39 protein-coding genes, 2 tRNA genes and 2 rRNA genes (2 of these 43 running past the window's edge) are annotated in these 45,197 nt (G+C 31.4%); 26 read left to right on the forward strand and 17 right to left on the reverse strand.

Features of this window, described 5'->3' with window-relative positions; genetic code table 11:
* A protein-coding gene (locus ACQ629_RS10435; protein WP_483704769.1) for a peptide MFS transporter crosses the window boundary here: on the forward strand, positions 1-1,525 show its 3' portion. Its footprint begins 59 nt before the window's first position; 1,525 of the gene's 1,584 nt are visible here — the last part of the coding sequence; its start codon lies off the left edge, out of view; its stop codon occupies positions 1,523-1,525.
* Between the two features lie 106 nt (positions 1,526-1,631).
* Positions 1,632-2,150, forward strand: coding sequence for a thioredoxin family protein (locus tag ACQ629_RS10440; protein ID WP_483704770.1), 519 nt, complete (start codon positions 1,632-1,634; stop codon positions 2,148-2,150).
* A 63-nt stretch (positions 2,151-2,213) separates the two neighbouring features.
* Here ACQ629_RS10440 and ACQ629_RS10445 read toward each other — a convergent pair whose 3' ends face one another.
* Positions 2,214-4,235 (reverse strand): ComEC/Rec2 family competence protein, encoded by a 2,022-nt coding sequence (locus ACQ629_RS10445; protein ID WP_483704771.1) that lies wholly within the window; start codon positions 4,233-4,235, stop codon positions 2,214-2,216.
* Positions 4,236-4,363: 128 nt separating this feature from the next.
* Between ACQ629_RS10445 and ACQ629_RS10450 the strand changes: the two genes are divergently transcribed.
* Positions 4,364-5,161 carry an energy transducer TonB gene (locus ACQ629_RS10450; RefSeq protein ID WP_483704772.1) on the forward strand — a complete coding sequence of 266 codons (798 nt, stop codon included), beginning with the start codon at positions 4,364-4,366 and terminating at the stop codon, positions 5,159-5,161.
* A 106-nt stretch (positions 5,162-5,267) separates the two neighbouring features.
* Here ACQ629_RS10450 and lysS read toward each other — a convergent pair whose 3' ends face one another.
* Positions 5,268-6,965 (reverse strand): lysine--tRNA ligase, encoded by a 1,698-nt coding sequence (lysS, locus tag ACQ629_RS10455; RefSeq protein ID WP_483704773.1) that lies wholly within the window; start codon positions 6,963-6,965, stop codon positions 5,268-5,270.
* Positions 6,966-7,332: 367 nt separating this feature from the next.
* Entirely contained in the window at positions 7,333-7,833 is a 501-nt protein-coding gene (locus tag ACQ629_RS10460; protein WP_483704774.1) for a DUF456 domain-containing protein, read from the reverse strand.
* Positions 7,834-7,985: 152 nt separating this feature from the next.
* Between ACQ629_RS10460 and ACQ629_RS10465 the strand changes: the two genes are divergently transcribed.
* The 4 genes from ACQ629_RS10465 (at position 7,986) to ACQ629_RS10480 (ending at position 11,703) form a co-directional block, all read left to right on the forward strand.
* Complete coding sequence (locus ACQ629_RS10465) at positions 7,986-8,351, forward strand: BlaI/MecI/CopY family transcriptional regulator (RefSeq protein WP_483704775.1); 366 nt, start codon at positions 7,986-7,988, stop codon at positions 8,349-8,351.
* A 72-nt stretch (positions 8,352-8,423) separates the two neighbouring features.
* A complete protein-coding gene (locus ACQ629_RS10470) occupies positions 8,424-9,941 on the forward strand; it encodes an energy transducer TonB (protein WP_483704776.1) in 1,518 nt (505 codons plus the stop codon).
* A gap of 8 nt (positions 9,942-9,949) precedes the next feature.
* Positions 9,950-11,203, forward strand: a complete 1,254-nt coding sequence (locus tag ACQ629_RS10475; RefSeq protein WP_483704777.1) for a tetratricopeptide repeat protein — start codon at positions 9,950-9,952, stop codon at positions 11,201-11,203.
* A gap of 35 nt (positions 11,204-11,238) precedes the next feature.
* Positions 11,239-11,703 carry a hypothetical protein gene (locus tag ACQ629_RS10480; RefSeq protein WP_483704778.1) on the forward strand — a complete coding sequence of 155 codons (465 nt, stop codon included), beginning with the start codon at positions 11,239-11,241 and terminating at the stop codon, positions 11,701-11,703.
* Between the two features lie 2 nt (positions 11,704-11,705).
* Here the strand turns inward: ACQ629_RS10480 and ACQ629_RS10485 are convergent, their stop codons facing one another.
* Positions 11,706-13,214: a GH3 auxin-responsive promoter family protein gene (locus tag ACQ629_RS10485; protein ID WP_483704779.1), complete on the reverse strand. Its 1,509-nt coding sequence runs from the start codon at positions 13,212-13,214 to the stop codon at positions 11,706-11,708.
* A 65-nt stretch (positions 13,215-13,279) separates the two neighbouring features.
* Between ACQ629_RS10485 and ACQ629_RS10490 the strand changes: the two genes are divergently transcribed.
* Positions 13,280-14,074: a DUF2797 domain-containing protein gene (locus tag ACQ629_RS10490; protein WP_483704780.1), complete on the forward strand. Its 795-nt coding sequence runs from the start codon at positions 13,280-13,282 to the stop codon at positions 14,072-14,074.
* A gap of 160 nt (positions 14,075-14,234) precedes the next feature.
* Here the strand turns inward: ACQ629_RS10490 and ACQ629_RS10495 are convergent, their stop codons facing one another.
* On the reverse strand, positions 14,235-16,355 hold the full coding sequence (locus ACQ629_RS10495; RefSeq protein WP_483704781.1) for a carboxy terminal-processing peptidase: 2,121 nt from the start codon (positions 16,353-16,355) through the stop codon (positions 14,235-14,237).
* A 365-nt stretch (positions 16,356-16,720) separates the two neighbouring features.
* On the opposite strand from ACQ629_RS10495, the gene surE reads away from it, so the two are divergent.
* From surE to ACQ629_RS10520, 5 genes are all read left to right on the forward strand, one after another.
* Positions 16,721-17,491, forward strand: a complete 771-nt coding sequence (gene surE, locus ACQ629_RS10500; protein ID WP_483704782.1) for a 5'/3'-nucleotidase SurE — start codon at positions 16,721-16,723, stop codon at positions 17,489-17,491.
* On the forward strand, positions 17,479-17,766 hold the full coding sequence (locus ACQ629_RS10505; protein ID WP_483704783.1) for a hypothetical protein: 288 nt from the start codon (positions 17,479-17,481) through the stop codon (positions 17,764-17,766). The genes surE and ACQ629_RS10505 overlap by 13 nt, the downstream gene beginning before the upstream one ends.
* A gap of 12 nt (positions 17,767-17,778) precedes the next feature.
* Positions 17,779-18,888 carry a lipid-A-disaccharide synthase gene (gene lpxB / locus ACQ629_RS10510; RefSeq protein ID WP_483704784.1) on the forward strand — a complete coding sequence of 370 codons (1,110 nt, stop codon included), beginning with the start codon at positions 17,779-17,781 and terminating at the stop codon, positions 18,886-18,888.
* A 128-nt stretch (positions 18,889-19,016) separates the two neighbouring features.
* A complete protein-coding gene (locus tag ACQ629_RS10515; RefSeq protein ID WP_483704785.1) occupies positions 19,017-19,532 on the forward strand; it encodes a C40 family peptidase in 516 nt (171 codons plus the stop codon).
* A gap of 3 nt (positions 19,533-19,535) precedes the next feature.
* Positions 19,536-20,006: a C40 family peptidase gene (locus ACQ629_RS10520; RefSeq protein WP_483704786.1), complete on the forward strand. Its 471-nt coding sequence runs from the start codon at positions 19,536-19,538 to the stop codon at positions 20,004-20,006.
* 20 nt (positions 20,007-20,026) lie between these two features.
* Here the strand turns inward: ACQ629_RS10520 and ACQ629_RS10525 are convergent, their stop codons facing one another.
* Positions 20,027-20,659, reverse strand: coding sequence for an AbiU2 domain-containing protein (locus ACQ629_RS10525; RefSeq protein WP_483704787.1), 633 nt, complete (start codon positions 20,657-20,659; stop codon positions 20,027-20,029).
* Positions 20,660-20,784: 125 nt separating this feature from the next.
* Positions 20,785-20,916, reverse strand: a complete 132-nt coding sequence (locus ACQ629_RS10530; protein WP_483704788.1) for a hypothetical protein — start codon at positions 20,914-20,916, stop codon at positions 20,785-20,787.
* A 1,069-nt stretch (positions 20,917-21,985) separates the two neighbouring features.
* On the opposite strand from ACQ629_RS10530, the gene ACQ629_RS10535 reads away from it, so the two are divergent.
* The 8 genes from ACQ629_RS10535 to ACQ629_RS10570 all read left to right on the forward strand — a co-directional run bounded on the left by ACQ629_RS10535 (position 21,986) and on the right by ACQ629_RS10570 (position 29,238).
* Positions 21,986-22,177: an HTH domain-containing protein gene (locus ACQ629_RS10535; RefSeq protein ID WP_483707204.1), complete on the forward strand. Its 192-nt coding sequence runs from the start codon at positions 21,986-21,988 to the stop codon at positions 22,175-22,177.
* 152 nt (positions 22,178-22,329) lie between these two features.
* Positions 22,330-22,515: a hypothetical protein gene (locus ACQ629_RS10540; RefSeq protein WP_483704789.1), complete on the forward strand. Its 186-nt coding sequence runs from the start codon at positions 22,330-22,332 to the stop codon at positions 22,513-22,515.
* Between the two features lie 107 nt (positions 22,516-22,622).
* A complete protein-coding gene (gwsG, locus tag ACQ629_RS10545) occupies positions 22,623-23,663 on the forward strand; it encodes a grasp-with-spasm system ATP-grasp peptide maturase (protein WP_483704790.1) in 1,041 nt (346 codons plus the stop codon).
* Positions 23,664-23,836: 173 nt separating this feature from the next.
* Positions 23,837-24,835, forward strand: a complete 999-nt coding sequence (locus tag ACQ629_RS10550) for a hypothetical protein (protein WP_483704791.1) — start codon at positions 23,837-23,839, stop codon at positions 24,833-24,835.
* Positions 24,836-24,927: 92 nt separating this feature from the next.
* Positions 24,928-27,117 carry a peptidase domain-containing ABC transporter gene (locus tag ACQ629_RS10555; protein WP_483707206.1) on the forward strand — a complete coding sequence of 730 codons (2,190 nt, stop codon included), beginning with the start codon at positions 24,928-24,930 and terminating at the stop codon, positions 27,115-27,117.
* Complete coding sequence (locus ACQ629_RS10560) at positions 27,118-28,416, forward strand: HlyD family secretion protein (RefSeq protein WP_483704792.1); 1,299 nt, start codon at positions 27,118-27,120, stop codon at positions 28,414-28,416.
* A gap of 222 nt (positions 28,417-28,638) precedes the next feature.
* Positions 28,639-28,758 carry a transposase gene (locus ACQ629_RS10565; protein WP_483707208.1) on the forward strand — a complete coding sequence of 40 codons (120 nt, stop codon included), beginning with the start codon at positions 28,639-28,641 and terminating at the stop codon, positions 28,756-28,758.
* A gap of 240 nt (positions 28,759-28,998) precedes the next feature.
* Positions 28,999-29,238: a transposase gene (locus tag ACQ629_RS10570; protein ID WP_483707210.1), complete on the forward strand. Its 240-nt coding sequence runs from the start codon at positions 28,999-29,001 to the stop codon at positions 29,236-29,238.
* A 701-nt stretch (positions 29,239-29,939) separates the two neighbouring features.
* Here ACQ629_RS10570 and obgE read toward each other — a convergent pair.
* The 3 genes from obgE to secDF all read right to left on the reverse strand — a co-directional run bounded on the left by obgE (position 29,940) and on the right by secDF (position 35,240).
* Positions 29,940-30,929, reverse strand: a complete 990-nt coding sequence (obgE, locus tag ACQ629_RS10575; RefSeq protein WP_483704793.1) for a GTPase ObgE — start codon at positions 30,927-30,929, stop codon at positions 29,940-29,942.
* Between the two features lie 126 nt (positions 30,930-31,055).
* Complete coding sequence (locus ACQ629_RS10580) at positions 31,056-32,174, reverse strand: adenylate kinase (protein ID WP_483704794.1); 1,119 nt, start codon at positions 32,172-32,174, stop codon at positions 31,056-31,058.
* Positions 32,175-32,261: 87 nt separating this feature from the next.
* A complete protein-coding gene (secDF, locus tag ACQ629_RS10585) occupies positions 32,262-35,240 on the reverse strand; it encodes a protein translocase subunit SecDF (protein WP_483704795.1) in 2,979 nt (992 codons plus the stop codon).
* Between the two features lie 207 nt (positions 35,241-35,447).
* On the opposite strand from secDF, the gene ACQ629_RS10590 reads away from it, so the two are divergent.
* On the forward strand, positions 35,448-37,124 hold the full coding sequence (locus ACQ629_RS10590; protein WP_483704796.1) for a formate--tetrahydrofolate ligase: 1,677 nt from the start codon (positions 35,448-35,450) through the stop codon (positions 37,122-37,124).
* Between the two features lie 87 nt (positions 37,125-37,211).
* On the opposite strand, the gene ACQ629_RS10595 is transcribed toward ACQ629_RS10590, so the two are convergent.
* From ACQ629_RS10595 to thrS, 7 genes are all read right to left on the reverse strand, one after another.
* Positions 37,212-37,553: a DUF4238 domain-containing protein gene (locus tag ACQ629_RS10595; protein WP_483704797.1), complete on the reverse strand. Its 342-nt coding sequence runs from the start codon at positions 37,551-37,553 to the stop codon at positions 37,212-37,214.
* Positions 37,554-37,575: 22 nt separating this feature from the next.
* Positions 37,576-38,094 carry a DUF4238 domain-containing protein gene (locus tag ACQ629_RS10600; RefSeq protein WP_483704798.1) on the reverse strand — a complete coding sequence of 173 codons (519 nt, stop codon included), beginning with the start codon at positions 38,092-38,094 and terminating at the stop codon, positions 37,576-37,578.
* 124 nt (positions 38,095-38,218) lie between these two features.
* Positions 38,219-38,818 (reverse strand): hypothetical protein, encoded by a 600-nt coding sequence (locus tag ACQ629_RS10605; protein ID WP_483704799.1) that lies wholly within the window; start codon positions 38,816-38,818, stop codon positions 38,219-38,221.
* Positions 38,819-38,911: 93 nt separating this feature from the next.
* Positions 38,912-39,256, reverse strand: a complete 345-nt coding sequence (gene rplT / locus ACQ629_RS10610; RefSeq protein WP_483704800.1) for a 50S ribosomal protein L20 — start codon at positions 39,254-39,256, stop codon at positions 38,912-38,914.
* Between the two features lie 106 nt (positions 39,257-39,362).
* Positions 39,363-39,560: a 50S ribosomal protein L35 gene (gene rpmI / locus ACQ629_RS10615; RefSeq protein ID WP_028887164.1), complete on the reverse strand. Its 198-nt coding sequence runs from the start codon at positions 39,558-39,560 to the stop codon at positions 39,363-39,365.
* A gap of 47 nt (positions 39,561-39,607) precedes the next feature.
* Positions 39,608-40,126 (reverse strand): translation initiation factor IF-3, encoded by a 519-nt coding sequence (gene infC, locus ACQ629_RS10620; RefSeq protein WP_483707211.1) that lies wholly within the window; start codon positions 40,124-40,126, stop codon positions 39,608-39,610.
* Positions 40,127-40,199: 73 nt separating this feature from the next.
* The gene (gene thrS / locus ACQ629_RS10625) at positions 40,200-42,146 is read right to left on the reverse strand and encodes a threonine--tRNA ligase (RefSeq protein ID WP_483704801.1); all 1,947 of its coding nucleotides are present in this window, start codon (positions 42,144-42,146) and stop codon (positions 40,200-40,202) included.
* An 860-nt stretch (positions 42,147-43,006) separates the two neighbouring features.
* Here thrS and ACQ629_RS10630 point away from each other — a divergent pair.
* The 4 genes from ACQ629_RS10630 to ACQ629_RS10645 all read left to right on the forward strand — a co-directional run.
* A 16S ribosomal RNA gene (locus ACQ629_RS10630) occupies positions 43,007-44,524 on the forward strand.
* Positions 44,525-44,605: 81 nt separating this feature from the next.
* A tRNA-Ile gene (locus tag ACQ629_RS10635) sits at positions 44,606-44,679 on the forward strand.
* An 87-nt stretch (positions 44,680-44,766) separates the two neighbouring features.
* A tRNA-Ala gene (locus tag ACQ629_RS10640) sits at positions 44,767-44,840 on the forward strand.
* A 222-nt stretch (positions 44,841-45,062) separates the two neighbouring features.
* Positions 45,063-45,197, forward strand: a 23S ribosomal RNA gene (locus ACQ629_RS10645); it runs 2,749 nt beyond the window's last position.
* Together the 16S and 23S rRNA genes with 2 tRNA genes alongside form the textbook arrangement of a ribosomal RNA operon.

The raw sequence follows: 45,197 nt of genomic DNA on the forward strand, positions 1-45,197 counted from the left end.
ACACCCATCAGGTTTATTTGTTCTTTTCTTTACTGAAATGTGGGAACGTTTTTCTTATTATGGAATGAGAGCAATTTTAGTATTGTTTCTAACTTCTGCAGTTACAGGAGATAATCCTGGTTGGGGATGGTCTAGAGAAGATGCATTAGGTTTATACGGAACATATACAATGCTAGTTTACTTTTCTCCAATTATTGGAGGGTATTTAGCGGATAAGTTTTTAGGATATCGATTTTCGGTAGCAATCGGTGCATTTATAATGACATTTGGGCACGCAGCGATGGCTTTAAATACACCTTGGAGTTTGTATTTAGGTATTGGTTTGTTAGTTGCAGGAAACGGTTTGTTTAAGCCTAATATTACATCTATTATTAATGGTGTTTATAAAAATGCCCAAGATAAAAAAGATGGCGCTTTTACTATATTTTACATGGGAGTAAATGCAGGTGCCTTTGTTGGTATTTTACTTTGTGGTTATGTTGGTGAAACAGCAGGATGGCATTATGGATTCGGATTAGCAGGTATATTTATGTTTTTAGGAATGTTGCAGTTTTGGTTTGCTCAAGGAATTTTTGGAAGCATAGGGTTGTCTCCATCTAAAACAATTGAATATAATGACGCTATTGAAAATGTTGATGAAAAGACAACAATTGTAGAAGAGAAAGTACCAGCAAATGTTCAGAGAGATCGTTATATTGTTGTAGGTATTCTTGCCTTTTTCACCATTTTCTTTTGGGCTGCTTTTGAACAAGCGGGTGGTTCTATGACAATTTTTGCAGGTGATTACACAAATAGGGTTTTAGAAGGAAGTTCTGCTGATATATTTAGAATAGCAAATACATTATTAACAGTAATACCTTTATTAATAATAACATATGTTTTAATTCAATTATTTAAAATAACTTTTAAAAAATATGCATTATCTAATTTTTTCTTAGGTACAAGTTTTGCTATTATTTGGTGTGTTGTTATTTGGATGTTGAAAAACCAATTTAGTGATGTTAAAACAGAAGTGCCAGCATCATGGTTCTCTATTTTAAATTCATTTTATATCATTGCTTTTGCACCATTAATTTCAAAAATATGGGAAAGTAAATTTAACCCACCAGCAACTGTGAAATTCGGAATGGGATTAGTGCTTTTAGGATTAGGTTTTGGAGTGTTAGCTTATGGTTCTGCTGAAATACCGCAAGGAGCACAAACAGCTTCGGTAAGTATGATTTGGTTAATATTAGCTTATTTATTACATACTTTAGGTGAATTATGTTTGTCACCTGTTGGTTTATCATATGTTTCAAAACTAGTTCCAGCATCTACAATTGGTGTAATGTTCGGGCTTTGGTATATTGCAATTGGTATGGGGAATAAAGCTGCAGGATCTATGGGAGGTATGATTGATAAAATTACTACAGCTTATGATATGAGCACATTCTTTTTAATATTTACGATTGTACCAATTCTTGCTGGGTTTATTTTAATGAGTCTAACACCCTTGGTTAAAAAATTAATGCACGGAGTTAAGTAGCATGAAAATCTTATAAAAAAGTTAAAAAAATTTTACAACCTGTCAATATATTAATAATTGACAGGTTTTTTTGTAAATTTGGAATACTTATTGAGACCTAAAAGATATGAAGAAATTAATTTTAGTAGCCGTATTCGCATTTATTTCAGTTGGAGTAAAAGCACAACAAGAAGTTAATTGGTTAACTTTTGAAGAAGCGATAGAAAAAAACAAAGAAACACCAAAACCTATTTTAGTCGATTTATATACAGATTGGTGTGGTTGGTGTAAAAAGATGGATAAAACTACGTACAAAAACGATGTAATAGTAAAGTTTATAAATGATAATTTTTATGCCGTAAAAATGGATGGTGAAGGCAAAGAAGATATTAACTTTAAAGGAAAAACATATAAGTTTGTTCAGCAAGGAAGAAGTAAATATCATGAATTGGCAGCAACAATTATGAAAGGAAAAATGAGTTATCCTTCTACTGCCTTTTTTAGTGCTGAAGAACAATTAATCCAAACAGTTCCTGGGTATTTAGATGAAAAAAAGTTTGAAAAAGTTTTAGCGTATTTTACAAAAGATAATTATAAGAATACCAAATGGTCAAAATTCTCAAAGAATTTTAAAGGTTCAATCTAAATAATAGTAGTTTGTCATTGCGAGGAACGATACAATCTGCTTATAGTTCTTTTAATAAATTCTTTATTTTAATATATAAGCTCCGTTTTGCCCAGTATGGTGAAACGGAGTTTTTTGCTTTTTACAAGTCAATTGCCACCTGTTTATATAACTTCTGTAATTACTTCCGTCAGCAATTATTTGGGTAGGTTTTAAGGTGTTTATGAGTCGAGTTAAATTAATTTTAGGAGAATGTTGTAGTATTACAATAGGGTTAGTAGCAGCGATATTGTAAACACCTAAACTATCAATTATTAAAATTTTATCAGAATTAAACTTAAAATAATTAGGTGTTTTGTTGGTAGAATAACTTTTTATATTCTCATTTATCCGATAATCTATAATTGCTTTATCAGTAATTATTTTAAGACTATCCAAGTTGTGAAAAACATGTAATTGTTTTCCGTTTCTTATGCCTAGTAGTTTTTTTCTACTTTTATTAAAAACTATAACTTCTTGTTTTTGTTGTCGATTCTTTTTTTCGAAAATGAAAACAGTTTGTAGCATAGCTATGGATGCAAGTAAAAATAATAATTGTTTTGTTCTTTTGACAATGATGAACTGATAAGCAAATACGATTATAAAATACCAACCAAGCATCTCGAAGAAGGACATCGATATTTCTTGCCATAAAAACCCTTCTTGATTTGAAACCCAATCAACTATTTTATTCATTAAAGAAATAACGAATCCGTAAATATCAACAAGAAATTGTGGAAGTAAATTTAACAACGCAAGCAGTATAATTAAGATTCCGCCAATTAAGATTCCACCTAAAAACGGAATAATCAATATATTCGATATTATAAAAAGTCCAGGAAATTGATGAAAATAATACAAGCTAATAGGTAATATTCCTACTTGAGCAGCAACAGAAACTGTAAGTAAACTCCAAATTTTATCGAGCAACCAAATTTTAGGTTTCCATAGTTTGTAGAGTAGGGGTTGTACCCAAATAATTCCGAAAACAGCGAGGTAACTTAACTGAAATCCTACATCAAACAAAAAAAGTGGTTTTATTATAAGTAAGAAAAACATCGAACTGATTAACGAGTATTCCACTATCCTTTTCTTTTTAAATGATGCACCAACAGCAATAAAAGTAAACATAGTAACCGCTCTTACAACTGAGGCCGATAAGCCTGCGATAAAAGCAAACATCCATAGTAGAATAACGATTAGAACAGCTTTTATGATTACGCCATGTTTTAATCGCTCTAAAGGTTTAAATAACGATGATAATACGAGTAAGATAATTCCGATATGCAAACCTGAAATGGCCAAAATATGTACGGCACCGGCATTGATATAGCTTTCAAGAAGGTTTTTAGAAATATCTTGTCGTTGCCCTAATAACAAAGCATTAATTACTGAAAGTTCGTCTTTATTAAAAGAATATTTTTTTAAAGAAGTTTGAATCTTATTTCTGAACTGAGCTGATAACCCGTAAATAGAAATAGTTTCTTTTTCGAACCTTTTATATTCTTTCTGATTAATAAAAACTTGTTGATAGATGTATTGCTTTGCTAAATAATCTTTGTAATTAAATTGATGTGGGTTTAAAGGATTCGTTAAGTTTTTAAATTCTGATTTCAAAAAAAGACGATCATCAACATTCAAAGTTCTTGCTATGCTGTCTTTTTTTAGATTTAATAAAATAGTTCCACTTGTTATTTTAGTATCAACCTGAATCACATCAGCAATAAATTTGTGACTGTAATTACTCGATTTTAGAACTTTACTAATATTTAGGATTATTCCTGAATTATTAGAGGTATGATGTTGGTAATAGTCTGCGTAATTTCTTGGATTGTGTATAAATGAGATTGAAACACCAATAACGATAAAAAATAAAAGTGTAGCTATAGAAAATACTTTACGTGCGTTATTTCTTTTTAATAGATATAAAAGAAGTAAAAATAAGGACATGAAAGCTGTTAAGTAAATAAACTTATAGCACCATATATCCGTGTAAAACTGTAAAATAATTCCGATTATTAAACAACTTAAAAGATGAAAAGGAGAGTATTGAAGTAAATTTTTCATAACTCATTAAAGTTAATAAAAAATAATTAGCTAGGTTTTTGATTCCTTTTTGACACTTTTTTACATTTCATTTTCAATTACTTAGCAGTTGAAGAGTATATTTGTAGTACAGAATATAAAAACCAAAAATGAAAACAAAAATAACCGTTTCTGCAATTTTAGTAATGATAATAAGTTTTGTTGTTTTTGGCTTTGTAAATAAAATGGAAACAAAAAAAGAAATTACATCAGTAATATCTGTTAATGTTGTTTCTACAGATTTTGAGAATTCTATTTTAAAATCAACACCTGTAAGAAAACTGACTTACTTTGTAAGAGGGGCAAATAACAAAACAATTACAGAAGGTGAATTAAGTAACGTAAAAAATTTAAAAGAAGTATTTGAACATTACCCAACCAGTTGGATTGAAGAATACGTATTCATAGAAATTACTCGAGTAACAAACAACAAAGAGATTAAAGAAGTATGTAAGAGTATTACTTTAAATACAAAGCAACAAGTATTTTTTAGAAACGCTAAAGTTGGAGATGATATACGGATTAAAATTGTTTATAAAACCAAGAACGCAGCTAAGAATTCTTTAAATACAAGTGAAATAAAAAAGACTCTAACTATTGTTCCAGATATCTCGGCTCGTTTTGAAGGCGCAGAAAACGCTTTAGAATCTTATTTAACAAACAAAAGTTCCGTAGAAATTAAGAATTGGAAGTTTAATCCAACACAAAGTGCTACTGCTAGTTTTATTGTTGATGAAAATGGATCGGCAATTAATGTAAATATTGTAGAATCTTCAGGTATCATATCAATTGATAAAGCAATAGAACAATTGCTAGAGCAAATGCCCAAATGGATACCAGCAAAAAATAGTGCAGGAATATCGGTACAACAAAAATTTGAATTAACAATTGGTGATACAGGTTGTTAATTGAGATGTATTATTACAAGAAATATTTTGAACTTATTCCGATAGCTCAAAAAACCCAAAAAGCAACCTTATTTAGGTTGCTTTTTTTAGTATATTTAAAAGGATATTATGCTATTTCAACAAATAAACCTTCGTCAGTTTTTTCAACTTTAGCTAATTTATTTTTGGTTAAACCTTTAATAGTTTTGTCCCATTTCTTATTAGATAAACCTGATTGTATTTTTAAGTCATTTAAAGTAATCTTTTCAGCTTTTTCAATCAAAGCTAACACTGCTTTTTCATCGTCGTTTAATTCAACAGAAGGAGCTTTTTTCTCAGGTCTCATTTGAGGGAAAAATAACACTTCTTGTATCGATGCATTGTTGGTTAAATACATAATCAAACGATCCATACCAATTCCTAAACCAGACGTTGGAGGCATTCCGTATTCTAAAGCACGTAAAAAATCATGATCTATAAACTCACTCGCTTCATCGTCTCCACGTGCTGCTAACTTAAGCTGTGCTTCAAAACGCTCACGTTGATCAATTGGGTCGTTTAATTCAGAATATGCATTGGCAATTTCTTTACCACAAACCATTAACTCAAAACGCTCTGTTAATTCAGGGTTGTCTCTGTGCTCTTTACATAAAGGAGACATTTCCTTCGGATAATCAGTAATAAACGTTGGCTGAATGTAGTTTCCTTCACATTTTTCACCAAACATTTCATCAATTAACTTTCCTTTTCCCATGGTAGCATCAACTTCAATACCCATTCCTCTAGCAGCTTCAAAAAGTTCACTTTCAGATTTTCCATTAATATCAAAGCCAGTAAAGTGCTTTATAGAATCAGCCATAGTAACTCTTGCATACGGCGCTTTAAAATCAACTTCATGTTCACCAAAAGTTGTTTTACTTGTTCCGTTTACGGCAATAGCACAATGTTCTAATAACTTTTCAGTAAAGTCCATCATCCAGTTGTAGTCTTTATAAGCTACGTAAATTTCCATTGCTGTAAATTCAGGATTGTGAGTTCTGTCCATTCCTTCATTTCTAAAGTTCTTAGAAAACTCATATACACCATCAAAACCACCAACAATTAATCTTTTAAGATATAATTCGTTAGCAATACGCATATATAAAGGTACATCTAACGCATTATGGTGTGTCATAAAAGGTCTTGCAGATGCTCCACCAGCAATAGGTTGTAAAATTGGCGTTTCAACTTCAAAATAACCAGCGTCGTTAAAAAAGTTACGCATTGCCGTAAATAACTTGGTACGTTTTACGAAAACTTCTTTTACATGCGGGTTAACCACTAAATCGGCATAACGCTGACGGTAACGCATCTCAGGATCTGTAAATCCGTCAAATGTATTTCCTTCGGCATCAACCTTTGGTAAAGGCAATGGTTTTAAAGATTTACTTAACAATTTAAATCCTTTTACCATTACGGTTTTTTCACCAACTTGAGTCGTAAATAATTCACCCTCAATACCAATAAAATCACCAATATCTAATAATTTTTTATATACCTCGTTGTATAAAGTTTTGTCTTCTCCAGCACAAATTTCGTCTCGATTAAAGTAAACCTGAATACGACCTTCGCTATCTTGTAGTTCAGCAAAAGAAGCTTTTCCTTGAATACGACGACTCATTAATCTACCAGCAATTACCACCTTTTTTCCTTCTTCAAACTCGTTTTTAATAACTTTCGAATTCGAATCTAATGGAAATAAATCAGCAGGGTACGGATTAATACCTAATTCACGTAGTTTTCCTAACTTTTCTCTACGTACAACTTCTTGTTCTGATAATTGCATGGGTTGTTTTTTATAATTTTTAATGAAGCCGCAAAGATACAATCAATTGCAGAATTAAACAACGCTAAACAAATTCGTATTTTTTGTAAAAAAATTAAAAAAGTTTGGTAGAGTTAAAAAAGGTTGTATATTTGCAGGCTGCTTTTTTTTAAAGGTAGCATTTAGTTGTGTTGTTAGGCACTTTAAATAGTGTCATGGTTTTGTTAACCAATGGAAAGCTTCCCTGAGATGGGACGCTTTTTTTTTGCTCTAAATTTAAGGTATTTACTTTTTTTGAAGCTGTTTCCCGCTTTCCGCACTCGCTCTCTGCGAGGAGCTCAAACAAATGCTACAATCGGGGCTAAACTTATTTACTAAGGATACAGCATTATAAAAATGAACTTTTGTATTCCCAAAGTGTTGTAAAGAACAATATAAAATAAACAAAAGCTATTGAGAATTTAATAGTGGCAGAGGTAAGAAACCCCAATAAAGAACCGAACGAAGCTTTAATAGCTCTATTGGTATCTTTACTATCATAGATTAATTCCCCAATAAGAGCACCGAAAAAGGCACCAATTATAATTCCGAAAGGAATAGGAGACAGTAAGCCTACAATAAGTCCAATCGTAGTACCGTACACTCCGTATTTAGTTCCTCCAAAGCGTTTTGTTCCCATAGCAGGAATAAAATAATCAAGAATAAAAATAATGATAGCAATCACTAAGGTAATTCCAAGGAAAGTCCAGTTTTGCGGAACAGCGCTTGTTAAATGTAATAACAACAAGCCAATCCAACTTGTAATTGGCCCTGGCAGAATAGGTAGGAAGGATCCTATAATACCTAAACAAACAAAAAGGAATCCGAGAATTACTAAAAAGATATCCATGTTTCTAAATTAATATTTATATATAAACCTCTAGGGTTTATGCTTATAAGACGAATATAATAATTGTTTGTTACATTTATTTATAACTAAAAAATTAGTTTAAACTAATTTTTTAGTTATATTTGTAAGGTATTAATGTTAAATCATTGAAAATGAACAAGCAACTAACAAAAGCAGAAGAACAGATAATGCAAGTGTTATGGACTTTGAAAACAGCTTCGGTAAAAGAAGTGATTTTAGAATTACCAGAACCAAAACCAGCCTATAATACCGTATCTACAATTATCAGAATTTTAGAAACGAAAGAATTTGTAGGACACGAACCAAAAGGAAGAGGGTTTGTATACCATCCGTTAGTAGAAAAAGCTGATTATAGCAACCAAAGTTTACATAAGTTAATGGACGGTTATTTTGGAGGCTCATTTAAAAGTATGGTATCTTTTTTTATGAAAGAAAACGAAATGAGTATTAATGAGCTTGAAAGCATTTTAAAAGAAGCTAATAAAAATAAAAAGTAACTGTTAGTTCGAGAAAATTTTACAAGTTTATATATAAATAACACTCGAAGTGATAACATAAAATTAAGACTCATGATAAACTATATAATTCAAGTCATCTTATTTCAAGTATTATTTGTAGCTGTGTATGATTTCTTTTTTAGTAAAGAAACGTTCTTTACTAAAAACAGGTGGTATTTATTAAGTACGTCGGTTATTTCATTTTTATTACCAATTTTTAAAATACCAACAATACAAAAAGTAGTTCCATTAGAGTACACCATTTTGTTACCAGAAGTAGTTTTGTCGCCACAAAGCGTACTAGAAAAAGCAGCTTGGTACCAATCTGTAAATTATTTAGATGTGTTGTTTGTAATTGGTAGTCTATTTTTTTTAACCATTTTTATTATAAAACTACAACGAATAGTCCATTTAATTTATAAATACGGAAGTGAGAATAAACAAAACTACAAATTGGTATTGCTACCTAAAAATGCCAAAGCATTTTCTTTTTTCAATTATATTTTTTTAGGAAAAGGAATTCCAGCAGAGAAACAAGAAAAGATAATACAGCACGAGTTAGTACACAGTACACAAAAACACACCTTCGATTTATTGTTTTTCGAATTTTTAAGAATATTCATGTGGTTTAATCCGATGGTGTATGTATATCAAAACCGAATTTCGTTGGTACACGAATATATTTCAGACGATGTAGTAACGAAATCAACCGAAAAAGAAAATTACATTAATAATTTATTAGCTGATATTTTTCAAGTAGAAAACATCTCATTTGTAAATCAATTTTATAAGCATTCATTAATTAAAAAAAGAGTTATTATGATGACAAAAGGAAAATCAAAACAAGTAAAGCAATTAAAGTATTTATTATTAATTCCGTTATTGGCAAGTATGGTGTTGTATACGGGATGTAGTGAGAATGAAGGAAATGATATTACTACAAAGAAGCAGTTGCAAAAAATTTATTTAGGTAAAAAGGAAAATGTCCAAGAAACAAGTAAAGAAACATATTTAGATTTTTTCATGACATTTGATAATGTTTCATTAGGAAGAGAAATTGGTTTAAATGAATTAAATAAAGAGGAAAAGAAGGAGTTTTTAGAATTGAAAGCATCTTATGCGGAGAGCAAAGAAGATAAGGATGTTTTTTATTTTAAAATTTATGATTTTGGTGATAGAAAAGTAGTAGGGTTACATAGGAAACCAATGGTGGTAAAAAAAGAAAGTGAAGAGGTTTATCATGAAGACGTTCCGTTTTCAATCATAGAAAAAGCACCAACTTTTCCTGGTTGTGAAGAAGGAGATAAAAGTTGTTTGAATAAAAGCATGATGAAATTTGTAAAAGAAAATTTTGATGTCAAATTAGCAAATACTTTAGGATTGAAATCAGGGAAAAAAAGAATTTATGTACAGTTTAAAATAGATAAAGATGGTAGCATTACAGATGTAAAAGCAAGAGCACCACATCCGAAGTTAAAAGAAGCTGCAATGGAAATGATTAAGAAACTACCACAAATGAAACCGGGAGAACAAAGAGGTAAAAAGGTAAGAGTAGGATATACATTGCCAATAACATTTGTGATAGAATAATTTTAACTATGAAAAAGAAAATTTTAACTATTGTTCTTATTATTTCATTTTTAAAAGTCGGGGCGCAAACCTCGACTTTTATTTCAGTAGATAGTTTGGTGCATATTGGGCGTTATCAAAAAGCATTAGTGCAACTTAAAAAATTACCAGAAAGTTATCAATCAACTAAAAGAATGGCAACTATTTATAGTTCGATAGATAATTACAAAGAAGCATCTAAATATTACGAAAAAGCACTGTTGCTAAACAACGAGTATTCGGTTAAAGTAGCATTAGGAAAAAGTTATCAGAAAGAAAAAAAGTTACAAAAAGCAATTACAGTTTTTGAAGAAATTACAATAGCCGATTCAGATAATTTATTAATAAGTTATCAATTAGGAAAACTGTACTTACAAACAAAACAGCCTGTAAAAGCAAAGCTTATTTTTGAGGAGCTCCTAAAAAAGGATGAGAATAATGCATATTATCATTACCAAATGGCAATTGTATATGCGTTATTAAAAAAGAGAGATTTAAAAATTAATAGTTTTTTAGCAACCTATAAGAACGATAATGAACATATAAAAGCAATTCATCAGTTAGCGGTTGCTTACACGCTTTTAAGAGATAAAGATTCGGCAAGTATTTTTATAGATAGAGGCTTAAAAGTAAATTCGAAACATATTGCTTTAAATAAATTAAAAATTAATAAATTATATACAAGTAAAAAGTATGAAGAAGCAATTGCTTTGTTGGTTAAGATTGATTCCTTAGAACCGAACGAACATTATACGAAAAAGATGTTAGGACGCAGTTTTTTAAAATTAAAAGATTACCCAAAAGCAAGAAACAATTTTAAGAAAGCATTAAAAATTGATAGAGCAGATTTTAAATCATACACGTATTTAGGGGATACTGATTTTGCTGAAAAAGACTATAAAAGTGCTCGTTTTAATTATTGGTACGGAACTATTGTAGGTAAAGAAAGGCGAGATAACGAATATTATCAATTAGCAAGAGCTTATAAAGAATTAGGTAAGCCAAAAGAAGAAATGAATGCTTACCGAGATGCTTATGAAGAAAATTTTAAGAATTACAGAGCATTATTTCAGTTAGCAAATACATCAGAAAATTTTTATAAGGATAAAAAAATAGGGTACAAGCATTATAAAAATTACCTAAAGAGGTTTGAAACTAAGGATTCTTTACTAACGAGTCAGGTAAAAGTGCGGCTTAAAGAAATTAAAAAGTTTTATTTCTTAAAAGGAGAACTGTTAGAGTAAATCATTTTTTGTATTTTCATCTCAAAATCAAGGAGATGAGGTTTTTTTATGCCGTAATTTTTATAGTAATTTTTACGAGTTTAAGTTGTGGTTTTTTATCAGAAGATGATAAAAACCACAACTTAAATACTGTTATTGATTATACGAAAGTAGATGTTTCTCCGACTTTTAAAAACTGTAAAAATTTATCGATTAAAAAAAATAGCGTTTGTTTTAGTGAAGAGATACATAAAAGAATGCAAGCTTCTTTAATAACGTATAACTTTGTAACCGAACAAGCTATTAATGAGACTGTTTTAATTGATTTATTAATTGATAACAAAGGAAAGTTTAAGCTTAAAAAAATTACAACATCTATAGCTATTAAAAATCAACTGCCTAATTTAGATAGTGTTATAAGGAATGCTATTAAGAAATTACCCAGAATTACACCTGCTTTTAAAAGAGGCATTCCGGTGACTACACAATATCAATTGCCTTTAAAAGTTGAAGTTTATTAAACTTATAAGTTTAACAATTCTTCCACAAAATCACGTTTGTTAGATAAGCGAGGTACTTTATGTTGGCCACCAAGTTTTCCTTTTTCTCGTAGCCAATCGTAAAATAAATTTTCACGAGCTTCATGTATAATCGGCATTGCCAATGTTAAATTGTTATAACGTTTAGCCTCATAATCTGAATTGATAGTTTTTAAAGAATTATCTAACAATTCGGTAAAATATTTAAGGTTTTTAGGCGCTTTACTAAATTCGATAATCCACTCATGTCCGCCGCTTTTTTTACCATCCATAAAAATAGGACCAACGGTATAATCTTTAATATTTGCATCGGTTTTTTCGCTAGCAGCCTTTAATGCTTTTTCAGCATTTTCGATAATTAGTTCTTCACCAAAAACATTAATGTGATGTTTGGTTCGGCCGGTAATTTTAATACGATACGGATCTGTTGATGTAAACTTAATAGTATCACCAATTAAATAACGCCACAAACCACCATTTGTAGTGATTACAATGGCATAATTCACGCCTTTTTTAACTTCGGAGAGTGAAATAGCAGTTGAGTTTTCTCCGTCATAAGTATTCATCGGAATAAACTCATAAAAAATACCATAATCTAACATTAATAGCATTTCGTCAGAATTATTTCTGTCCTGAATACCAAAAAAACCTTCTGACGCATTGTAGGTTTCGTAGTATTTAAAATCTTTTTTAGGAATCAATTTTTTGTATTGTTCTCGGTATGGATTAAAGTTTACGCCACCATGAAAATACACTTCTAAATTTGGCCAAACTTCTAAAATGTTATTCTTTCCTGTTTTTTCTAAAACACGATTTAATAAAACCAACATCCAACTAGGTACGCCAACTAAACTCGTAATGTTTTCATCGATAGTTTCATCAATAATAGCTTCCATTTTAGTTTCCCATTCCGCCATTAAAGAAACTTCCTGACTAGGAGCAGAGCTAAAATCGGCCCAAAAAGGTAAGTTTTCGGTTATAATTGCAGATAAATCTCCGAAATAGGAATTGTTGTCTTCGTAAATAGCCGTACTACCGCCTAGTTTTAATCCTTTGCCAGTAAACATCTGCGTGTCTTCATTATTATTAATGTATAAACACAACATATCTTTTCCGGCTTTTAAATGGCAGCCTTCTAGCGCTTCATTACTAACAGGTATAAACTTACTTTTAGCGTTGGTGGTTCCGCTACTTTTTGCAAACCAATGAATAGGTGTGGGCCAAAATAGGTTTTGCTCACCTTTTCTACAACGTTCAATAAGAGGTTCTATACTTTCGTATTTCTGAATGGGAACATTGGTAGAAAAATCGGTGTAATTATGTATTGATGTAAAAGAATGTTGTTTTCCGAATTCGGTATTTTTGGCTGTATTTAGTAATTTTTGTAGGAGTTCGTTTTGTACATCAACAGGATATTTTAAAAACAGCTCTACTTGATGTTTACGCTTTTTTAAAAACCAAGAAATGATAGAATTTATAAATGGAAACGACATATATTACCTCTTAATTTAATTTTTTACTGTAAGTTTGTGAAGCTAAAAGTAATAAAATTTAAGACATGCATTACCAAGGAGTTTTAAAAAAAATGACAACTGAAAATTTAGAGACAGTTCAGTATTATTTAGATATGAAATCTGATTTTATAAATATGAATCAGTTGCTGAATAAAAACATAACATTAAGTTTTGTTAAATATGAATGTTTAAACTGTCATTTAGAAAAAGAGGTATACCGTCAAGGGTTTTGTAAAAGTTGCTTTTTTGAAACACCAAACGCTGGAGATTGGATTATGCGACCTGAATTAAGTAAAGCGCATTTAGGAATTGAAGATCGCGATTTAGAATATGAGAAAAAAGTGCAATTAAAACCGCATATTGTCTATTTAGCAAACTCTAGTAATGTAAAAGTAGGTGTTACTAGAAAACAGCAAGTACCAACACGTTGGATAGATCAAGGAGCGCATGAAGCAATTGAAATTGTTGAGGTTCCTAATCGTTATTTAGCAGGAATTACAGAAGTTGCTTTAAAAGAGCATGTAGCTGATAAAACCAATTGGCGAAAAATGCTTAAGAATGATGTTGTAGATGAAAGCCTAGTGTCTTGGCAAGAAAAACTACGAGAATTTATACCTGCAGAGGCGCAAGAGTACATTATAGAAAATAATAAAGAGACTATTATTAATTTCCCTGTTGCTAAATATCCATTAAAGCCGAAAAGTTTAAATATTGTTAAAGAACAAACTTATACTGGTATTTTAGTTGGTGTTAAAGGGCAATATTTAATTTTTGAAGATGAAACTGTTTTTAACGTTAGAGCTAACGAAGGTTTGGTGGTGAAAATGGAGTTGATGTAAATTATCAATTATATAATTTTTTAAAAAAACTATATAAAAAATTGAATGTTCACTATTATGAACTTGATTTAAGGTATCATAAATTTGATAATAAAAAACTCCGTCAAGCTAAATTTATATTAGTTTGACGGAATTTTCAGTTTTCATAAAAAGATTTTTATTACTGTTTTACTATTGTGTAATTTTTATTCATTTTTAATTCACTTAACACATTAAGAGCTTCATTTAAATAAATATCTTTTTTCAAGTTCTTGTGCCATACCACACGTTTGTCTTTCAAAACAGTATCTTTTGTAAATAGGTTAAGCTCGTATTTTGGTGAGTTAAAAGTTAAGTTAGAATCAAATTTATAGAGGTCTTTAAATTGTTCAGCTTCTTTCACTTTACTCTCGTTTTCTTTTTTGTAAGTACTATATTTTAAAGAATATATTCTTTCTTCTTGATTTTTCTTTAACCATTTAGCGTATTCATTAATTTTTTTGAATTTATCATCACCAAGTACACGTTGTTGACTTTTAAAAACAACATCACCAAAGTTACTGTACGAGTCTGTTGTACTATACTTAGCTTGTTCTACCTTATCCCACGGTAAAGCACCGTCTAAATCACGCTCACCAAACTTCATGTAGCTATACCTTGTAGGTAATGATATATCAGAATACACACCTTCAATTTGAGTAGACCCACCATTGATTCGGTAAAATTTTTGAATGGTCATTTTTAAAGCACCTAAATCACTGGGGTATTTTTCATAAAAACGATTAATAGGCAATACATTTTGCACGGTTCCTTTACCATAAGTTTGTTTACCACCTATAATTACACCACGCTTATAATCTTGCATTGCGGCAGCAAAAATTTCAGAAGCCGAGGCAGAAAATTCGTTTACCATTACAACTAATGGACCATCCCATTGAGTTTTAGGGTTGGTGTCATTTTTTACTAAAGGCTCTTCTTCTCTATATTTTACTTGTACAATAGGGCCTTTTTCAATGAATAATCCACCAATTTCAATAGCTGTTTTTAAAGAACCCCCACCGTTATCACGCAAATCAACAATTAATCCTTTTACGTTTTCACTTTTTAAGCGTTCAATCTCTTTCTCCATGTCCTTGGCAGCATCTCTGCGGCTTAAGTCATTAAAATCGATATAAAACCTTGGTAGATCTATAACTCCGTATTTCTCGCCATCTTTTTCAACAATACTCGATTTAACAAATGTCTCATCTAACTCAACAACATCTCTAATAATAGGAATTATTTTAGTTGAACCATCAATTTTTTTCTTCACAGTTAATCGAACTTCTGTTCCTTTTTTTCCTTTTATAAATTTAATGGCATCATCTAAACGCATACCTACAATATCTAAAGGTTCTGCATCACCTTGTGCTACCTTTAAAATAATATCTTCAGGTTCTAAATCACCTTGTTTCCAAGCTGGCCCTCCAGAAATTAGCTCAACAATATGTGTATAAATCCCTTTTTTCTGTAAACGAGCTCCAATACCTTCTAATTTACCTGACATTTCTTGATCGAAACGAGATTTTATACGAGGAGACATATAGGTTGTATGTGGACCAAAACCACTAACAACACTATTTAAGAAGGTAGAATACCAGTCAGAATTTTCAAGTTCATCAATCCGTTGGTATAATTCATTCATGTTTTTTAAAACACCTTTTCTAGCTTCTGTTTCTAGCTCAGAGAATGTTTTCTTTTTAAAATTCTTATCTTTTTTAGCTTTATTATTTTGTAAATTTTCAGCATCTTCAATGCTACTTAAAATAGAAAATTTTAACTGTTTTCTCCAATAATCAACTAATTCACTTTCGTTTTTAGCAAACGGTACTTTATCATAATCAACATCAATAACTTCGTTTTTTTTATAATTAAAAGACTGTGTTAATAATGAACGGTAATTGCTTTTTGCAGTGCCTAGTTTTGTTAAAAACCGATTGTATACCAATTTGTAAAAATCAATTTTAGTATCTTTTAATTGATTATCTATTTGATATTTAAATTGAGAAAATTCTTTTAAATCTTCTTGTGTAAAATATCTTTTATTAGGGTCTAAGCCATCAATGAATGTATTGTATACATGTTCAGAAAAATCATCATTTAATTCTTTTTGAACATAATGATATCTACTTAAAATGTTTTTTAAAACATATACAATTACTCTGTCTTTATCAGGATCTGGTTCAGAAACAGTATTCGAATAAGTTGCGTTTGAAAATAATAGCGTAATTGCTAAAAAAGGAATTATAAATTTCGTCTTCATATATCTTCTGTCTTTTAATTATGTGCTTAGGGATACTAAACTACTAAAATAATGCCAATTTTTAATTGAAGCATTTTTTATAAGATTATTTTTAAATAATTTATTGATAACAATAATAACTATGTTTTGCGTGAAGATATTCATTAAAAATATAATTATTACAATCGTTTTCTAGCTGTTTTAGGTAATTATTATCGAAAAAAATATAGAAATGATAAAAACAGTTAAATAAACAATAAATTGTACCATGTTGTTTGTATTTGATTACTACAATTTTACGCATAATATAAAGGATTCTGTCTTTAGAAAATGTTAAAAATAATAATGCTTTTTTTATGTTACATTTGTTGTAAAACTAACAGACTATGCAAGAAAGACCCTTAATCTTGGTAACAAATGACGACGGAATTACCGCACCAGGTATTCGCATGTTGATAGAAATAATGAATAAAATTGGTGACGTTGTTGTTGTTGCTCCCGATAGACCACAAAGCGGAATGGGACATGCAATTACGGTAGATAATGTTTTGCATTGCAATCCTATTACAATTGATGATGGTCCACAAATTGAGTATAGTTGTTCTGGTACACCAGCCGATTGTGTAAAGATGGCGAAAAATGAAATTTTAAATCGCACGCCAGATTTATGTGTTTCAGGAATTAATCATGGTGCAAATTCATCGATAAATGTTCTTTATTCAGGTACAATGAGTGCTGCGGTTGAAGCAGGAATTGAAGGAATTCCTGCAATTGGTTTTTCATTGTTAGATTTTGATTGGCACGCCGATTTTAGAGCCGCTAAAAAATATATAGAAAAAATAGTATTGAATGTTTTATTAAACGGTTTGCCAGAAGGTGTGGTGTTAAATGTAAATATTCCGAAGTTAAAAGAAAAAGAAATAAAAGGAGTGCGTGTTTGTCGCCAAGCAAATGGGTATTGGAAAGAAAATTTCGATAAACGTAAGAGTCCGTATGGTAAAGAATATTACTGGTTGTCTGGAGAATTTGTAAACAGAGATAAAGGACAAGACACAGATATTTGGGCCTTAGAAAACGGGTTTATTTCAATGGTTCCAGTTCATTTTGATATGACAGCGCATCATGCAATTCAAAAATTAAACTCATGGGACATATAAGTAAAGAAATAGTAATAGGGGTTTTAATGTCGATAGTAGCTACTTCATGTGGACTTTTTATTTATTTAGAATTTATATCGCATGATACAATGTCCGAAACATTTAAAAAAGTTATAGAAGGTGGAGTTTTAGGGCCTGTTTTGGCGTTGGCAGCGATTCCTAATTTATTTGTTTTTTGGGTGTTTTTAAAAAAGAATCAAGATTACAGAGCAAGAGGAGTTTTAATAACAACAGTAGTGATTGCTTTAACAACCCTTGTTTTAAAATTTATATAACAATTATTATTCATGAAATATTACATTCTTGTAGGAGAGGCTTCAGGTGATTTGCATGGCGCTAACTTGATGAAAGCTTTATTGAAAGAAGACCCAACCGCAGAAATTCGTTTTTGGGGAGGTGATTTAATGCAAGAAGTAGGAGGTACGCTTGTAAAGCACTATAAAGAACGTGCTTTTATGGGTTTTTTGGAAGTGTTATTAAATTTACGAAAGATAGTAGGAATGATGTCTTTCTGTAAAAAAGACATTGCTAATTTTAAGCCAGATGTATTAATTTTAATTGATAATTCAGGTTTTAATCTTCGGATAGCTAAATGGGCAAAAAAACAAGGTTTTAAAACCAATTATTATATTTCACCACAAGTTTGGGCAAGTAGAGCTGGTAGGGTAAAGGATATAAAGCGAGATGTAGATGCAATGTTTGTGATACTTCCGTTTGAAAAGGAGTTTTATCAGAAATATAACTACGATGTACATTTTGTAGGACATCCTTTAATAGATGGAATTGCAGGTAGAAAGCAAGTAAACGTAAAAGGTTTTAGAGAGCAACACAATTTAGGAAACAAAGATATTATTGTTTTGTTACCCGGAAGTAGAAAACAAGAAATAACAAAAATGTTATCAGTAATGCTTTCTTTAGTGGACGATTTTTCTAATTACCAGTTTGTGGTTGCCGGAGCGCCGAGTCAGCCTTATGAGTTCTATAAAGAGTTTATTGGGAATTCTAACGTTAAGTTTGTTAACAATAAAACATACGACTTATTAAGTATTTCGCATGCAGCTTTAGTCGCTTCAGGAACGGCAACTTTAGAAACAGCATTGTTTAAAGTGCCGCAAGTAGTTTGTTATAAAGGAAGCAATATTTCATATCAAATAGCAAAACGAATTATTACTTTAAAATACATTTCGTTGGTGAATTTAATTATGGATAAAGAGGTGGTGACTGAATTGATTCAGAATGATTTTACCAAAAAGAATCTAGCAAAGGAACTAAAGCATGTTTTAGAACCTAAACACCGAGAAGAATTGTTTTTGTCGTATTTCGATTTAGAACAAAAACTAGGAGGTAAAGGAGCCTCTGAAAAAACAGCGAAATTAATTGTAGGCGGATTGCAATAAAACTGGCACGAATAAAATAAAGTAAATCTAAGACCGTTAAAAATAGATTACTTCGTCATACGTCCTCGTAATGACGTGTTTTTTATTAAAAAAAACCAAGTAATCTTTTAGCTTATAAATTAATATATATGATAAAAAAATCAATCTATATTATACTACTTTCTTTTTTAATGGTTTCATGCGGATCATCAAAAAATATAAGTACTTATAAAAAACCTAAAAAAGTAAAGAATAAATCAGCTAGTTCAATAAACAACCCAACAATTGCAGATAAAGTAGTTTGGACAGCGGTAACATATAAAGGGGTTCGTTATAAGTATGGAGGAATGACCAGAAGAGGTATGGATTGTTCTGGTTTAATCTATACGTCTTTCAAACAACGTAATGTTACTGTACCAAGAACATCTCGTGAAATGTACACTAAAAGCCGTGATATTTCTTTACGTAATGTAAAACGAGGAGATTTATTATTCTTTAAAACCTCTAGGAAAAGAGGAAAAGTTAATCACGTTGGTTTGGTAACATCTATAGATAACGGCAATATTAAGTTTATACACTCAACAACTTCTCGTGGAGTTCTTGTTACTTCGTTGTATAGTGATTATTGGAAAAAAGCATTTATAAAGGCTAAAAGAATTTTATAAGAAATGAAAAAAAACCTGCTTTTATTTATTGTAATTATAGTGTTTATTGTTTTTAGGTTTTCGATTCAAGGAAACGATAAAAAAGCAAACACTAAAGTAGATCAGTTACTTGAAATAGCAAACTCGTATGCAGGAGCTCCATATAAATTTGGGGGAACAACTAAAAACGGAATGGATTGCTCGGGGCTTGTAAGTGTATCGTTTAAAGAAGTTGGTATTCAATTACCACGTTCATCAAAAGCTATGAGTGCAACAGGAATAGAAATTCCTTTTGATGATGTTAAAGTAGGGGATTTACTTTTTTTTGATATAGCTCGTTTAAAAGGCGAAATAAACCATGTTGGTTTGGTAACTTCAATATTGAATAATGAATTTTTTTTTATGCATTCTACCACTTCAAAAGGTGTAATTACTTCTTCTATGGATGAAACTTATTGGAAAAATGAGTTTGTAAAAGCGACACGAGTACTGTAGTTTATATTATTTAGAAATCGTTAGGTATTTTTATTATAAAAGTCTTTGTAATAAGCTAAGCCTTCAATGATTCTTTTCACTTCCCAAGGTAATGTTTTTTCAAATTTAACTTCAATGTGGTGCAAATTTTTATATATCTCATCATAACATTTTGCAGCTAATATTACTAATAATTCTAATTCACTCCAATATACGTCTTCAAGTGCCTTTTTTGGTTGATTATGGGCATATACCTCGTCCCTTAAGTCTACCACTTTAGTTATAGTTACTTCTGATTTTTGTATTTCTTTTTCTAAAAAATTAATAGACTTTATAATATCTTGTTTGTGTTTATATCCATTGTTAGAGTTCAAGTTCTTTAAAAGTAGATTGTTTAAATCTGTATCATACCCTTCGTTTTTCAGTTTATTTAAAAGTTTGTTTATGTTCGTTTTTTGATTTTTACTCTTCCCAAAAAATTTAGAAAGTTGAATAATAGTTATAAACTTTAATTGATAAGTATAGTGCTTAAAAAAGCTGAGTTCTTTAATAGATTCTATAGTTTTAGTGCCTTCTTCTTTAATTAAATATTTAGAGTTATTAATTGAGATGTTTAAATCAATAATTATAAATTTTAGTTCTTTCAACCAATTATTTAATTCTTGTAGTTTCATTTATTAGCTCGTGAAAAATCGTTTAGGATATGGATAGCCAAGTTATCGAAAACCAGCTATAGGACCAAAACAAAAAAGCAACCTCATTTGAGGTTGCTTTTTATAAAGTTATTTTATAGAAAATATTAATTCAATACATCCCATAATTTATCTTTCAATTCTTGTAATCCTAATTGGGCTACAGACGAAATAAATAAGGTATCGATACCTTCTGGTAAATCTTGTTTAATTTCTTTTTCGGCATAATTGTTATTCATTCTACAACTTCAAAGGGTGTTATTGTTTCTTCAATGAAAGAAACTTATTTTAAAAATGAGTTTGTAAAAGCAAAACGAGTGTTGTAAGAAGTTTTTTTAATTCCTTTCAAATTTTATTTCTATTTTTTTAGCCTCAACTTGAGGCTTCCAAAAAAGTAAAGAACTAAGAATTGTTCTATTTAAAATTAGATTATTTTCATTATCAAATTTAATAGAGAATTTACCATTTATAATAACTAGAGAAAATATTTTTTTTCTGAAATTATATTAAACTCTCAAAGAAGTTGCTTTTGGCTTAATAATTTCACCATTTTTTAAACGCTTTAGCCGAAAATTAAAGTTAACAAGTGTTTGTTAAGGGACATGGTTTACAGAAGTTAAAGATTAGGGTTTCTAACCTTATATCGAACTCATGTTAAATTAACAATATTTGTTGTGTTAAGGTCTTGAATACACCAGGTGTATAATCGCAATTACGGCGGATTCTACTATGTCCGAGTACACTCGGAATTGCTAAAGTTTTTTAAAAACAGAATATATATATATATTTGACCATAATTGATATTTATATGTTGACGCTATGTATTATATAAATATAAATTAAAAAGAAAAAGAAAAAGAAAAAGAAAAAGAAAAAGAAAAAGAAAAATTATTATGAGTATAATCACGTAGACGATTCCAGTCATAATTGAATGGAGTATGTCTCTTACATCACCGCACGCAGAGGCTCACTGCGATTACCAAATAGTATACTGGTTTTTCTTTATGGCTTCTGACATAGGTTGGTGTCATCTGTGTTGTTCTTTTCTAAATTTTATAAGTCTGAAGATATAAAACATTTTATAAAACCCATCATAGACCTTGAAAATCAAAACAAGTTATGCATGATAGATGTATTAATTCTATTTTAAAAGAAAACATGAGTCATTTATTATAAATAATTTAAAATCAAAAACAGTAACCCGCTGAGAATATATTAAAATAGCTATTGAAAAAAAATATTAATTAAAAAAAATCAAAGGAATTGGAATTTCTAAAAAAAATACAAGTTATAGAGAGAGTAGATAAATTGATTATACGAAAATCAACAGGTACAGCAGATGATTTATCGAACCGTTTATGCATTTCTAGACGAAGTGTATATAATATTCTCGAATTAATGAGAAGCATGGGCGCACCTATAGAATATTGCCAAATAAGAAGAACATATTATTACTCGTATCAATGTGATTTCGTACTTGGATTTGTTAAGAGCAAGTAATTATAAGTTAACAAAGGTATAATTTCTCCCTGAATGCAAAATATTTGCACTAATACACTTTAAATTAGCGTTGTTATGATAAGCTGCAGATTATCATAAGAGGGAATACTCTTCACCCTTTAAAAGAAGAGTTAATTTATAAATTATTTAAAATGTTAAAATTAGAAGACTTCAAAATTAAAGAAATTGAGACTTTAGGTACAATCACAGGTGGTCAAGAAGATCGTGCAAACTGGCCTAAACCTAAACGTCAATGTGCTGAAATGACCCATGAGTATGTGAATTTTTTAGGCTGGATCATTGAATCTGGTTCACATGGTGATATACATGACGATTAAGACATCCCTCAATAAGTATTGAGTAAGAGTCAAATTTACAATTAATTACCTCTATTAGTAAATTATTATTTGAAAGTAGGGGTAATTTTATTTTAAAATAAAAATCAATGGAAAAACATTTAATTGTAACTCAAGATAGAGATGGATCTTCAGATGAAGTTTGTAGCTGGTTTTATAGATATGGTGTGCATTTTAAAAGATTAAATCTTGATTCATATAAAATAATAGATCGTAATAACGATCTATATTCAGACTATTTTAATTTCGATAGTATTGACATAAGTATTCCCGGTAAAAAAAAAGTTAACGATGAAAACTTTACGGAAAAATATACTTCGATTTGGTATAGAAGACCAAGAGCTGATCTTGAAAACATGGTAATAGACCAGAATGAGTCAGGTCTCTCTAGGTTTCTTCTCGATAAAATAAGATCAAATCAAAAATCGGAATTAAAAGAACTTTACAGCTACATTTTCAATTCTTCTATACAAAGTTCGGTCATATTAGGAAATAGATTAAAAACTAGAGTGAACAAATTAGAAATTCTATCTCTAGCAAACAGATTAGGCATTTGCATTCCTAGGACCAAAGTAGTTTCTAAAAAGAGTCAAATATTAGAATTTCAAAAAGAGGTTAATAATTCCCTAATAACTAAATCGATTTTTGAGCCAATATTAGCTATGGACGATGACTTAAAACAAAGATACATATCTTACACGAATGAATTGACTGACTCTATACTAGAGAAAATACCAAATTATTTCTCTCCGAGTTTGGTGCAAGAAAAGATAGAAAAAGATTTTGAAATCAGAACTTTTGTTATGGGAGAAAACTACTACAGCATGGCTATATTCTCGCAGAATAACGAAAAAACCGCTGTAGATTTCAGAAGATACGATCGAAAAAAACCAAATAGAAATATTCCTTTTACTTTACCTGAAGAATTGACTATTAAAATAAAAGAACTGTTAAAAATCATAGGGTTTAATACTGGGTCAATTGATATTATTAAAAGTAAAAATGGAAAATACTATTTTTTAGAAATCAACTCAGTCGGACAATTTGGAATGGTTAGCAAGCCTTGTAATTATAATATAGAGTATCACATATATAAATATTTAACCAGAGATGAAGAACAAACTTCTTAATTCGGACATTTCACTTGAAAAGTTATCCCTTAACAATATTTTAATTGATTCATTTGAATATTCAGATGAGAATAACACTAGTAAGCTTTTTTTAGGTCGAAATTCATTGATAAATACTAATCAATATCATGTCAGAGAAAACTATAAATTAAACACAACAGTAATTTTGAATTATGGATAAAAGCAAATTTTTGAGAATTTTTACAGACTGTTATTTAGTTGATGGAGATAATGGCTATTTAATATATGATTTATCAAGGTATAAACTTCTTTCTATCAGTCAAACAGCATACAACGTACTAAAAGAAATTGACGGAAAAAACATTGATTCTATAATCTCAAAATTTGGAAATAATATAATTAAGATAATTGATTATTTCCTCATAGAGGATGTATGTTTTTTAACTGACAGTCCCACAAGTTTTCCTAAAATTAGTGAAGATATTTTTTTTGAGAATGAATGCTATTCAGCTATCTTAGAAATAGGCGCTTCTACTAATTATGATTATATCAAAGTAATAAATGAACTTAATCAATTAGGATGTCAAATATTGATGCTTTCCATTAAATCAGATAGTGATATAACGTCAGAAGAAATTTTAAATATTTTTAATACTACAACAAACTCTTTTTTGAGATGTATTGATGTTGTTATTCCGAGTTCTTTTGAAGACATATTTTCTATGGATTTTTTCAACCAAAACATTAGAATAACCTCTGTAACTTATTTAGGTTCAGGTAAATATTCGACTGAGGAAAATAAAAATTACGTTCAGATAAATAGAATAAAAGATGAAAAGTTAAATTGGACTGAAAAAATTGTTCGTGAAAATTTTACTTTTACTTTGAAAAGTTTTATGGAATCAAAGAAGTATAACACTGCTCTTAATCGTAAAATTTGTATAGATGAATTTGGTTTTATTAGAAATTATATAAATCATCAAGAGCATTTTGGAAATTTATCGGATACTTCTACTTCAATAAGCCAAGTGTTTAGAAGCACTGAATTTCAGAAGAAATGGGAAATTAGTAATGATTTAATTGAAAAATGTAAATCGTGTAAATTCCGCTATTGCTGTTTTTCCAATACAGATCTTCACTATTCCAATGAGAAATGGTATAAAGTAAATTCTTGCCAAGATTTTGAACCTGTAAAAGAAAATGCAAATTGATTTTTATTAATTTCTAACTAGTAAAGTTATAATTAGTCTAATGCAAAAAACAATTAAATACCATAGAATTAAAGATTTGATAGAAAAGAATGATTAAATCATTTCCTCATTACAAACAACCCGATCAGAAAGATTGTGGTTCAACCTGTGTCAAAATAATTGCCGAGTATTATGGAAAAACAATCTCTATACAGTACCTTCGTACGTTAAGCGAAACTACGAGAGTGGGAAGTAGTTTATTGGGTTTAAGTAATGCTTCAGAAAAAATAGGTTTAAGAAGTTTAGGAGTAAAAATTAACACTCAAGATTTATTAGAAGCTCCTTTACCTTGCATTCTTCATTGGAATAATAACCATTATGTGGTTCTCTATAAAATAAGAAAGAATTCCTTTTATATTTCTGACCCAGCCCATGGTTTACTTAAATACAATAAAGAAGAACTCTTAAAATATTGGATCGGTGATAATGCAACAGAGCAAACAGAAGAGGGTATAGCATTATTATTAGAACCAGCTCCAAAATTCTACAATTCAGATTTTGAAAAGGACAAACAGGAATTTGGTTTTAACTTTTTATCTAAATACCTATTTAAATACAAGCGCTTTTTATGGCAATTAGTTATTGGGTTAATTACAGCGAGTATACTACAACTCATTTTTCCATTTTTAACCCAAAGTATTGTCGATATTGGTATTAAAAACCAAGATATACATTTTATAAACTTAGTTCTATTTGCCCAGTTAGCGCTATTTATTGGTAGAACAGCCATTGAGGTCATAAGAAGTTGGATATTGTTACATCTAAGTACAAGGATTAATATATCCTTGGTTTCAGATTTCTTTATAAAACTAATGAATTTGCCTATCGCGTTTTTTGATACTCGCATGACTGGAGATATTCTACAGCGGATTAATGATCATAAACGCATAGAACGGATTCTAACTACATCGTCATTAAATGTGTTATTTTCAATGGTAAATTTGTTGGTGTTCAGTTTTGTACTAGCATATTATAACTTATTGCTGTTTTGGATATTCTTAACAGGTAGCTTTCTATACTTTTTATGGGTTATTATTTTCCTTAAAAAGCGACGAGATTTAGACTATAAACTTTTTTCTGTAGTGAGCCAAGAACAGAGTAAAGTGATTGAGCTTATTAATGGCATGCAAGAAATAAAATTGCACAATGCAGAAAAGCGAAAGCGTTGGTCTTGGGAATTTATACAAGCGCGTTTGTTTAAAGTCTCTATTGAAACTTTGGCTTTAGAACAATACCAAAGTGTAGGGTCAAATTTTATTAATGAGGTAAAGAATATTTTAATTACTGTACTATCTGCAAAATTGGTTATTGATGGTGATATAACTTTAGGTATGATGTTATCCATTAGCTATATCGTTGGGCAGTTAAACTCGCCAATAGCACAACTCATTAGCTTTATAAGAGAAGTCCAAGATGCTAAAATCTCATTAGAACGTTTATCCGAGATTCACAATAAAGAAGATGAAGAGCAACAAGATATTGAGAAAATTACAGATATTACCTTGAATGTCGATTTAGAATTATCTAAAGTGTCATTTCGGTATATTGGGTCAAATCAAATGGTATTACAGGATTTGGATTTAATCATTCCTGCAAAAAAAGTAACTGCAATAGTTGGAGTCAGTGGAAGCGGTAAAACTACATTAATGAAATTGCTCTTAAAGTTCTATGACCCTAATAGTGGTCAAATAAAAATTGGCAATCACGATTTACAAAATGTATCACAACAAACATGGAGGCATCAATGTGGGGTAGTAATGCAAGAGGGCTATATTTTTAATGATACCATTGCTAATAATATTGCAGTTGGTGAAGATTATGTGGACAAAAAAAAACTCGCACATGCGGTTGATGTTGCCAACATAAAAGAGTTTATAGAATCTTTACCACTTTCCTATAATACAAAAATAGGTATGGAAGGTGTTGGTGTTAGTACAGGGCAGAAACAACGTTTATTGATTGCAAGAGCAGTATACAAAAATCCAAATTTTTTGTTTTTTGATGAAGCTACAAGTGCATTAGATGCCAATAATGAAAAAGTGATTATGGAAAAACTCAATACTTTTTTTGAAAATAAAACGGTTGTTGTTATTGCTCATAGATTAAGCACCGTAAAAAAGGCCCATCAAATAGTAGTTTTAGATAAAGGCAAAATTGTAGAAATAGGCAATCATCAAGAACTCGTTAGTCAAAAAGGAAATTATTATAATTTAGTTAAAAATCAGTTGGAATTAGGAAAATAGATGACAAATAATAATTTAGATCATATCGAGCTTCGTAGTGAAGAAGTACAAAAAATACTAACTAAGGTGCCACATTGGATGATACGTTGGGGTAACGCGTTGTTTTTAGCTATAGTTCTTATGCTTTTGCTTATTTCTTGGTTTGTAAAATACCCCGATATAATTATTTCACAAGCGATAATCACTACTCAAATACCACCACAAAAAGAATATGCCCAGACCGCAGGTAATTTTGATGCTATTCTAGTTGAAGAGAATCAAGAGGTAAATAAAAATCAAGTATTAGCTATATTAGAAAATACAGCGAATTATAAAGATGTTTATAAACTCAAATCTGTAATTGATACGATAACTGTAAATAGTAAATTGTTTAGTTTTCCAACAGATAGCTTACCTATTTTATTTTTAGGCAATATTGAATCGCAATTCGCACTATTTGAAAACAGTTACATTAAGTATAAATTAAATAAAGATTTACAGCCCTTTTCCAATGAAGCCATAGCGAACCGTTATTCTATATTTGAACTTAACAGACGTTTGCAAAATTTAAAATCACAACGCAACATCAATAAAACCGAATTAGATTTTATAAAGAAGGATTTAAACCGACAAAAAATATTGTTTGAAAAAGGTGTCATTTCTCCACGGGATTATGAAAAAAAACAATTGCAATATGCCCAAGCGAAACGAAACTACAAAAGCTTTGAAGCCTCTATATCACAAATTCTAGAAGCGATAAGTACTGCTCGTATGACCTCTAAAGGTACAGAAATAAATCGTATTAGAGAAGAAATGACATTCCTTAAAGATGTCATTCATTCTTTTAATCAACTCAAAAAAGCCATTAAAGACTGGGAACGTAGTTATGTACTCAAATCAAACATAAATGGCAATGTTTCGTTTTTAAACTATTGGAACACCAACCAAACCGTAAATCAAGGCGATTTGGTGTTTACCATTATTCCAAGTAAAAATTCGTCCTTTGTTGCTAAGTTAAAAACACCTGCTCAAAATTCAGGTAAAATAAGAATTGGTCAAAAGGTAAACATCAAACTAGAAAATTATCCAGACACAGAATTTGGCATACTGAATGGAAACGTTAAAAATATATCATTAATTCCAGATAAGGAAGGTTTATATTTTATTGATGTTAAATTACCTAAAAAGCTTATCACCTCTTACAAAAAGGAAATAGACTTCAAACAAGAAATGCGGGGTACGGCAGAAATTATTACCGAAGATTTAAGGCTTATTGAGCGTTTCTTTTATCAGTTTAGGCAAGTTTTAAATAGAACTTAATAAAATAATGAGAGCGTTGCAAGGAGTTGTATATTTTTTGAATATTTCGGATCTTTCTTTTATAGAATTAATTAAGCACTCCACCTTAGCAGATAGTATATACGTTAACGAAAAATAAAAAGCACTTTTTTCACAGAAATCAACACACTATTAAATTGAAATCCAATCATAAAAGTTTTAAATATACACTATACAAAAGGTAATATAGCTACAGGAAAACCTATTTATAACGGTTTATTACTTTTCAAAATGAGTTTACTTCAAAATTGTTATGGTTTAAGTGATTATGAAGTAGAAAACCGAGTTAATGATAGTATTTCTTTTAGTTGTTTTGCGAATTAAATATAGATAAAATAGCTCCAGACCCCACACAGTACTTTATCCCGTTTTCGTAGTATGTTGACCACAAAGGTTTACTAACATTTATTCAAATAAATCAACAGACAGATAGAAGCTCATTAAATTATTGTCAAAACAGGAGCTATTATAGATGCGAGTACTATAGATACCTCATTAGACCCTTAATGAAAAACTAGTTATAAAGTAACAGAACACAGAAAAGATCTAAAATAAATTGATGTTATTAAAGAGTATGCAGCTAGTGTAGATAAAGAAGAAGGGGGTAAATATCGCTTTGGTTATAAAAAAGACCATGTTACAGATAATGAAGGTTTAGTTTTAGGCATCTTAACCATAAAAGCAAGTGCTAATGAAATAGCTAATCTTGAACAAGTATTGGATACTGCTGATTTTCCTGAAAACATTCCTTTGAAAGCAGATAAAGACTACCAATCAAAGAAAAAAGAAGTCCTATTAAAATAGAGAAATTAAAGAATCGTATCCTAAAAAAAGCATATAAGAATGAGCCTTTAAAAGAATCAGAGAAGAGATTTAACAAACTAATTGGAAAAGTAAGATTTAATCAGTAGAACATATTTCTGGAGGGATTAAAAGATGGTTTTCTCGTAGTACTGCAAGATATAGAGGAATCAAAAAGATGCATATTCATAATATTATGGAAGCGATGTGTTATAGTTTGTATCGAAGTCCTAGGATAATTACGTCTAATTCTAAAAAAAACAAAGAAAAATGAACCTTAAAACAGCGTTACCTAACTCTTAAATCAACTTAAAAACTAGAAACCACTAAATCGTAATCGAAAACCTCTTTTTTGAAATTTAAATTAAAATAATTTTGGCTTTTGCAACGCTCTCATATGGAGCTATCTTACAATTCCATTAAACTTTGTTGGGCTGCAAAAGAAATGAATATTGTTTATATACTACAATAAGGTAGGTCAGTCTTATTCAATCTCTTCTTGTAGTTCATCATCCGATATATTTAACTTAGAAATACACGTATAACATTCTATTAAGTTTGATCATTTACCTCTTGTTTTTCATTGATACAACTTTCTCATGCATTGTCAACATGTAGTAGAGAAAAGGAAAAGAAAGTTAATCATTAAATAAAAAGCAACCTCATTTGAGGTTGCTTTTTATAATATTATTTTATAGAAATTATTAATTCAACACATCCCATAATTTATCTTTCAATTCTTGTAAACCTAATTGGGCTACAGACGAGATAAATAAGGTGTCAATACCTTCTGGTAAGTCTTGTTTAATTTCTTCTTTTAGTTCTTCGTCTAACATATCTGATTTAGAAATGGCTAACAAACGATCTTTATCTAACAATTCAGGATTGTGCTTACGTAATTCGTTTAATAGAATTTCATATTCCTTCTTAATATCGTCACTATCTGCAGGAATTAAAAATAATAAAGCAGAGTTACGCTCGATATGACGTAAAAAATAATGACCTAATCCTTTTCCTTCAGCAGCACCTTCAATAATACCAGGGATATCTGCCATCACAAAACTCTTATGATTACGATGTTCTACAATACCTAAGTTAGGCTTTAAAGTAGTAAAAGCATAATCAGCAATTTTTGGTTTTGCAGCTGTTAATACAGAGAGTAAAGTAGATTTACCTGCATTAGGGAAACCAACTAAACCAACATCAGCTAACAATTTAAGCTCTATACGAAACCATCCATCTACACCGTCAATACCTGGTTGGGCATAACGTGGTGCTTGATTGGTTGGCGATTTAAAGTGCCAGTTACCAAGACCACCTTTACCACCTTGTAATAACGTGATTTCTTGTTCGTGATGCGAAACTTCATATAAAATTTCATCGGTATCTGCATCACGAATAATTGTTCCTAGTGGTACAGGTACAATAATGTCTTTTGCATCGTGGCCAGTACTACGACTTGCACTTCCGTCTCCTCCTGGTTCAGCTCTAAAATGACGTTTAAACTTTAAATGGAAAAGTGTCCACATACTTTTATCGCCACGTAAAATTACGTGACCTCCACGACCACCGTCACCTCCATCGGGTCCACCTTTAGTAATAAATTTCTCACGATGTAAGTGTACTGATCCTCGACCTCCTTTACCAGAAGATGCGTAGATTTTTATATAGTCAACAAAATTTCCTTCAGTCATTGTTTCTAAGTTGTTTTCTGTTTTTATTTAAAACAGCACTAAGTTAATTAACGTCATTACGAGAAATGCTAATTTCGAAATAATCTGTTTAGAGATTCCTTCATTTCATTCGGAATGGCGTTTGTCTTATAATGTATCAAATACGTCTGATAAGCGTTGTGTAATCTCATCTATAGATCCTACACCGTTTACCCCGTAATAATTACCTTGTTCTTGGTAATAGTCTTTTAAAATAGCTGTTTTGGTATTGTATTCGTTAAAACGATTTCTAATTTTACTTTCATCAGTATCATCAGTTCTTCCACTTGTTTTACCTCTTTCCAATAAACGGTCAACTAATAAATCTTCAGAAACCTCTAAAGCAACCATTCCGTTAATTCGTTCGTTCTTTTCTCCTAAAAATGCATCTAAAGCTTCTGCTTGCGATTCTGTTCTAGGAAAGCCATCAAAAATAAAGCCATTTGCATCTGCATTTCTGTCTACTTCGGCTTTTAACATACTAATAGTAACTTCATCAGGTACTAAATTACCATCATCCATATACGTTTTAGCAAGTAAACCTAATTTTGTTTTATTTTTGATGTTGAAACGGAAAACATCACCAGTAGAAATATGAACTAAATTATATTTTTCTTTTAATAAATCTGCTTGTGTTCCTTTTCCGGCACCTGGAGGGCCAAATAATACGATGTTTTTCATTTTAGGTTGTGTTGTTAATTGGTAAATAGCAGGCAAATTTCTACCGTAACCTTTGTAATCTAAACCGTAACCTACAATAAATTTATCTTCAATACTTTTTCCGATATAATTTATAGGCAACTCTTTTCGGTATACATCTGGCTTGTAAAAAAGTGTTACTATTTTTAATTCTTTTATGTTTTTTGTTTTGAAGATTTCGTAAATCTCCTGTAATGTAGTACCAGTATCAATAATATCTTCTAATATAATAACTGTACGATTAGTTAGATCTTCATTAATACCGATTAGTTTTTTTACATCGTCTGTTGAAGTTGTTCCTTCATACGAAGCTAATTTTACAAAACTAATTTCACAATCGCCTTTATATGCACGTAAAAAATCGGCAGTAAAAACAAAGCATCCGTTTAAAATACCAATAAATAAAGGGACTTCATTTTTGGGTAAATCTGCTCTTACTTGTTGTGCTAATTTTTTAGCAATCGTTGAGATTTCATTTGAAGAAATGAATTCTTTAAAGTATAAATCGTGGAGTTTTGTAATTTTCATCAGACTGCAAAGATAGTTGCTTGATTGTAAATGAAAAAACCGTTTTGAATATTATTCAAAACGGTTTTTGTAATCTATATAAGAATGTTACTCTTTGTCTTCTTTTTTAGAAGCATCAAACATAATTGGCGTTGCTACGAATAATGATGAATACGTACCTACAACTACACCTACGATTAATGCGAACATAAATCCTTTAATAGAATCTCCTCCGAAGAAAAAGATTGCTAACATTACTAATAATGTAGTTAAAGAGGTATTTATTGTTCTTCCTAAAGTACTGCTTAAAGCTTTGTCTACTAAACCAGCAGTAAATGTTTTGCTTTCGCCTGCATATTCTCTAATTCTATCGAAAATTACTACGGTATCATTTAATGAGTATCCAACAACTGTTAAAATAGCTGCGATAAATGATTGTCCGATTTCCATATCAAAAGGCATGAATTTGTAACAGATAGAAAATACTCCTAATACCACTAATACATCGTGAAATACTGCTGCTACTGCACCAATAGAGTAAGACATTTTTCTAAAACGTAATAAGATATATAAGAATACTACAAGTAATGAACCGATTACCGCCCATAATGCAGATTTTTTAATATCATCAGCAATGGTTGGCTCTACTTTCATGTAGCTCATAATTCCGCTACCAGCTTTTTCAAATCCAGGTTTAAATTCTTCGTAAGAAGTAGTACCTAAATAAGATTTTAATCCGGTGAATAAAGCATTCTGAACTTGTTCATCAACTTCAGTACCTTCTTCATCAATTTTAAAAGCTGTAGTTATTTTTAACTGATTGTCAGAACCGTAAGTTTTAACTTCAGGAGCAGCTTCAAAAGCACCTTGTAAAGACGAAGCAACTTCAGTAGCGTTCATTGGCTGATCGAAACGAACAACATAAGAACGACCTCCTTTAAAATCTACTCCTTGCTTTAATCCTAAAGTAAAGATAGAAACTAAACCAGTAAGAATAAAGAATCCAGAAATGATGTAAGCTAACTTACGTTTCTTTAAGAATTCGATATTGATATTGTTAAACCAGTTTTTAGAAATATTTGTATTAAAAGTTAAGTTTGCTTTTTTATTTACTGATCCGTCTATTAATAAACGAGTAATAAAAATTGCAGTAAATAATGAAGTTGCAATACCTAACATTAAAGTATAAGCAAAACCTTTAATTGGTCCTGTACCAAATATAAATAAGATAAGACCTGTTAAGAAAGTTGTAATGTTTGCATCGATAATTGCAGATAAAGCTCCTTTAAAACTAAATCCTTCGCTAACTGCTGTATCTAAACTTTTGCCACCTCTTAAGGCTTCTTTAATTCTTTCGAAAATAATTACGTTTGCATCTACCGACATACCTATGGTTAAGATAATACCAGCAATACCAGGTAATGTTAATACCGCATTATATGAAACTAACCATCCGAAGATAAATAAGATGTTTACTAATAAAGCAATGTTTGCATATAAACCAGCTTTACCATAGTATAAAACCATCCAAATTAAGATTAATAAAATAGCTAATCCGAATGACCAGATACTTGCATCAATAGATTCTTGACCTAATGACGGTCCTACAACTTCCATTTGAATAATTCTTGCAGGAGCAGGTAATTTACCAGCTTTTAATACTGTAGAAATATCTTGCGCTTCTTCAACTGTCATCGTTCCTCCAGAAATCTGAGTGCTTCCTCCAGTAATTGCCCCAGGAACAGATGGTGCAGTATATACATAATCATCTAATACAACAGCTACAAAACGGCCAGTATTATCACCAGTTAATTTAGCCCATTTTTTAGATCCTACACCATTCATAGTCATAGAAACAACAGGTTTACTTAACTCGTCATAATCTTGTTTTGCGTCAGCTATTACATCACCATCAATAGCTGGTTTGTCGTTTCTGTTAGATTTTATGGCATATAAACCAATAATCTCAGAAGTTCCATCAGCACCAGGTTTTGCCTTGTAATCCCATAAAAACTTAACATACTTTAAATTTGCAGGTAATAAAGCTCTTACACTCTTATTAGCAAGTAAACTGTTTACTTTAGCTGTATCTTGTATTCTAGCTTCTGCAACTAAAGAGCTGATTTGTTGTTGGTTTTGAGCTACACGAGGATATAAGTATGTAAATAAGTTTTTTTGATTTTCAACCTTAGTTGAATCTGAAGATGCACCTAATAAATCATCGATATCATCAGTTTTTGTAGAATCTTTAACTTTCTCAGTAGTTGAATCATCTTTTAATAATTCAGCAACCTTTGCATTTGCAGCAAAGAAAAAGTTTTGAACTTCAGCATTGGTATATACTTCCCAAAACTGTAATTCAGCAGTACTTGTAATTAATTTAGTAACACGTTCTATATCTCTAGCTCCTGCTAATTCAATTTGAATTCTACCAGAGTTACCAATACGTTGAATATTTGGTTGTGTTACACCAAATTTATCAATACGGCTACGTAATACTTCAAAAGAAGTGTTGATAGAAGTATTAATTTCTTGTTGAAGAACTTCCTTTACTTCTGCATTCGTTTTATTAAAGTCGATTTTTTCACGTAAAGACTTCGTTCCGAATATTGCAGGATCACTTAATTTAACGGTTCCGTTACTTAATGTTTCGAATTCGCTAAAAAATAAATCTAAGTAATTATCTTGACTTGCTTTCTGAGCTTCGCTAGCCTTTGCTAAAGCACTTCTAAAAACAGTATTATTAGAGTTATTTGCCAAAGCAACTAAAATATCTTTTACAGATACTTGTAAAATTGCATTTATACCACCTTTTAAGTCTAAACCAAGGTTCATTTCACGCTCCTTGATGTCGTTATAAGTGTACTTAGCAACGCCTAAATTTACAACTTCATCGTTTGCTACGCTGTCAAGATATTTCCTCTCAAATCTAGCTAACTCTCTACCGTTGTTATCTTTAACGTTTTCCTTTGCATATACCTTAGCGCTATCTTCTACTTTATTAGCAAAAAATGTAAACGACAGTTGGTACAAGCTTACTAATCCGAAAAGGACAGCAAATAATTTAATAAGACCTTTGTTTTGCATCTATAATAGTTTAATTCGAGTTCTTTTTTAAAACGTGCAAATATAGTATTTCAAAAAAGATTTGCCAATTCTTTTACCATATTTATCTGAATCTACTAAGTTTAGTTATATAAAGCTAATAAATGTCAGTTTTTGTAGGGATTATATTATGTACATTTACTTTTACGTTTTTATATAAATGATTAACTTAAAATTATACAATTCGCTATGGCGCATTTAACAGATATTGAGATAGCTCAAGCAAAAGATTTACAGCATATTAAGTACATCGCTAACAAACTAAATGTAAAAGAAGATGATTTAGAAATGTATGGTAAATACAAAGCTAAATTGCCTTTACATCTTATTGATGAAGACAAAATAAAAGAAAATAATTTAGTTTTGGTTACAGCATTAACACCAACACCTGCAGGAGAAGGTAAAACCACAGTTTCTATCGGATTAACCGAAGGTTTAAATAAAATAGGCAAACAAGCTACTGTAGTTTTAAGAGAGCCATCACTAGGGCCTGTATTCGGAATAAAAGGTGGAGCTGCCGGAGGTGGTTATTCACAAGTAGTGCCAATGGAAGATATTAATCTTCATTTTACGGGTGATTTTAACGCCATTGAAAAAGCAAATAATTTATTAGCGGCTTTAATTGATAATAATTTACAAAGCCAAACAAATAACCTAAATATAGATCCACGTACTATTTTATGGAAACGAGTTATTGATATGAACGATCGTGCACTGCGTCAAATAACTATTGGGTTAGGCGGAACAGGAAACGGGATTCCTCGTGAAGATGGTTTTAACATTACGCCAGCATCCGAAGTAATGGCTATACTTTGTATGGCAATGAATTTTGATGATTTAAAAAAGCGATTGGGAAATATATTTATCGGATTTACTTTTGATAAAAAACCTGTTTTTGCCGCTGATTTAAAAGCTCAAGACGCAATGGCTATTTTACTAAAAGATGCAATAAAACCAAATTTAGTACAGACTTTGGAGGAAAACCCCGCAATTATTCATGGCGGCCCTTTTGCAAACATCGCACAAGGAACCAATACGATTATTGCTACTAAAATGGGATTATCATTATCTAATTACGTAGTTACCGAAGCAGGTTTCGGAGCAGATTTAGGTGCCGAAAAGTTTTTGAATATTAAATCTCAATATGCAGGTTTAAACCCCAAGTGTGTAGTTTTAGTAGCAACGATTAGAGCATTACGCCATCATGGTGGAGCGGCAAAAGAAGAATATAATACACCTAGTTTACAAAAGGTTCAAGACGGATTTAAAAATCTAGAAAAGCATATTGAGAATATTCGTAAATTTAATATCGAACCAGTGGTTGCAATTAACTCATTTATTTCTGATTCTGATAAAGAAGTAAGTTTTGTAATTAGTGCTTGTAAGAAACTAGGTGTTGAAGCTGTAGTTTCAGAAGGCTGGGCAAAAGGAGGAGAAGGAACAAAAAACTTAGCAAAAGCAGTGGTAAATGTTGTTGAAAATAAAGCAACACAATTTAAGCCTTTATATGATTGGAAAAGCCCTGTAAAAGATAAGATTGAAAAGATAGCAAAAGAAATTTACGGTGCCGATGCGGTTACTTATGATAAAAAGGCAGAATTAAATTTAAGAAGAATCGATAGATTAGGGTTTAATGAATTTGCAGTTTGCATGGCAAAAACACAAAAATCCTTTTCTGATGATGATAAACTAATAGGAAGACCAGAAGGTTTTACCATTAATGTTCGTGAAATAGAGATTGCAGCAGGAGCACAATTTGTAATTCCTATTTTAGGAAAAATGATGCGAATGCCAGGCTTACCAGCAACACCAGCTTCAGAACATATGAGTATTGATAGTGATGGAGTAATTTCAGGATTGTCATAAAACAAGCCTCAATTAAAAACAATAAACCCCGAGTTTTTAACTCGTGGTTTGTTAATCCTTTTGTCTCGTGCTAATATATTGTTACGTTCAGTTTATGTATTTAGATAGCTGCTCTTTAGAATTGCTAAAAATAAAGTTGTTTGAGCCCTGATATATTTTTGCATTTAAATACTTAACTCTAGATTCATCAATGCTTATGGATTCAAATGCTGAATTACTAATTTCATAATCTATTTGAATAGAAAGGGCAGGACTTATAGGGTAATAATAGAGTAGGTTATCTACAGATCCATCTTCTTTTTCATCAATTAGATTTATTATTGGCTGATCACTTGTAATAAAATCAATGTCAGATTTATTTATTAAGAGTTTAAAGTTTAATTTTTTCTCGAATACTAATTTATTAGCCATTTGTATTGCGAAAATCATTGAAATTACATTGCTGTATTTATTAGGTAAAGAAGTTTTTTTCAAAACGATTTTTCATCTCTTTTGTTCTGCTATGTTGGATGTACAAGTAAATCATTACTTTTAAAAGCTCTTTTTTGTTTTTTAAAAAGAACAAATCCTTCAACCTTTTAACATTAATTATTTTTTTTCCATAATTTTCAAAGTCTGAGTGAATGTCTTCAATAAAGTTGTTTTTAATAACTTTTAGTTCTTCTTCTTTTACATTAGTGTTACTTCTTTTAATGTCTGAATAGATATTAAAAGCTGAAAGAATACTAATATTAGCTTCTAAAGAATATTCATCTGATATTTGATGTGTAATTCTTATTAAGTCATTTTTTTCTTTTTTAGTAAATTCTTCTGAAGAATAGTAGTAAAGCTCTTGAGCTATTTTTTTTAAATTTGGTTTAGCAACTTTATTATTTTTTTTAAAATAAGTATAAATTAAATCATCTTTCGTTGCCCAGGCTCTTAAATACTCTTTCCAAACATAATGATGTTTTCTTTTTATATCTGTCATTTGTATTACTTTAAAATAGTTTTACAAAATACATGTTTTAATGTAATTTTAGCTAGATGGAAATATAAACAACAAACCCCGAGTTATTTAACTCGGGGTTTGTTGTTTATATCGGACTGAAAAATTAATTCACACCACGTTGTTTGTTAATTTCGTCCTGAAGTTGGCGTCTTAACTTTTGCTCTTTGTTAATAGCGTTTCTTTTATATTGTTCAAGTTCATGTTCAACATCAACTAGTAAGTCTTTTGTCTCTTTAGTAATACTGTGGCTATTATTAAATTTAAAAATAAAGAAAGCTAAGCCAATCAGTAAGCCAATAATAATAGCCCAAAGAATAGTATTGTATGAAGCTTTACTTAAAGGTATTCCTATAAAAGAAATAGCATCTTCTTTTTGGATGGAAACTGATAAATTATTTTTTAAATCAGTAATTTCAGCTTCTAGAATTTTTATATTTTTCTGCTGCTCGTTTATTTTAAACTGTTTTGCAGTTGCATCTTTTTTTATGACAGAAATACTGTCAAGTATGTTTTTTTGAAAACCTACAAAACGAACACGCTTAATCATCTTATAATCTTGCCAGTTATTAGATAGTCGATAAATTTTTGTAAACTGATTTTCTATAGTGTTAGGCAATGAATCTACTTGATTTTTAGATAAACGCCCTTGTGCAGTAATATTTTGCGTTATAATAATAAAAAGTAGAATTCTTAAAGTTTTCATGGATGAGAATTTTATGTAAATATTGAATGTAATAGGTTTAAAAAAACCCAAACGTTTAAGTTTGGGTTTTTAGTATAAGCAAGTATATGAAACTTATTTTACTTTTTCTACAATGGCCTTAAAAGCTTCTGGGTTGTTCATAGCTAAATCGGCTAAAACCTTACGGTTCAATTCGATGTTATTAGCTTTAACTTTCCCCATAAACTGAGAGTAAGACATTCCAAACTGACGAGCTCCAGCGTTAATACGTTGAATCCATAATGAACGGAAGTTTCTCTTATTGTTTTTACGGTCACGATAAGCATATGTCATCGCTTTTTCTACCGCATTCTTTGCTACTGTGTAAACGTTTTTACGTCTTCCAAAGTAACCTTTTGCTGCCTTCAAGATTTTTTTTCTTCTTTTTCTTGAGGCTACTGAATTTACTGATCTTGGCATAATTCAAATGGTTTTTTGTAGTAGGCGATCGAATATCGATGCTTAATTGAGCCTAACTCCATGGTTAATAATTAAATTCCCTGGCTAACAGATTAGTTTTAAAATATTATTTTAAAACTAATTGTTGCTTAATGTTTGCTACATCAGACTTGTGTACTAATGTTGCGTGTCTTAAAGCAAGCTTACGTTTTTTAGACTTCTTTGTTAAGATATGACTTTTAAACGCGTGCTTTCTTTTGATCTTCCCAGAACCAGTTATCTTGAAACGTTTCTTGGCACTAGACTTTGTTTTAATTTTAGGCATCTTTGTTTTTTAGTTTATCTTGCTTATATATTATAAACGATTTTAGTTTACTTACTCTTTTTAGGAGCAAGAAACATAATCATACGTTTTCCTTCTAACTTAGGCATTTGCTCTACCTTACCGTAATCTTCTAATTCTTGAGCTAATTTTAATAATAAAATTTGCCCTTGTTCTTTAAAAACAATCGAACGTCCTTTGAAGAAAACAAATGCTTTCAACTTAGCACCTTCTTGTAAAAACTTAATAGCATGTTTCTTTTTAAACTCATAATCATGCTCATCAGTTTGAGGTCCGAAACGAATCTCTTTTACAATAACTTTAGTTGCTTTTGATTTTAAAGCTTTATCACGTTTTTTCTGTTCGTATAAAAACTTTTTATAATCAATAACTTTACAAACAGGAGGAACAGCTTTAGGTGAAATCTCAACTAAATCTAACTCTTGCTCGCGTGCTATTTCTTTGGCTTTTTCCAAAGCATAAACACCTACTTCGATGTTTTCGCCAACAAGACGAACTTCCTCAACATATTTAATTTTATCATTAATTCTATGTTGATCTTCTTTGATTACTCTGAGCGGCCTACGTCCGCCTCTTCTTCTAATTGCTATGACCTATATATTTAAATTATTATCTATTTTTTTAGTTTCCAAAAGGAACCAATACTTCACTAACTTCTTTTTGTATTAGAGATATAAACTCTTCTATTGTAAATGTTCCTATATCTCCTTCTCCGTGTTTCCTTACAGATACTGTGCCATCTTGTTCTTCCTTCTCACCAACAATTACCATAAAAGGTATTTTGCCTACTTCAGCGTCACGAATCTTCCTTCCAGTTTTTTCACTTCGGTTATCCACGAGGGCGCGAATTTCGGAATTTTCTAACAAAGTTAAAACTTTTTTAGTATATTTTTGATATTTCTCACTGATTGGCAGTATAATAACCTGCTCTGGCGTTAACCAAAGAGGAAAATTACCCCCTGTATGCTCTAATAACACGGCAATAAATCGTTCCATCGACCCAAAAGGTGCGCGGTGAATCATCACAGGACGATGTAATTCGTTGTCACTTCCTTTGTAATTTAAATCAAAACGCTCAGGTAAATTGTAATCAACCTGAATAGTTCCAAGCTGCCAACTTCTACCTAAAGCATCTTTAACCATAAAGTCTAATTTCGGACCGTAAAAGGCAGCTTCCCCTTCTTCAATAACAAAATCTAAACCTTTATCTGTTGCGGCATTTATAATTGCTTGTTCAGCAAGTTCCCATGTTTTAACATCACCTATGTATTTATCAGGATTCGCCATGTCTCTAATAGAAACCTGCGCGGTAAAGTCTTCAAAACCTAAAGATTTAAATACATACAGTACTAAATCAATTACGTCTTTAAATTCTTGATCTAATTGTTCTGGCGTACAAAAAATATGAGCATCATCTTGTGTAAAACCTCTTACACGAGTTAGCCCATGTAATTCTCCACTTTGTTCGTACCTGTATACGGTCCCGAATTCAGCAAAACGCTTTGGTAAATCTTTATAAGAATGTGGTTTAAAGTTGTAAACCTCACAGTGGTGCGGGCAGTTCATAGGCTTTAATAAAAACTCTTCATCCATTTTAGGAGTCTTTATTGGTTGAAAACTGTCAGCTCCATATTTCTCATAATGTCCAGAAGTAACATATAGTTCCTTTTGCCCGATATGTGGAGTCATCACCATTTCATAACCAGCCTTTTTTTGCGCTTTTTTTAAGAAATCTTCTAAACGACCTCTTAAGGCAGCCCCTTTAGGTAACCATAAAGGTAAACCTGCACCTACTTTTTGTGAAAACGTAAAAAGCTCTAACTCTTTACCTAATTTTCTATGATCACGTTTTTTAGCCTCTTCCAATAACTCTAAATACTCAGTAAGCATTTTTTGTTTCGGAAAACTAACTCCGTATATACGTGTTAATTGCTTATTCTTTTCATCACCTCTCCAATAAGCACCAGCAACACTCATCACTTTAATAGCTTTTAGGATTCCAGTATTAGGAACATGCCCACCTCTACATAAATCAGTAAAGTCACTATGGTCACAAAAAGTAATATCTCCGTCAGTTAAATTCTCAATCAATTCAACTTTGTATTGATTTCCTTCTTCTTTATAGTAAGCTAAGGCATCAGCTTTAGAAATAGAACGTAATTTAAACTCATGCTTTCCTCTTGCGAATTCCAAAAACTTCTTTTCAATCGCAGAGAAATCTTTATCAGAAATGGTTCCATCTCCCAAATCAATGTCATAATAGAAACCATTGTCAATAGCAGGTCCAATTGTCAATTTTGCATTTGGGTGAAAAGTTAAAATAGCTTGCGCTAATACGTGCGCAGAAGAATGCCAGAAAGCTTTTTTACCACCTTCGTCATTAAACGTATATAGTATTAAAGAACCATCGCTGGTAAGTGGGGTAGTGGTTTCGATTGTCGTACCATTAAAATTTGCAGAAATAACATTTCTTGCAAACCCTTCACTTATACTTTTAGCAACATCCATTGATGTGCTGTTTGTTTCAAATTCTTTGACGCTTCCGTCTGGCAATGTAATTTTAATCATTATATATAGGTTATGTTTAATTCCCTTACAAGTGAGAATTTTCAAAAGGCAAAGGTATTGTAAAACCATTTTTAATACAATATATATGAGTGCTATTTTTATGGCGTGTCAATTTCTTTGAAATTGTCGGGCTTTCACTGCTCGCTTTTTCACCAAAAAAGGTCAAAAGAGCTCAAACAAAGAGCTTGTATTGAGCGTAGTCGAAATATTCAATCCCTCACGCGAAGAGCATTTAAAGTCAAAGTTAATAATTTACAAGATTAAAACAGGTGTTAAGTAGTTGTATAACAGGGTTGCATAAAATACTTTAAAAAAAGGTTCATAAAGTTAGTTGTTATGTTAGAAAAGGAATCTATATTTGCACCCGCTAAGAGGAAAACGAATGCTTTAGGGCATGAGTGATATACTCTAAAAGTTCTTGAAAATGCTGGTTAAGATAAGTTCAACAAAGTGTAAAAAATAAGTTAATTTTTTCTTGTTTGATACAAATTAAAGGGAGTATCTTTGCAGTCCGATTTAGGGCAAATAGTTCATTAAAATGTTGTAAAAATAAACTCAAAAAAAACTTCAAAAAGTTTTGTCAGTTTTAGAAAAGTTTATAGATTTGCAACCGCTTTAAGAAAGCGATACGATCAGAGAAATTTTGGAATGGTTTTGTAATAAGAATCAGTTAGTTCGAATCTAGCATTTCTACAAAAAGTCTGAGAAGATAATCAAGTTGAAAATACTTGTGAGTGTCGACTCGACACGTTCATTGAAAATATTGAAATTGACAGCGTAAACAAAGAGTAGAATAACCACGTTCTATTAATTTAGAACAAATTCTTTTGAAACTTATTCATTAATATTATTTAAAATATACAATGAAGAGTTTGATCCTGGCTCAGGATGAACGCTAGCGGCAGGCTTAACACATGCAAGTCGAGGGGTAACATTGTGCTTGCACAGATGACGACCGGCGGACGGGTGCGTAACGCGTATAGAATCTGCCTTGTACAGGAGGATAGCCTTTAGAAATGAAGATTAACACTCCATAATGTATAGAAGAGGCATCTCTTTTATATTAAACATTTATGGGTACAAGATGACTATGCGTCCTATTAGCTAGATGGTAAGGTAACGGCTTACCATGGCAACGATAGGTAGGGGGTCTGAGAGGATTATCCCCCACACTGGTACTGAGACACGGACCAGACTCCTACGGGAGGCAGCAGTGAGGAATATTGGTCAATGGAGGCAACTCTGAACCAGCCATGCCGCGTGCAGGATGACTGCCCTATGGGTTGTAAACTGCTTTTATACAGGAAGAAACAGTGGTACGTGTACCACCTTGACGGTACTGTAAGAATAAGGACCGGCTAACTCCGTGCCAGCAGCCGCGGTAATACGGAGGGTCCAAGCGTTATCCGGAATCATTGGGTTTAAAGGGTCCGCAGGCGGTCAATTAAGTCAGAGGTGAAAGCCCATCGCTCAACGATGGAACTGCCTTTGATACTGGTTGACTTGAGTTATACGGAAGTAGATAGAATAAGTAGTGTAGCGGTGAAATGCATAGATATTACTTAGAATACCGATTGCGAAGGCAGTCTACTACGTATATACTGACGCTCATGGACGAAAGCGTGGGGAGCGAACAGGATTAGATACCCTGGTAGTCCACGCCGTAAACGATGGATACTAGTTGTTGGACTTCGGTTCAGTGACTAAGCGAAAGTGATAAGTATCCCACCTGGGGAGTACGGTCGCAAGACTGAAACTCAAAGGAATTGACGGGGGCCCGCACAAGCGGTGGAGCATGTGGTTTAATTCGATGATACGCGAGGAACCTTACCAGGGCTTAAATGTAGATTGACAGGACTAGAGATAGTTTTTCCTTCGGGCAATTTACAAGGTGCTGCATGGTTGTCGTCAGCTCGTGCCGTGAGGTGTCAGGTTAAGTCCTATAACGAGCGCAACCCCTATTGTTAGTTGCTAACAGGTAATGCTGAGGACTCTAGCGAGACTGCCGGTGCAAACCGTGAGGAAGGTGGGGATGACGTCAAATCATCACGGCCCTTACGTCCTGGGCTACACACGTGCTACAATGGTATGGACAATGAGCAGCCACTGGGCGACCAGGAGCGAATCTATAAACCATATCACAGTTCGGATCGGAGTCTGCAACTCGACTCCGTGAAGCTGGAATCGCTAGTAATCGGATATCAGCCATGATCCGGTGAATACGTTCCCGGGCCTTGTACACACCGCCCGTCAAGCCATGGAAGCTGGGGGTGCCTGAAGTTCGTTACCGCAAGGAGCGACCTAGGGTAAAACTGGTAACTAGGGCTAAGTCGTAACAAGGTAGCCGTACCGGAAGGTGCGGCTGGAACACCTCCTTTCTAGAGAAAGATGGTGAGTTACAAAAGGAAATTTTACTCTTTGCTGTTAATTTTAAAAAAACACTAATAATAAGCTATTATAGTCTCGTAGCTCAGCTGGTTAGAGCGCTACACTGATAATGTAGAGGTCGGCAGTTCGAGTCTGCCCGAGACTACTATAAGGCGATTTATTAGAAAGGAAATTCTAGAAATTAGAGGATTCGACATTCAAATCTCTGAATAGTATTCTAGGATTTTATAATGGGGGATTAGCTCAGTTGGCTAGAGCGCTTGCCTTGCACGCAAGAGGTCATCGGTTCGACTCCGATATTCTCCACTAGGCAATGCCTAGGGATAATTAAATTTATTCCAAGAGTATTGCAGAATTTAAGTTGATAAAATACTTATCAATGGCGATTCGCCATGTTCATTGACATATTGGTAAAATGATATCGTAAAGAAATCAAGATAGAGAGTTAGAGTTAAATCTAACAACAATATTTTTTATAATAAATTATAAAGAGCTCGTTCTAAACATTTATGTTTAGAGCAAAAAGTACAATAAGCTAAATAAGGGCGTATGGCGGATGCCTAGGCTTTCAGAGGCGATGAAGGACGCGATAAGCTGCGATAAGTAACGGGGAGAAGCACATATTTTATGATCCGTTAATTTCCGAATGGGGCAACCCGGTAT

The sequence above is a fragment of the Tenacibaculum sp. SM2510 genome (assembly GCF_057002845.1).

Excerpts from the sequence above, each read along its gene's own strand:
- ACQ629_RS10480 (WP_483704778.1), top strand. The coding sequence starts at position 11,239 with ATGAGGTTTTTTTATGCCGTAATTTTTATAGTAATTTTTACGAGTTTA.
- ACQ629_RS10540 (WP_483704789.1), top strand. The coding sequence starts at position 22,330 with ATGTTAAAATTAGAAGACTTCAAAATTAAAGAAATTGAGACTTTAGGT.
- ACQ629_RS10525 (WP_483704787.1), bottom strand. The coding sequence starts at position 20,659 with ATGAAACTACAAGAATTAAATAATTGGTTGAAAGAACTAAAATTTATA.
- obgE (WP_483704793.1), bottom strand. The coding sequence starts at position 30,929 with ATGACTGAAGGAAATTTTGTTGACTATATAAAAATCTACGCATCTTCT.
- rpmI (WP_028887164.1), bottom strand. The coding sequence starts at position 39,560 with ATGCCTAAAATTAAAACAAAGTCTAGTGCCAAGAAACGTTTCAAGATA.
- ACQ629_RS10595 (WP_483704797.1), bottom strand. The coding sequence starts at position 37,553 with ATGATTTTCGCAATACAAATGGCTAATAAATTAGTATTCGAGAAAAAA.
- ACQ629_RS10475 (WP_483704777.1), top strand. The coding sequence starts at position 9,950 with ATGAAAAAGAAAATTTTAACTATTGTTCTTATTATTTCATTTTTAAAA.
- ACQ629_RS10560 (WP_483704792.1), top strand. The coding sequence starts at position 27,118 with ATGACAAATAATAATTTAGATCATATCGAGCTTCGTAGTGAAGAAGTA.
- ACQ629_RS10470 (WP_483704776.1), top strand. The coding sequence starts at position 8,424 with ATGATAAACTATATAATTCAAGTCATCTTATTTCAAGTATTATTTGTA.
- ACQ629_RS10485 (WP_483704779.1), bottom strand. The coding sequence starts at position 13,214 with ATGTCGTTTCCATTTATAAATTCTATCATTTCTTGGTTTTTAAAAAAG.
- secDF (WP_483704795.1), bottom strand. The coding sequence starts at position 35,240 with ATGCAAAACAAAGGTCTTATTAAATTATTTGCTGTCCTTTTCGGATTA.
- ACQ629_RS10450 (WP_483704772.1), top strand. The coding sequence starts at position 4,364 with ATGAAAACAAAAATAACCGTTTCTGCAATTTTAGTAATGATAATAAGT.
- ACQ629_RS10580 (WP_483704794.1), bottom strand. The coding sequence starts at position 32,174 with ATGAAAATTACAAAACTCCACGATTTATACTTTAAAGAATTCATTTCT.
- ACQ629_RS10460 (WP_483704774.1), bottom strand. The coding sequence starts at position 7,833 with ATGGATATCTTTTTAGTAATTCTCGGATTCCTTTTTGTTTGTTTAGGT.
- ACQ629_RS10515 (WP_483704785.1), top strand. The coding sequence starts at position 19,017 with ATGATAAAAAAATCAATCTATATTATACTACTTTCTTTTTTAATGGTT.
- ACQ629_RS10520 (WP_483704786.1), top strand. The coding sequence starts at position 19,536 with ATGAAAAAAAACCTGCTTTTATTTATTGTAATTATAGTGTTTATTGTT.
- ACQ629_RS10445 (WP_483704771.1), bottom strand. The coding sequence starts at position 4,235 with ATGAAAAATTTACTTCAATACTCTCCTTTTCATCTTTTAAGTTGTTTA.
- ACQ629_RS10495 (WP_483704781.1), bottom strand. The coding sequence starts at position 16,355 with ATGAAGACGAAATTTATAATTCCTTTTTTAGCAATTACGCTATTATTT.
- ACQ629_RS10490 (WP_483704780.1), top strand. The coding sequence starts at position 13,280 with ATGCATTACCAAGGAGTTTTAAAAAAAATGACAACTGAAAATTTAGAG.
- ACQ629_RS10590 (WP_483704796.1), top strand. The coding sequence starts at position 35,448 with ATGGCGCATTTAACAGATATTGAGATAGCTCAAGCAAAAGATTTACAG.
- ACQ629_RS10505 (WP_483704783.1), top strand. The coding sequence starts at position 17,479 with ATGGGACATATAAGTAAAGAAATAGTAATAGGGGTTTTAATGTCGATA.
- thrS (WP_483704801.1), bottom strand. The coding sequence starts at position 42,146 with ATGATTAAAATTACATTGCCAGACGGAAGCGTCAAAGAATTTGAAACA.
- ACQ629_RS10550 (WP_483704791.1), top strand. The coding sequence starts at position 23,837 with ATGGATAAAAGCAAATTTTTGAGAATTTTTACAGACTGTTATTTAGTT.
- ACQ629_RS10440 (WP_483704770.1), top strand. The coding sequence starts at position 1,632 with ATGAAGAAATTAATTTTAGTAGCCGTATTCGCATTTATTTCAGTTGGA.
- gwsG (WP_483704790.1), top strand. The coding sequence starts at position 22,623 with ATGGAAAAACATTTAATTGTAACTCAAGATAGAGATGGATCTTCAGAT.
- lysS (WP_483704773.1), bottom strand. The coding sequence starts at position 6,965 with ATGCAATTATCAGAACAAGAAGTTGTACGTAGAGAAAAGTTAGGAAAA.
- ACQ629_RS10605 (WP_483704799.1), bottom strand. The coding sequence starts at position 38,818 with ATGAAAACTTTAAGAATTCTACTTTTTATTATTATAACGCAAAATATT.
- lpxB (WP_483704784.1), top strand. The coding sequence starts at position 17,779 with ATGAAATATTACATTCTTGTAGGAGAGGCTTCAGGTGATTTGCATGGC.
- ACQ629_RS10600 (WP_483704798.1), bottom strand. The coding sequence starts at position 38,094 with ATGACAGATATAAAAAGAAAACATCATTATGTTTGGAAAGAGTATTTA.
- rplT (WP_483704800.1), bottom strand. The coding sequence starts at position 39,256 with ATGCCAAGATCAGTAAATTCAGTAGCCTCAAGAAAAAGAAGAAAAAAA.
- surE (WP_483704782.1), top strand. The coding sequence starts at position 16,721 with ATGCAAGAAAGACCCTTAATCTTGGTAACAAATGACGACGGAATTACC.
- ACQ629_RS10530 (WP_483704788.1), bottom strand. The coding sequence starts at position 20,916 with ATGAATAACAATTATGCCGAAAAAGAAATTAAACAAGATTTACCAGAA.
- ACQ629_RS10465 (WP_483704775.1), top strand. The coding sequence starts at position 7,986 with ATGAACAAGCAACTAACAAAAGCAGAAGAACAGATAATGCAAGTGTTA.